This window comes from Desulfocicer niacini (assembly GCF_054657595.1).
In genome coordinates, this window is record NZ_BAAHYK010000016.1 from 1 (window position 1) to 57,671 (window position 57,671).

General features: G+C 44.5%; 55 protein-coding genes (1 of these 55 running past the window's edge). 51 read left to right on the plus strand and 4 right to left on the minus strand.

The window, feature by feature from the left end; translation table 11 throughout:
* Nucleotides 1-50: 50 nt before the first annotated feature.
* The 5 genes from ACYQ2M_RS10145 to ACYQ2M_RS10165 all read left to right on the plus strand — a co-directional run bounded on the left by ACYQ2M_RS10145 (nt 51) and on the right by ACYQ2M_RS10165 (nt 4,998).
* The gene (locus tag ACYQ2M_RS10145) at nt 51-1,661 is read left to right on the plus strand and encodes a fumarate hydratase (RefSeq protein ID WP_459916220.1); all 1,611 of its coding nucleotides are present in this window, start codon (nt 51-53) and stop codon (nt 1,659-1,661) included.
* 652 nt (nt 1,662-2,313) lie between these two features.
* A complete protein-coding gene (locus ACYQ2M_RS10150) occupies nt 2,314-3,468 on the plus strand; it encodes a hypothetical protein (RefSeq protein WP_459916221.1) in 1,155 nt (384 codons plus the stop codon).
* A 336-nt stretch (nt 3,469-3,804) separates the two neighbouring features.
* Nucleotides 3,805-4,254: a flagellar export chaperone FliS gene (gene fliS / locus ACYQ2M_RS10155; RefSeq protein ID WP_459916222.1), complete on the plus strand. Its 450-nt coding sequence runs from the start codon at nt 3,805-3,807 to the stop codon at nt 4,252-4,254.
* A complete protein-coding gene (locus ACYQ2M_RS10160) occupies nt 4,244-4,555 on the plus strand; it encodes a hypothetical protein (RefSeq protein WP_459916223.1) in 312 nt (103 codons plus the stop codon). The genes fliS and ACYQ2M_RS10160 overlap by 11 nt, the downstream gene beginning before the upstream one ends.
* A gap of 38 nt (nt 4,556-4,593) precedes the next feature.
* Nucleotides 4,594-4,998 carry a flagellar protein FlaG gene (locus ACYQ2M_RS10165; protein WP_459916224.1) on the plus strand — a complete coding sequence of 135 codons (405 nt, stop codon included), beginning with the start codon at nt 4,594-4,596 and terminating at the stop codon, nt 4,996-4,998.
* A gap of 191 nt (nt 4,999-5,189) precedes the next feature.
* On the opposite strand, the gene ACYQ2M_RS10170 is transcribed toward ACYQ2M_RS10165, so the two are convergent.
* Nucleotides 5,190-6,647, minus strand: a complete 1,458-nt coding sequence (locus ACYQ2M_RS10170; RefSeq protein WP_459916225.1) for a sensor domain-containing diguanylate cyclase — start codon at nt 6,645-6,647, stop codon at nt 5,190-5,192.
* 329 nt (nt 6,648-6,976) lie between these two features.
* On the opposite strand from ACYQ2M_RS10170, the gene ACYQ2M_RS10175 reads away from it, so the two are divergent.
* On the plus strand, nt 6,977-7,486 hold the full coding sequence (locus ACYQ2M_RS10175; protein WP_459916226.1) for a chemotaxis protein CheW: 510 nt from the start codon (nt 6,977-6,979) through the stop codon (nt 7,484-7,486).
* A 2-nt stretch (nt 7,487-7,488) separates the two neighbouring features.
* Nucleotides 7,489-9,840 (plus strand): methyl-accepting chemotaxis protein, encoded by a 2,352-nt coding sequence (locus tag ACYQ2M_RS10180; RefSeq protein ID WP_459916227.1) that lies wholly within the window; start codon nt 7,489-7,491, stop codon nt 9,838-9,840.
* Between the two features lie 182 nt (nt 9,841-10,022).
* Here ACYQ2M_RS10180 and ACYQ2M_RS10185 read toward each other — a convergent pair whose 3' ends face one another.
* The 3 genes from ACYQ2M_RS10185 to ACYQ2M_RS10195 are packed head-to-tail and all read right to left on the minus strand — an operon-like array spanning nt 10,023 to nt 12,434.
* Entirely contained in the window at nt 10,023-10,538 is a 516-nt protein-coding gene (locus tag ACYQ2M_RS10185) for a chemotaxis protein CheD (protein WP_459916228.1), read from the minus strand.
* Between the two features lie 38 nt (nt 10,539-10,576).
* Complete coding sequence (locus ACYQ2M_RS10190) at nt 10,577-11,626, minus strand: protein-glutamate methylesterase/protein-glutamine glutaminase (protein ID WP_459916229.1); 1,050 nt, start codon at nt 11,624-11,626, stop codon at nt 10,577-10,579.
* 25 nt (nt 11,627-11,651) lie between these two features.
* Complete coding sequence (locus ACYQ2M_RS10195) at nt 11,652-12,434, minus strand: CheR family methyltransferase (RefSeq protein ID WP_459916230.1); 783 nt, start codon at nt 12,432-12,434, stop codon at nt 11,652-11,654.
* Nucleotides 12,435-13,153: 719 nt separating this feature from the next.
* Here ACYQ2M_RS10195 and ACYQ2M_RS10200 point away from each other — a divergent pair.
* The 44 genes from ACYQ2M_RS10200 to ACYQ2M_RS10415 all read left to right on the plus strand — a co-directional run.
* On the plus strand, nt 13,154-15,331 hold the full coding sequence (locus ACYQ2M_RS10200) for a chemotaxis protein CheA (protein ID WP_459916231.1): 2,178 nt from the start codon (nt 13,154-13,156) through the stop codon (nt 15,329-15,331).
* Nucleotides 15,332-15,602: 271 nt separating this feature from the next.
* Nucleotides 15,603-16,208: a PilZ domain-containing protein gene (locus ACYQ2M_RS10205; protein ID WP_459916232.1), complete on the plus strand. Its 606-nt coding sequence runs from the start codon at nt 15,603-15,605 to the stop codon at nt 16,206-16,208.
* Nucleotides 16,205-16,684 carry a chemotaxis protein CheD gene (locus tag ACYQ2M_RS10210; protein WP_459916233.1) on the plus strand — a complete coding sequence of 160 codons (480 nt, stop codon included), beginning with the start codon at nt 16,205-16,207 and terminating at the stop codon, nt 16,682-16,684. Before ACYQ2M_RS10205 ends, ACYQ2M_RS10210 begins: the two co-directional genes overlap by 4 nt.
* Nucleotides 16,681-17,541 (plus strand): HDOD domain-containing protein, encoded by an 861-nt coding sequence (locus ACYQ2M_RS10215; RefSeq protein WP_459916234.1) that lies wholly within the window; start codon nt 16,681-16,683, stop codon nt 17,539-17,541. The genes ACYQ2M_RS10210 and ACYQ2M_RS10215 overlap by 4 nt, the downstream gene beginning before the upstream one ends.
* Nucleotides 17,542-17,967 carry a response regulator gene (locus ACYQ2M_RS10220; RefSeq protein WP_459916235.1) on the plus strand — a complete coding sequence of 142 codons (426 nt, stop codon included), beginning with the start codon at nt 17,542-17,544 and terminating at the stop codon, nt 17,965-17,967.
* Nucleotides 17,921-18,391 (plus strand): chemotaxis protein CheX, encoded by a 471-nt coding sequence (locus tag ACYQ2M_RS10225; protein ID WP_459916236.1) that lies wholly within the window; start codon nt 17,921-17,923, stop codon nt 18,389-18,391. Before ACYQ2M_RS10220 ends, ACYQ2M_RS10225 begins: the two co-directional genes overlap by 47 nt.
* Nucleotides 18,392-18,517: 126 nt before the next feature.
* Nucleotides 18,518-19,309 (plus strand): protein phosphatase CheZ, encoded by a 792-nt coding sequence (locus ACYQ2M_RS10230; protein ID WP_459916237.1) that lies wholly within the window; start codon nt 18,518-18,520, stop codon nt 19,307-19,309.
* Nucleotides 19,310-19,400: 91 nt separating this feature from the next.
* Entirely contained in the window at nt 19,401-20,399 is a 999-nt protein-coding gene (fliG, locus tag ACYQ2M_RS10235; RefSeq protein WP_459916238.1) for a flagellar motor switch protein FliG, read from the plus strand.
* Complete coding sequence (locus ACYQ2M_RS10240; RefSeq protein ID WP_459916239.1) at nt 20,383-21,255, plus strand: FliH/SctL family protein; 873 nt, start codon at nt 20,383-20,385, stop codon at nt 21,253-21,255. The genes fliG and ACYQ2M_RS10240 overlap by 17 nt, the downstream gene beginning before the upstream one ends.
* Before the next feature lie 30 nt (nt 21,256-21,285).
* Nucleotides 21,286-22,617 carry a FliI/YscN family ATPase gene (locus tag ACYQ2M_RS10245; RefSeq protein WP_459916240.1) on the plus strand — a complete coding sequence of 444 codons (1,332 nt, stop codon included), beginning with the start codon at nt 21,286-21,288 and terminating at the stop codon, nt 22,615-22,617.
* Nucleotides 22,617-23,060, plus strand: a complete 444-nt coding sequence (gene fliJ / locus ACYQ2M_RS10250) for a flagellar export protein FliJ (protein ID WP_459916241.1) — start codon at nt 22,617-22,619, stop codon at nt 23,058-23,060. The genes ACYQ2M_RS10245 and fliJ overlap by 1 nt, the downstream gene beginning before the upstream one ends.
* A complete protein-coding gene (locus ACYQ2M_RS10255) occupies nt 23,057-23,680 on the plus strand; it encodes a MotE family protein (protein WP_459916242.1) in 624 nt (207 codons plus the stop codon). The genes fliJ and ACYQ2M_RS10255 overlap by 4 nt, the downstream gene beginning before the upstream one ends.
* A 372-nt stretch (nt 23,681-24,052) precedes the next feature.
* A complete protein-coding gene (locus tag ACYQ2M_RS10260; RefSeq protein ID WP_459916243.1) occupies nt 24,053-24,430 on the plus strand; it encodes a response regulator in 378 nt (125 codons plus the stop codon).
* Nucleotides 24,431-24,449: 19 nt separating this feature from the next.
* A complete protein-coding gene (locus tag ACYQ2M_RS10265) occupies nt 24,450-24,863 on the plus strand; it encodes a hypothetical protein (RefSeq protein WP_459916244.1) in 414 nt (137 codons plus the stop codon).
* 10 nt (nt 24,864-24,873) lie between these two features.
* Nucleotides 24,874-26,262 carry a sigma-54-dependent transcriptional regulator gene (locus ACYQ2M_RS10270; protein ID WP_459916245.1) on the plus strand — a complete coding sequence of 463 codons (1,389 nt, stop codon included), beginning with the start codon at nt 24,874-24,876 and terminating at the stop codon, nt 26,260-26,262.
* Between the two features lie 290 nt (nt 26,263-26,552).
* Entirely contained in the window at nt 26,553-29,177 is a 2,625-nt protein-coding gene (locus tag ACYQ2M_RS10275) for a tetratricopeptide repeat protein (RefSeq protein WP_459916246.1), read from the plus strand.
* Between the two features lie 148 nt (nt 29,178-29,325).
* Nucleotides 29,326-30,669, plus strand: a complete 1,344-nt coding sequence (locus ACYQ2M_RS10280; protein WP_459916247.1) for a sigma-54-dependent transcriptional regulator — start codon at nt 29,326-29,328, stop codon at nt 30,667-30,669.
* Between the two features lie 87 nt (nt 30,670-30,756).
* Nucleotides 30,757-31,170 (plus strand): flagellar basal body rod protein FlgB, encoded by a 414-nt coding sequence (gene flgB / locus ACYQ2M_RS10285; RefSeq protein ID WP_459916248.1) that lies wholly within the window; start codon nt 30,757-30,759, stop codon nt 31,168-31,170.
* 1 nt (nt 31,171) lies between these two features.
* Nucleotides 31,172-31,597, plus strand: coding sequence for a flagellar basal body rod protein FlgC (flgC, locus tag ACYQ2M_RS10290; RefSeq protein ID WP_459916249.1), 426 nt, complete (start codon nt 31,172-31,174; stop codon nt 31,595-31,597).
* Nucleotides 31,598-31,600: 3 nt separating this feature from the next.
* On the plus strand, nt 31,601-31,891 hold the full coding sequence (gene fliE, locus ACYQ2M_RS10295) for a flagellar hook-basal body complex protein FliE (protein ID WP_459916250.1): 291 nt from the start codon (nt 31,601-31,603) through the stop codon (nt 31,889-31,891).
* A gap of 103 nt (nt 31,892-31,994) precedes the next feature.
* A complete protein-coding gene (fliF, locus tag ACYQ2M_RS10300; protein WP_459916251.1) occupies nt 31,995-33,572 on the plus strand; it encodes a flagellar basal-body MS-ring/collar protein FliF in 1,578 nt (525 codons plus the stop codon).
* Nucleotides 33,573-33,972: 400 nt separating this feature from the next.
* A complete protein-coding gene (locus ACYQ2M_RS10305; RefSeq protein ID WP_459916252.1) occupies nt 33,973-37,461 on the plus strand; it encodes a flagellar hook-length control protein FliK in 3,489 nt (1,162 codons plus the stop codon).
* 26 nt (nt 37,462-37,487) lie between these two features.
* Nucleotides 37,488-38,153 carry a flagellar hook assembly protein FlgD gene (locus ACYQ2M_RS10310; protein ID WP_459916253.1) on the plus strand — a complete coding sequence of 222 codons (666 nt, stop codon included), beginning with the start codon at nt 37,488-37,490 and terminating at the stop codon, nt 38,151-38,153.
* Between the two features lie 134 nt (nt 38,154-38,287).
* A complete protein-coding gene (locus tag ACYQ2M_RS10315; protein ID WP_459916254.1) occupies nt 38,288-41,167 on the plus strand; it encodes a flagellar hook-basal body complex protein in 2,880 nt (959 codons plus the stop codon).
* Nucleotides 41,168-42,064: 897 nt separating this feature from the next.
* Complete coding sequence (locus ACYQ2M_RS10320; RefSeq protein WP_459916255.1) at nt 42,065-42,826, plus strand: motility protein A; 762 nt, start codon at nt 42,065-42,067, stop codon at nt 42,824-42,826.
* Nucleotides 42,823-43,590, plus strand: a complete 768-nt coding sequence (locus ACYQ2M_RS10325) for an OmpA/MotB family protein (protein WP_459916256.1) — start codon at nt 42,823-42,825, stop codon at nt 43,588-43,590. Before ACYQ2M_RS10320 ends, ACYQ2M_RS10325 begins: the two co-directional genes overlap by 4 nt.
* Nucleotides 43,590-44,330, plus strand: coding sequence for an OmpA/MotB family protein (locus ACYQ2M_RS10330; protein ID WP_459916257.1), 741 nt, complete (start codon nt 43,590-43,592; stop codon nt 44,328-44,330). The genes ACYQ2M_RS10325 and ACYQ2M_RS10330 overlap by 1 nt, the downstream gene beginning before the upstream one ends.
* Nucleotides 44,331-44,491: 161 nt before the next feature.
* On the plus strand, nt 44,492-44,983 hold the full coding sequence (locus tag ACYQ2M_RS10335) for a flagellar basal body-associated FliL family protein (RefSeq protein ID WP_459916258.1): 492 nt from the start codon (nt 44,492-44,494) through the stop codon (nt 44,981-44,983).
* A gap of 11 nt (nt 44,984-44,994) precedes the next feature.
* Complete coding sequence (fliM, locus tag ACYQ2M_RS10340; RefSeq protein WP_459916259.1) at nt 44,995-45,966, plus strand: flagellar motor switch protein FliM; 972 nt, start codon at nt 44,995-44,997, stop codon at nt 45,964-45,966.
* A gap of 6 nt (nt 45,967-45,972) precedes the next feature.
* Entirely contained in the window at nt 45,973-46,302 is a 330-nt protein-coding gene (gene fliN, locus ACYQ2M_RS10345; RefSeq protein ID WP_459916260.1) for a flagellar motor switch protein FliN, read from the plus strand.
* 206 nt (nt 46,303-46,508) lie between these two features.
* Nucleotides 46,509-46,811 (plus strand): FliO/MopB family protein, encoded by a 303-nt coding sequence (locus ACYQ2M_RS10350; protein ID WP_459916261.1) that lies wholly within the window; start codon nt 46,509-46,511, stop codon nt 46,809-46,811.
* Nucleotides 46,792-47,595 carry a flagellar type III secretion system pore protein FliP gene (gene fliP / locus ACYQ2M_RS10355; RefSeq protein ID WP_459916262.1) on the plus strand — a complete coding sequence of 268 codons (804 nt, stop codon included), beginning with the start codon at nt 46,792-46,794 and terminating at the stop codon, nt 47,593-47,595. The genes ACYQ2M_RS10350 and fliP overlap by 20 nt, the downstream gene beginning before the upstream one ends.
* Nucleotides 47,596-47,761: 166 nt before the next feature.
* Entirely contained in the window at nt 47,762-48,031 is a 270-nt protein-coding gene (gene fliQ / locus ACYQ2M_RS10360) for a flagellar biosynthesis protein FliQ (protein WP_459916263.1), read from the plus strand.
* Between the two features lie 13 nt (nt 48,032-48,044).
* Entirely contained in the window at nt 48,045-48,818 is a 774-nt protein-coding gene (gene fliR, locus ACYQ2M_RS10365; RefSeq protein WP_459916264.1) for a flagellar biosynthetic protein FliR, read from the plus strand.
* 79 nt (nt 48,819-48,897) lie between these two features.
* Nucleotides 48,898-49,962 carry a flagellar biosynthesis protein FlhB gene (flhB, locus tag ACYQ2M_RS10370; RefSeq protein ID WP_459916265.1) on the plus strand — a complete coding sequence of 355 codons (1,065 nt, stop codon included), beginning with the start codon at nt 48,898-48,900 and terminating at the stop codon, nt 49,960-49,962.
* Nucleotides 49,963-49,991: 29 nt separating this feature from the next.
* Nucleotides 49,992-52,082, plus strand: coding sequence for a flagellar biosynthesis protein FlhA (flhA, locus tag ACYQ2M_RS10375; protein ID WP_459916266.1), 2,091 nt, complete (start codon nt 49,992-49,994; stop codon nt 52,080-52,082).
* On the plus strand, nt 52,069-53,163 hold the full coding sequence (locus ACYQ2M_RS10380) for a flagellar biosynthesis protein FlhF (RefSeq protein WP_459916267.1): 1,095 nt from the start codon (nt 52,069-52,071) through the stop codon (nt 53,161-53,163). The genes flhA and ACYQ2M_RS10380 overlap by 14 nt, the downstream gene beginning before the upstream one ends.
* A 27-nt stretch (nt 53,164-53,190) precedes the next feature.
* Nucleotides 53,191-54,099, plus strand: coding sequence for a MinD/ParA family protein (locus tag ACYQ2M_RS10385; RefSeq protein WP_459916268.1), 909 nt, complete (start codon nt 53,191-53,193; stop codon nt 54,097-54,099).
* A 7-nt stretch (nt 54,100-54,106) separates the two neighbouring features.
* Nucleotides 54,107-54,874, plus strand: a complete 768-nt coding sequence (locus tag ACYQ2M_RS10390) for a FliA/WhiG family RNA polymerase sigma factor (protein WP_459916269.1) — start codon at nt 54,107-54,109, stop codon at nt 54,872-54,874.
* Nucleotides 54,874-55,536 carry a hypothetical protein gene (locus tag ACYQ2M_RS10395; RefSeq protein ID WP_459916270.1) on the plus strand — a complete coding sequence of 221 codons (663 nt, stop codon included), beginning with the start codon at nt 54,874-54,876 and terminating at the stop codon, nt 55,534-55,536. The genes ACYQ2M_RS10390 and ACYQ2M_RS10395 overlap by 1 nt, the downstream gene beginning before the upstream one ends.
* Nucleotides 55,537-55,554: 18 nt before the next feature.
* Complete coding sequence (locus tag ACYQ2M_RS10400) at nt 55,555-55,854, plus strand: hypothetical protein (protein WP_459916271.1); 300 nt, start codon at nt 55,555-55,557, stop codon at nt 55,852-55,854.
* A gap of 32 nt (nt 55,855-55,886) precedes the next feature.
* On the plus strand, nt 55,887-56,318 hold the full coding sequence (locus ACYQ2M_RS10405; protein WP_459916272.1) for a DUF6115 domain-containing protein: 432 nt from the start codon (nt 55,887-55,889) through the stop codon (nt 56,316-56,318).
* Between the two features lie 225 nt (nt 56,319-56,543).
* A complete protein-coding gene (fliK, locus tag ACYQ2M_RS10410; RefSeq protein ID WP_459916273.1) occupies nt 56,544-57,632 on the plus strand; it encodes a flagellar hook-length control protein FliK in 1,089 nt (362 codons plus the stop codon).
* Nucleotides 57,633-57,671: the beginning of an EscU/YscU/HrcU family type III secretion system export apparatus switch protein gene (locus ACYQ2M_RS10415; RefSeq protein ID WP_459916274.1), read on the plus strand. It continues 240 nt past the right edge of the window; the window shows 39 of its 279 coding nt (coding positions 1-39); its start codon is at nt 57,633-57,635; its stop codon lies beyond the right edge, outside the window.

Sequence of the window (57,671 nt, forward strand, 5' to 3'; positions counted from 1 at the left end):
ATCTCAGAAAGAAGATGGCTTTGGTAAAATAAGCCTGAAGGAGATTTTTAATGGTTGATTTTAAGTATGAAAAGATGTTTCCCCTGGGTGAAGATACCACCGAATATAGACTGCTGACCAAAGAGTATGTAAAGGTCCGGGAGCTTGAGGGCAACGAGGTTATTTTTGTGGAACCCCAGGCCCTTACGGAACTTGCCCAGGCAGCGTTCAAGGATGTGGCACACCTCTACAGGACGGATCATTTGAAAAAGCTTGCAGGCATCATTGATGATGCTGAAAGTTCAGATAATGACAAATATATTGCCCTGGAGCTTTTAAAGAACGCCGTTATTGCGGCGGATAAGGTCTATCCCATGTGTCAGGACACGGGAACCGCCATCATAATGGGTAAAAAGGGGCAGAAAGTATGGACCTGGTCCGATGATGAAGAAGAGCTTTCCCGGGGGGTATTTAATGCCTACACCGAAAATTATCTTCGCTATTCCCAGAATGCACCTCTGAATATGTTTAAAGAGCAGAATACCAAGTGTAATCTGCCTGCCCAGATTGATCTGTATGCCACCCAGGGCGATGAGTACAAGTTTCTTTTCATGGCCAAGGGCGGAGGGTCTGCAAACAAGACTTTTCTCTATCAAATGACCAAGGCTGTTTTGAATTCCGAAGAGATTCTGCTTGATTTCATGACCGAAAAAATGAAATCCCTGGGCACTGCTGCCTGTCCACCTTATTATATTGCCTTTGTCATTGGGGGAACCTCCGCCGAGGCCAACTTGAAAACCGTGAAGCTTGCCTCTGCCAGGTATCTGGACACCCTTCCCCTGACAGGGGATGACACTGGCCATGCCTTCCGGGATGTGGAGCTTGAAGGTAAGGTCATGGAACGGGCAGCAAAGCTTGGGCTTGGCGCACAGTTCGGAGGCAAGCACTTTGCCCTGGATGTAAGGATCATCAGAATGCCCCGCCATGGGGCCTCCTGCCCGGTGGGCATTGGCGTCAGCTGCAGTGCAGATCGTCAGATCAAGGGTAAAATTACCCGGGACGGGGTTTTCCTTGAACAGCTGGAAGAGAATCCTGGAAAATTCCTGCCCAAGGGTGAACCGGAAATGGCTGAAGCCGTGCAGGTGGATCTCAATCGTCCCATGGACGAAATCCGGGCACAATTGAGTCAGTATCCAGTGTCCACAAGATTGCTGCTCACAGGTAAGATAATTGTGGGCAGAGACATTGCCCATGCCAAGTTTAAAGAACGTCTGGACTCAGGCAAGGGTTTGCCAGATTATCTTAAAAATCATATTATTTACTATGCAGGCCCTGCCAAGACCCCTGAAGGTCAAGCATCTGGTTCTTTTGGACCCACCACCGCCGGCCGCATGGACCCCTATGTGCCTGTCTTCCAGAAAGAGGGCGGTTCCATGATCATGTTGGCCAAGGGAAACAGATCCCAGCAGGTCACCGACGCCTGTAAAAAATATGGCGGCTTTTATCTGGGTTCTCCCGGAGGGCCTGCGGCCCGCCTGGGCAAGGATTTTATAAAGAAGGTAGAGCTGGTAGAATACGAGGAGCTTGGCATGGAAGCCGTTTTCATGATGACAGTGGAAAATTTTCCCGCCTTTATTATTGTGGACGATAAGGGAAATGATTTTTACAGTGACCTGCTGTAATCCGACCAATTGTTTTTCCTTGAAAAATTAGTATTGAATAGAAAATACCAGGTTCCCTTATAGAAAGGTTCCTGGTATTTTTTTTGAGGGAATTTTAGAAAAACAAGGAGGTGTAGAGCTTTGCACTGACTGTTTCGTTGTGTCAAAATAGTGACGATATTTTTCGTTTTGTTATGAATTTAAAAAATTCATCAATGATTTTGAGGTTTTTGGGGTTGGTTTTCCATAAGTGCCCCGGTGCGTTTTCATCACTTGATTTTAGGGTTGTTGATAATAAATAGTCAGATTAGCTAATGCTCTACGGTATGCACAACCCTAATAAATCTCAGTCTTGAGCATGTACAAGAATTAAGAGCGTAATTGCAATATGTTAAACATGAACCTGCCAACAAAACTACATAAGTCATTCCATCCCTGTGTTGAATACCAAGGAGGATTCAATGCAGCATATTTTCTGGCACGATAATTGTATATTTCTAATTACTATCATTATTGTTTGTTCTGAAGAGAAATTTTACAGTATCTTGACAGGAATTTCGCCCTGTTGGTGATTACGAGTGATTTGATTTTTTAACAGGGCGCGTCAAGACGGGCTTTATCATAACACCGGCCAAATGTTCTGTTTGCAGATGATAAGCCCCAAGGATGGATTATGCAGGTAAATTATATAGATAATATTATTCAGTCTGGAAGTGAAGTGTTTCAATTAACCGAAACAGGAAAATCATCTCAATTTCAGACGCTTTTCCAGGAAAAAATTGCGCCCTCGGGGAGGAATACGCTCACATCACAGATCACCACCTCGGAGAATATTTCTGAAAATCAGCGGGTATGCCTTGGAACACTTTCGTCTGAACATCCAACGGTTTCCCATCTGCTTTATGCTTCTTCCCATAAAGATAAATGCTGGAATATTTTGGCCCGTGAGGTCAATGCAGACAAACAGTTTACCCGCATTGCTTCAGGGACGTCCATATTTATGGACCTCCATACATCTGAAATACTCTGGGGACCCAGTGTATCTGAGTCTCCTTCTAATATTTCCAATGTAAAAAAGCAAATACCGGAAACTAAACCACCAGTACCTGCCATGACACCGGATTCGAACATGAATGTTGGGGGGGATGTTAGCCCATCTGATTTTTTGTTTGAAAATGTTTTAGAAAAGGCTCCGATTCCATCCGAAGCCATATCGGAAAACCCGGCTCCATCTTCTCCGGGACTCGATCAGGCAGTAGGAGCTTTTATCGGAACTTCCTATTCCCGGATGAACTGCTATGAACTTGTAGTGGGAGGACTGAAACGCATGGGGGTTCAGTATGGAGGGGCCAATGGGTTGTCCAGGCACTTGGTGCAGCAAGCTTACCGTGAAGGGAAATCATCATACAGTCTTCATTCTGGTGAAGGACTCATAGGAGCCATAGGATCTGATGTTTTCATGGAAAGAATTCCCCGTGTCAGCCGTATTAATTCCCAGGCCCGGGCCGTAATGAAAAAGATGGAAGATGTGCTCCAGGAAGGTCAAATTCTCTCTTTTTCAACACCCACCAGTGGGCACACGGGGGTGATTTCCAAAAAGGGAGAAAGCTGGACCTATATTAATTCCGGCGTCATGGACCATAATATGGCCGGTAAAAACGGGGGTAGGGCCGTGGGGGAAGAACGGCTTAATGAGGAAATAAAAAACTGGCTTCGACGCGCACAAAAAGATGGTAATTCCCTCACTATTACCCTGGGGGAGGTGGATAGCACGAAACTTTCCAGATTTCAGCGCAACCCATCTGCCAATCTTTCCCAGCGGGTCTGATACTTCCATAACACTTTTGGGGGCTTGCTTATAACCTTTATCAAACTTTATAATTGGGTGTGTCGAAAAGGTGGGCACTCGCTTCTTTTTAAGGTAAATTTAAATATAAGTGCCTATTACGCAACCCTGACTTCACCCCAATGTGCCCGAAGTTGTGAATTAGCCCCCCCCCCTTTTTTCATGAAAAAATTTAAGTTTTTTTTATTCTTGTCCGATAGAAACGATAGCTGACAAAAAAAGGTCTGCACCCGGATTTATGGACCAATGGTTGGTATTACACTCCAGTCCGGGGTGGTCCTGTATTTAAATGTTAATGGGATAGAAAGGAACCTTTTCATGATACCTGCCGGTTATGCTACATACACCAGAGTCGTCGCCACCACCGTTGAAAACAAAGAAGATATCCTTGTGATTCTCTATGAGAACCTGTTAACGGAAATGAAAAAAGCCCGCATGGGCATTGAAGACAGAAATCCGAAAGTTAAAGGAGAGAGCCTTTCCAAGGCATTTTCCATTATCACAGAGCTCGATTGTGCCCTTGACAATGATGCCGGGGGAGACATTGCTGAAAATCTCTCCATATTATATCATTATGTAATGGATCGCTTGACCGTTGCAAATATTAAATATGACCTTGCCGCCCTTGATGAAGCGGAAGAGGTCCTTATTGCACTCAATGACGGGTTTAAAGATGCTGTGTCCCAACACAAATCTTCCGGTACAATGACTTCTGTTGCCCGGGATGCTCAGTTCTCATCTTCCGGGAGATTGTCCGTTGCCGTCTGAAGCCATGGTACTGGTGTATAAACGCCTGATGGAAACGGCGGAGCAATTACAGGTTGCACTGGCTGAAGATTCTGATGTCGAGGTATTTATGAATCTGCTGGAACAACACCGGCTGGTTGTGGTTCAGTTGAAACAACTGGAGCCGGAGATACAACCGGACAGTATGGAACTCATCTCCAGGGCAAGGGATAAAGTATTTGAATTGGTGGGGCAGTTAAGTCATCGGCGTGATGATCTGGCAGGACAGATAGTGCAGAGCCGAAACAGAAAAAGAGCATTTGACGCCTATCATAAAATTTAGTAAAATTGCTTTTACATAAACACAAAAAAAGGTAGGTTATGATGATTGAATCTGTAAGTACAGCGGCAAAGATTCCACCGGTGTCCAGCCCGCTGATTCACCAACCTGTGTCCGGTGGGGGATTGCCCGATCCGGAAGAAAAAAACCAGGCCACTGTTGCCGCGGAAAAGTCTCAATCCTCAATGGAGACCACGGATAAATTTGAACCCAACTTGGAGGATGTATCTGAAATTGTGGATGCAGTCCAGGAATCCCTTGACACGATAAAGGAACAGACCACACACCTTAGGTTTTCTGTACATGAACAGACGGACCAGGTGATGGTGAAAGTGACAAATCCGGACTCTGGTGAGGTGATTAGGGAGATTCCCTCCCAGGAATTTCTGGATCTTGCTGCCAAATTTGAAAAAATGGTTGGCTTGATGTTTGACGTGAAAATTTGAATATTCCCTAAGTCATAAGGGGCTCAGCAATTATCAATCTAAAGTATAACCAGGATAGAGCTCAGGAATACTTTTTCTCATGGCTTTTAAATACCCCAAATGACGGTAATCACCTTCCGTAACGAAGATGTCATTCCGGATTATTGCAAATCTCTGGGCACAGTTTTATATAAAAAACTTGCCTGCAGTCATCAGCGCTGTTTTTTTTTCATGAGATATAGTTTCATATCTGCAGAATGGAGCAAGTCCTGTTCGTTCTGGAAGATGTCATTATGCAAATATCCGTTATCGGTTTTGTTCATGGCAGTTGAGATACCATAGCTGATTTTTATGGGTATTTTATGTGATTTCCATGGAAAAATATGCCGGGAAATCTTTTCTTGGATACGTTTTGTCAGGATTTCCGCCATTTCCAGATCCGTTTCCGGCAGTAGAATGGCAAACTCATCTCCTCCATACCGGGCCACGACATCCGTGGTGCGAACAGATTGTTTTAAGCAATTCGCAAGTTCCTGCAATACCATGTCACCTGCCAGATGTCCATAAATATCGTTCACATCCTTGAATTTATCACCGTCAATCATAACCAGTGAAAGGGGTTTCCCATAGCGATGGACTCGTTTAAACTCATTGTGAAGAATTTCTTTGAATCGTTTGTGATTATACAGCCCGGTCAAACCGTCCATGTCGGACTTTTCTTTCAGACGGTTGAATTTCTGGGCGTTGTTTAAGGACATGGCAAGGATATTTGAAAATGTGGACATTAACTCGGTGTCAGAGCCGCTGGAACTTGGGTCTGTGCGGAGTGTGATGCATGCCATTCCCAGCAGACTGCCTCCGGTATGAAGGGGTAGAACATGGGTTGGGGGATGCGTTTTGTTTTCAATATCTGCCGTGTTTTTAATTTTCTGGGAAAATTCCATGCAGTGGATGGTTTCTGCAGGCACATTATTACCGGAGATCGTCAAAAAAATGGCGGACATCTCCCGGACGATGTGGGGCCCTATCTGTATATCCGGCGCATGACAGGAGAGATACCAGTTGTCACCAATACGGTAAAGCATGGAAAATAATTCCAGATCCACCACATCCATGAGCCCGGCATCTAGTATGCGGGACATGATTTCATCCCAGTGGAGATCATAGGCGATTTTGCTGCTGAGTCGATTAATAAAATTGAGTTCTGAATTTTTACGTTTCAGAGCCTGTTTTTCAATTTCCAGGCGTTCATTGACGTCCTGTAAATCTCCCATCATTTTAAGAATGCGTATAAAGGCCTTTCTGTTTTCCAGTCCACCCAGCAGGGTGTCAAATATTCGTTCCTCGATCAGATGCCTTTCAATGAAGGCATACACACCTTTTTGCAACATTTTTGAAATATTGTCCGAGGTTGTATGATTGCCATAAAGAATGATGCATGCCTTGGAACGATTTGCCTGGAGTTGATCCAAATAGACATTTACCTTTTCCTGGCCCAGGTTATAGTCAATGATAATGGCTTCGTAGCTTTCCTGGTGCATGATTTCTTTAACCGCAAAGGCGATTTTATGTCTCTGAACAGTATATCCTTTTGGGATCAAAAGCTTGTCAAACAACTGTCGGTCTGTTTCAGCGTCTGTGATGATAAGGGTATTAATGTTCCTGTCCATTTTTAATCTCTATTGTCAGATATGGTCGGTTAACTGCACAGGGTGTTTTGCTTTGTGAAACTATCGATATATAAATAATGCACAATACGTGCCAGGATTAATAGTTTTCTGATTTGTTCATTTAAATAAAAGCAATGAATCCTTTAATATGTGCTTATTCAAGGTAGAACCGGTAAAATGGGAATGAGCATCTTCATCGGTGTAAAATTTTTGGGCTTGTGCTCTTGGAGGTAAACGGGTAAGTAAAAACAGGATTATGATTAAGCCTTAGGATAAAATGCATATTTCAATTAAACTGGATTCTTTATTAAACAAAGGGAGGAAGACCAATGGCAGACGGTGTCAAGCAAATGAATCAGGCAGTAAAACAAATGACCATGAAAACCGGTAAATATCTTACATTCACCCTGGAAGATGAGACCTATGGTATCGGCATCCTTAAAGTAAAGGAAATCATCGGCATGATGCCCATTACATCGGTACCCCAAACACCGGAATTTGTCAAGGGCGTCATTAATCTTCGGGGAAAGGTGATTCCGATTCTTGATCTACGATTAAAATTTTCCATGGAAGCGGTCCCTTATTCCGAGCGTACCTGCATTATTGTGGTGGAAATCCTCTCCGATGGGGCCACCGTGCTAATCGGAGTGGTTGTGGACGCTGTATCAGAGGTACTCAATATCCGGGAAGATGAAATTGAAGAAACCCCAAGGTTTGGCACCCGGCTCAACACAGAGCATATCCTTGGCATGGCCAAGATGGAAGGGGGGGTGAAAATCCTTTTAAATATTGATCAGGTGTTATCCACAGATGAAATTGCAAGCCTTGGAAGGGTGTGAGAATGAAAAAAATCGGTCTGGGAATGAAAATTTCGCTGGGCTTTGGGGTTTTGATTGTAATGTCCATCTTGCTTGGTGGAAAAGCGGTGTGGGATATGAACCGGGAGCGTGTACAGATCACTATATTGGCTGATGAACACATCCCGGAGGTTGATGTGGCAACGGAACTTCGGGGCGCGGTGAATCGATTGATGTATGAAATGAGGGGATACGGGTTCACCGAAGAGCAGGGGTTTTACGATGCCGCTTTAAAAGAACTTGCTCTTGTGGAAGTCAGCCTTGAAAAAGCACGGTCCCTTGCGGCAGAAGCCACAGATTTGACAAAACTCAAAGACCGCCTTGAACAGGTTGCCAGCGCATTGGACGCCTATGAAGAATTGTCGAGACAGACCTTTGATATAACAGCAAAACTGAATGGAAATCGCCGCGTTCTTGAGACATCTTCCGAAGAATACATGGCCAACGCAGCGGCTTTTCTCAGCGGACAGAACGAAAAATTAAAGCGTGTTCTCAATGAGCGTCAGGAAAAAATTAAAATAGTTACCCAGTTTGTGGAAAACGGATCGGTCGCAAGGGTTTTTAACTATAAATTTCGTGCGCTTGGTCATGAGGCGTTGATGCAAAATGCCATCTCTACTATTGACAGTATAGCAGGTCTGCTGCCATATCTTAGGTCCATCACCCGGGATAAGGCTAATTTGAAACATATTGATGGCATAGAAACGGCTGCACAGAATTATAAGGATGCCATGGACACGTTTCTGGTGGAGCGGCGGAAGGGACGAATGGCAGATGATCGCCTTCTGGAAACTCTTCAAATACAGATGGATGAAGCTGCTGCCATATATGTGGAAAATTGTGATGCCTTTCTGGCATCGCAGCAGAATAATCTCAGCATGGATGTATTGAACAGCCAGCTGAAGGTGACAATGGTCAACGAAATCATTGAACTTGGCCATGAAATCAGAGTCAGTGTTTATAAATCCCAGACCCTCCGTGATCCCCAGATTTTGAGAAACGCTCTTCATGATTTTTCCAGCATAGAAACATCCTTTGAGAGTCTTAAATCAATTACTTACGACAGCGATGATTTTGAAAAAATCACCACGGTACAGTCGGTATCTGAGGTTTACAGGGATACCATGACCCAGTGTCTTGAAAATTGGCTTTTGCTCCAGGAATTGGGAGATAAACGATCTGAGGCCGGAAAGACATTGATCAATGCCTGTAAAATCACCGCAGATGAAGGCATGAAAGCCACACAGCAGATTGCCGGAGATACTGTGAGGACCATTTCTCATATGTCCCGTCTAATGGTTATTGGATTGACTGGTGCATTGCTCCTTGGTATAGTGGCAGCTTTTTTTATCATAAGAAGCATCACGGCACCTGTTAAACATATTGTAGGAGGCTTAAGTGATGGTGCCAGTCAGGTGGCATCGGCATCCACACAGGTTTCTTCCGTCAGCCAGTCCATGGCCGAAGGATCATCCGAGCAGGCGGCTACAATTGAAGAAACTGCCTCCTCCATGGAGGAGATGGCTTCCATGACAAAGAATAATGCCCAGAATGCAGATCAAGCAGACCGGTTAATGAAGGATGTGAACCAGGTGGTGAATGATGCCACTGGGTCCATGGAACGACTGAGTCATTCCATGGATGGAATTTACAGGGCCAGCGAAGAGACTTCCAGGATTATTAAAAGCATTGATGAAATCGCATTTCAAACTAATCTGCTGGCCCTTAATGCGGCGGTGGAAGCAGCAAGGGCTGGCGAAGCCGGTGCGGGATTTGCCGTGGTGGCAGATGAGGTAAGAACCCTTGCCGTGCGGGCAGCCGAGGCAGCAAAAAACACAGCAACCCTTATACAGGGCACGGCAGAACAGATTAATGAGGGGGCACAACAGGTTGTCGCGGCAAACAATGCCTTCGGTAAAGTTTCAGAAAGCACTGCCAAGGTAGGGGCCTTGGTGTCAGAGATCTCCCATGCATCAAAAGAGCAGTTTAATGGCATTGAGCAGGTCAATAAAGCCATTGCGGAAATGGACAGAGTTGTTCAGCAAAATGCAGCCAATGCAGAAGAATCTGCCTCTACGGCCGAAGAAATGAGCGCCCAGGCACAGCAACTGAGGGAGCATGTGGAAAAACTTGTCATGCTCATCACCGGCAGAAAGAAAGACCGTTTTCTGGGGGCGGATGAAAATGAAAAACGGATTAATAAAATGATGTCATCCGCGCAATCGATTGCTCTTGCCGATACTGGACCACATGACGAGAAAAAAACAGTGCACCAGCACAACGAAATTAGACCGGATCAGGTTATTCCCTTTGATGATGATTTCGAGGCAACTTAAGAGAGGCGACTTTTATGGATTTATCGTTTTTAAAATTCCGAATGGATGGTTTTATATATTGGCATTGATTAAACGGTAAATCATAGAACTGCAGGCTGTTTTGATGGCTGCTTTTTATCCGTAGTTTCTGTGTTTGGATCCGACTGACAGATGTTGTGACCAAGCCCGGAAAGTCGCATTTATCATCTGGAATCCTCGTTATAGGGATACCAGTCCGAAGCCCTTAATGAACCGGTTTTAAGAATGGCCACGTCATTGGTGAGGGTGTTAAAAATTATTTTTCTCCCAAGAACGCCCCCCACATCCTCAGATACAATTCGAATGTTCATGCGGTTTAATATCTGTCTTGCCATGGCGATGTTATCTCTGCCGATATCCCGGGGTGAGACCTCGTCATTGAATGCCCCTCCAAAAATCTGAGACTGAATGTGTTTCGCCTTGGAACCCTGACGAATCATCATGGTGACCAGTGCCCGGGTGGCCACATTTCCATAGATGGGATAGGCTTTTTCAGTGGTACTTTTCATGGGCAGTTTGTATAAATTCATTCCCCCGGTTTTTTTTTTTTTATCAAAGAGACAAACCGCCACACTGGATCCCACCACCGCTGAAATAGCAGTGGGTGCTTCGGGCAGATATATAAATCCAGGTTTCAGGAAGTAATCGGCAACAACAATGTCTTTTGTATTGTTTTTCATGATGTAATGTCAGGCTTAGGTTGTGTTTTTGAATTTGTTCAAATTCTTCCGATCATGTTTAAAGCGGCCTGGGCAATCTGGTTCAAGGGAAGAATTTTATCAACGGCGTTTAGTTTCACCGCTTCTTTGGGCATCCCATACACCACGCAAGTTTTTTCATCCTGAGCGATGGTGGGGGAACCCGCTTCTTTCATGGCCAGCAGGCCCTTTGCGCCATCGGCCCCCATGCCGGTTAGAATAATTCCAAGTGCATTGGCGCCAGCATTCATTGCAACGGTTTTAAAGAGCACATCCACGGCCGGTCGCTGGTGATGCACCCGGGGACCGGATTTTACCTGGACATAATATCTGGCACCGCTTCTTTTAAGCAGCATGTGAAGGTTACCGGGGGCAATGAGTGCTTTGCCATTGGTGATGGTTTCCCCGTCAACGGCTTCAGATACGGTGATATCACACTCATTGTTTAATCGTTCGGCAAAGGCCGCAGTGAAATTTGGCGGCATGTGCTGTACCACCAGGATTCCTGGGGCAGAACGGGGCATCTGGGTAAGTACCTTCTTTAATGCCTCTGTGCCGCCGGTGGAGGCACCTATGACAATGAGTTTGTTTGTGGTTTCTGACAGTGCCCGGGGGGTAAATGTGGCTTTGCTGACAGCGGGTTTGGGCTCTTGCCTGAGTCTGGTTTTTACATCAACAAAGGCCACGGCCTTAATTTTTTCTTTTAGCTGGGTACCCATCTCCCCCACGGAATAGGCCACAGATGGTTTGGACAAAACTTCCAAGGCACCCAAGGCCAGTGCTTCCAGGGCCAGCTTGCTGCTTTTGGGGGTCAGTGAGCTTACTACGATCACCGGAAGGGGGTAGTGTTTCATGAGGTGTCTTAAAAAAGTGATACCATCCATGCGGGGCATTTCAATGTCCAAGGTTATCACATCCGGTCTGAGTTTAACAATTTTGTCCCTGGCCACATAAGGGTCCGGGGCTGTACCCACCACCTGTATGCCGGGATCTTTGTCAAGCTGCTGGGAGAAAATTTTGCGAACCACGGCAGAGTCATCCACGATCAATACTTTAATTTTATGGCCCATAATGAATTCGGATTCTCCTTTGTGGTTATTTCTTCTGATAGGCGCTTGGAATCACGTGGGACATGGGGTGATTGATGCCATTAAGACTTTCAGACATCCCCACAAAAAAATAACCACCGGGCTTCAAAGCGCTGAGCAGATTATCCACCACATGCTGTCTTGTGGCATTGTCAAAGTAGATCATGACATTTCTGCAGAAAATAATATCAAATTGCTGTGAGGGATGATCTGAGATGAGATTGAATTTATCAAAGGATACATGTCTCTGGGTTTCGGGTTTGACCCGAATACTGTTTTCCCATTTTCCCCGGCCCTTTTGAAAATATTTTGACAGAGAGGGGTGGGGAAAAGTTTTTAATCGTTCCCGAGGATAAATACCTTGTCTTGCAATTTTAAGCATGGTGTCTGAAATATCCGATGCAAAAATGGAAAATCTGAAATTGGCATCCAGTAACTGGGCGGCAATGGAATAGGGTTCTTCGCCGCTGGAGGATGCAGCACTCCAGATTTTTATGGGTTGGGAAGCATCTAAATGCTTTACAAGAAATTCACAATGTTTGTTTTCCCGGAAAAAATACGTGTGGTTGGTGGTGATGGCATCAATGAAACTTAAAAATTCTGTATGGCTCTGGGACAGTAGTTTGAGATACTCGGAAATATTTTCGGTTCGTGTGATCCGGATGCGTTTTGCAATTCTGGCACGCAGCAGGGCCAATTTTTTTTCTCCGATGACAATACCACATTCTCTGTAGATGAGGTTGGATAAATTTTTAAGCTGTGAAGGCGTAATGTCTGTGGTATAAGTCATTTGTTTCTCTTGTCAGTGCTGGTTGTCTCAGGTGAAGACCACAAAATTGAAGATCTCAGGCTCTCTTCGGGCTTGTGCACAATATCAGCAAGCCGTAATAATCATCGGGCCAATGGTGAGGTTTAAGAAAAATTGGACGGATAGCGTATGTATGCTGAACAATATATTTAGCTCAATTTCTGAAACTGTTGGTCCAATATAAAGAAAATCATGGTAAATGTCAAAGCTTTAGAATAGAATCAAAAGATGGTGTCTGAGCCTGTTCTCCCGGCTTCGAGATAGCAATATTCCCTTGACACCGTATGAAAACGACTGATAATTGAAAAGGAAATTAGAGTTTGCTCACAACATGGCCCACTCATCACAGATGGCGGGCCAATGTGGTATGCTTGTGTTATTGAAGGCTGATGTTTTTATCAGTCTTTATGCTTTTGACAACTACCTGTATTTTACAACCAAGGTCTCAATAACACAAGCATGACCTTTCTACAAAGTGACCACGTTGTGACCAGGCATGAAAATGACTTCATACGATAAAATAAGGCTATTGGCGGGGAATAATATCCCGGAATGAGAAGCTTGGTATATTTTTTGACAAAAATGTCCTGGGGGGTGCCTGGGGTTTTTCTGAGTTCCTTTTGTTCAGTAATAGAGCCTGGAATCCGGTAGGAGCCGAAAATAACAGCAATGCTTGAGATATGCGGACGTGGGATATGGATATGGATATGAAGATGAAAGAGTTGAAAAATCAGATAGAAGATCTGGCCGGTCAGGTGACCATTGTCACTTCAGACGATATTAATAGCATGGGCCGCATGTTGAATCTTCTGGATGAAATGAAGGTCTCAGCTTCAAGTCTCGGAGCAACCCGGCTTGGTAAAATCCTTGATGCTTTTAAAGGATATGTGGGTCAGATGGTGCTTGGAGAAACCGGGGAAATGCTGCCTCTGGAAGAGGGGCTTGAGTTTATCCGGAGGGCACAGCACTGCTTTGAAACCGGAGAACCCCTGGATTTTGAAATGGTGGCTGTCTCCCGGTTGTTGGGCGGCACAATTACCGAGGAAACGCCCCCATCCCCGATTGATGCATCTCAAACTTCCGGGGAAAATCAGGATGGGCCAAGTGAACAGGCGCAGACCATCTCCGCAGATGATCTGGAAATTTTGTCTGATTTTGTTTCTGAATCCACTGAGAATCTTGAGAGTATAGAGATCAATCTGGTGGAACTGGAGTCTGATCCCACCAACAAAGAAATAATCAATGACATTTTTCGTCCATTTCACACCATAAAAGGGGTGTCAGCCTTTCTTGATCTGAAAAAAATGAACAAACTGGCTCATGTTACGGAGACTTTTCTTGACAGGGCCAGAAACAGGGAATTTCTCATCAATGATGTTGCCACCGATGCCATTTTAATCTCGGTGGATATCATGAAAAAACTGTTGCAGAGAACCAGTGAAGGTGTCCAGCGGAAGACAATGCCCCAGGATGATGACATTGATATTGAAACCATTATCTATCAGCTGACAGAGCTGCCAGCCCAGATTATCAACGATGAATCGGAAAAAGTGGGCGGCATTTTAATACGAAAACACAGGCTTGACCGCAGTGTTGTGGAATCTGCCCTGGAAAAGCAGCGGTCCATGCCAGCAAGGCAGCTTGGTGAAATACTCATAGCCGATGAGAATGTTGATGAAAATGATGTGAATTCCGCCTTGATGGACCAGAAAACGCTCCGAAAGAATGTGGCCTCCCAGGTAAAGGTCAGCACAGATAAGCTTGATGACCTTGTGGACCTTGCCGGAGAACTGGTCATTGCCCAGTCCATGCTTCGGCAAAAGGCATCTGCGGATCCTGCTCTTCACAACAGTCTTTCCCAGTTGGGGCAGATCGTCACCAGTATGCAGTCGGTGGCCATGTCCATGCGAATGGTACAGATCAAATCCACTTTCATGAAAATGATCCGACTGGTCCGGGATCTGTCCAGAAAATCAGGTAAAAAAGTAAAGCTTGAAATGCAGGGTGAGGACACGGAAATAGATCGCAATGTGGTGGAAGCCTTGTATGAACCAATGGTACACATGATCAGAAACTCAGTCGATCATGCCATTGAGCCCGGAGAAGAGAGATCCTTGGCAGGCAAGTCCCCCCAGGGAAAGATCATGCTACGGGCCTTTCACAAGGGCGGTAACATTATCATAGAAATTGAAGACGATGGAAAGGGATTGGATCGAAAAAAAATATTTAAAAAAGCCGTTTCTGTGGGACTGCTGAAATCCGATGATACCCCCACGGATCAGCAGATAGATCAGCTGATTATGGCTCCTGGATTTTCCACTGCCAGTAAAATTACCGATATATCCGGTCGGGGGGTGGGCATGGATGTGGTGAAAAAGGCCATTGAAAAACTCAGAGGCCAGTTGACCATTGTTTCCAGACCCGGCCTGGGGGTTAAGTTTATCATTGCCCTTCCACTTACCCTTGCCATCATTGACGGCATGCTTGTGCGTATCGGCAAAGAAAAATATATTCTTCCCACATTGGCGGTGAGCCGTTCCTTTCGACCGGAAAAGGCCAATTGCAACACAGTGCAGGGTACAGGTGAACTTGTAAAAGACGGTGATACCTTGATACCACTGATTCGGATGACACGTTTTACCCGCATTGAAAATGAATTTGAAAATCCCTGGGAAGGGCTTGTGGTGGTGCTGGAGTCCAGGGAAGAAAAAAGGGGGTTTCTTGTGGATGAACTCCTGGGAAGAGATGAATATGTAATTAAAAACCTTGGTTACAGCCTTGAACATGTCAAGGGCGTTTCCGGAGGAGCCATACTCGGTGACGGCACTGTGGGGTTGATTTTGGATGTCCATGGCCTTTTTGCCCTTGCCATTCAATGAATCAGGGGGGCACCAGTTTCCTTGGGGAGTGCGTATTGTTCGGCTGTGATGGTGCGCTCTTCTTGGCTAACAAAATGACATCTGATTAGAACTGCTGGTCCCAATAACATAAATACAACCTCGTTTCTTAGTGCTTAAGTCAGAAACTTGATTGTTTTATACTCAGGTACTTTGTCTGGGAAAATGATTGATATGATGTGGGCATGATAATTGCTTATATTTTTGATATTTAATTCTATTATTATATTTTTCCAGGAGAGGTGAGAATTATATGGATGGAAATTCAAAGGAAAACAGGGAATTTGTCAGGGCAAGCCTGACCTTTGACGTAAAATTCAGGGTGGTTTCCAGAGAAGAATACGAATCCTCAAAGATAAAAATATCCCAATTATCTCCCCACCAGGGAAAGAGTCAAATTGTTGACGCAGATATCCCTGCGGTCCAGCTGGAGCGTGCCAGCATAAGCCAGGAGTTGATGGATTTTTTAATTCACATGGATGACAAACTAGACCAGATTTTAAGCCTTTTAACCCAGAATGAACCTGAGACGGTACGCTTCAAGAAAGGGACAGCGCTTGACATCGGTGGTGCCGGAATGAAAATGGCTGTGGACAGCCCTGTGGATGTGGGTGAACTTGTTCATATACAGCTTGTTTTATCAAGGATGCCCATGATGATGGTGGATGTTTATGGGGAAGTGGTTCGGGTGGATACCCCTTCCGGTGGGGGGAGCGGTTTTTTTTACCTTGGCATTAAATTTTCTGATCTGGACATAAACACCAGGGAGAAAATTATTTCCAGTATTTTTCAGCAGCAGCGAAAGCTTATCAGAAACAGAGATCAAAGCGATTTCCCTGCTGCAGGAGATGCGGAATGAATCGGATTGTTGGGGTTGGTGATATGAAAATCAGCAATGAGGCCGGTGACATTCTGGTGACCTATTCCCTTGGATCCTGCATAGGGCTTGCCATTTATGATCCTGTTGCAAGGGTGGGCGGCCTGCTTCATTACATGTTGCCCGAATCCAGTATTGACAAGGAAAAAGCCCGGCGCAATCCCTATATGTTCGGTGATACCGGAATTCCATCCCTTTTCAAGGCGGCATATCAATATGGCGCAAAAAAGAATCGGATTCGTACCATTGTGGTTGGGGGCTCACAGATTCTGGATCAGACGGGCCTTTTTAACATCGGCAAAAGAAACCACGCACTGCTTCGCAAAATGTTCTGGAAAAATAATGTGATGACCCATTACGAAGATGTGGGGGGCACGGTTAACCGCACATTGAAACTAGACGTGGAAACGGGGCAGGCCTGGTTGAAAGTGTCCGGTTCGGAGGTCATAAAAATATGAATACCATGGAAGCAATTATAGCAGAAATTGATACATTGACCCCGGCTTCCTGTATCAGTGACAGGATGATGGCCATTCTGTCAAATCCCCATAGTTCCAGCGCAGATCTGGTGGATCTTGTTAAATATGATCAACGATTGACGGTTAATTTGTTGAGATTATGTAATTCTGCCCATGTGGGGGCCGTCAGGAAGATTACATCCATCAAGCAGTCTGTGACCATGCTGGGGATGGATAAGGTGATTTCCCTGATTATGCTGGCAAACAATGCGGAAAATTTTAGATCTGCCCAGGAAGGATATGATCTTGAGCTGGGTGAATTGTGGAAATATTCCGTCTCCTCTGCTATTATTGCCCAGGAACTTGCTATGGAAAAAAACATTGATAATGTTTCCATGGTGTTCACCGCCGCGTTGATCAAAGATATTGGAAAGGTGATCATGAGTGATTATATTTCAGAGGCCTTTTCTGATATCCGGAATGCGGTTGAAAAAAAAGGGCTGACATTTTTGGACGCAGAAAAAGCAGTACTGGGAATTGATCATGCTGAACTGGGTGCCCGGGTGGCCAGAAAATGGCAATTTGATCCTGTGATGGTGGACATTATCGCCTTTCATCATGAGCCGGTAAAATCCCCTAAAATGCATCTGCCCCTTTGTACGGTGTATGTGGCGGACTGCATCTGTATGATGATCGGGCAGGGCGTGGGGGCCGATGGCCTGGCATACAGGTATTATCAGGATGCCGTGGATCAACTGGAGGTGACGGCCGTGGATATCCAGCGGATTATTGTTCGGTTCCGGGAAAAATATGAAGAAATTGATGCGTTGATTAATATTTCAGGGGGAGACAGATAAATGGCATTTAATGTTCTGGTGGTGGATGATTCTTCTTCAATCCGGGCCATTATAAAAAAGATAATCCGATTGTCCGGCTTTAATGTCGGAGGATTCTGGGATGCATCCGATGGTTTGGCAGCCCTGTCGGTTTTAAAAGAAGAATGGGTGGACATTGTGCTGACCGATATCAATATGCCCAATATGAATGGCATGGAGCTCATTGACCGGATGAAAAAAGATGAGCAAATGGCGGGGATTCCCGTGGTGGTGGTTTCCACCGAGGGCAGTGAGAAAAAGATGCGAGAAGCCATGGCCATGGGGGCTTTGGGATATGTCAAAAAACCCTTTGTGCCCGAAGACATTAAACGGACACTCAATGGGATTCTGGGGGTGGAAGATGGACAGGCAGACCTTGATGGAGATGATGACTCGCTCGATTTCTAATGTGTTTGAAACTGCATTTTTTCAATCCGTGGAAATTCAATCATCAAAAGATTCTCTGGGGATGGCCTTTTTCAGTTCCACAGAATTAATCGGTTCTTTTTTGAAATTTACCGGTAAGTTGTCAGGAACGGTTTCCATTGTGGCTCCGGATGTCTGGGTAAAAAATCTCACCGCGGATTTTCTGGGCATTGATGTTAAGGCTGTGACGGATAACCAGAAACAGGATACCATAAAAGAGGCTGTAAATATGATCGCCGGCCACATGTTTTCTTTTTTTGACAGGGACGGAGAGATACAGCTTGGGATTCCAGGAATGATGACGTCCCTTACCGGGGATGATTTGCGGAAAATAAATGGAGAGGTACTCCGGGTGATGACAGACAATGAATCCCTGGCAGTGGTGACGGACCTTGGGACATCCTGATGTTGAGCTGCCTTGTCCAGACAGATTTTATTTAACAGGCCTGGTGTTAAATACATGACATCCTTACTGAATCTGGGCAGCACAGTTGGGACCCAAGGCCATTTAACGATATGATAAGGGTGGGTAATGAAACAAAATTTTGAGGATGAAATCAAAAATATTGTAGCAAACAAATTATCAGCGCATGAAATGGAGCAGCTGACCTATTTTTTTAAACAGGCAGTAACCCATGCCATGGACCAGGATGATGATGACTTCTACAAGGAAATGACCTCGGAGATGACGGGAAGCGTCAAGGACCTTGCCCTAGTATTGATTGATTTCAGGAAGGATTTTAAATTAAAAATTCGTCCCCACATTGAAGATATTGCCATAAATTATATTCCCCAGACATCGGATCAGCTGGAGGGGATTATTGAAACCACGGAACAGGCGGCCAATACCATCATGGATAACCTTGATCGCATGGGCCAGGTGATCGGCGAAAACAAAAAGATTTCTTCACAGATCAAACAGCTATGCCTTGACACAGGTCATGATGCCACCTCCGAAGAAACGAATGTTCTTAATGAAGAATTCCTTGCCAGGGTGATCTCCAACATGGACAGCCTGGAATCCAACACCGAGGAGAGTATGGCATTGATTACAGATACCTTCACCCAGATGAGCTTCCAGGATCTCACAGGTCAGCGGCTTCAGCGCATCATTAAACTGGTCGGTGAAATAGAAGGTAAAATAAGGAATATGGTAATTTCCTTTGGTATAAAGTTAAAGGAAAGGGAAAAAAATCCAAGTCTCACCGCTGTTGAACTACAGAAGATGGTGGATGAAAAAGCCCAGGCACTTGCCGGTCCCCAGAAAAAGGGCGGCGGGCTGGATCAGTCTGATATTGATGATCTGCTTGGTGATCTTTTTTAAATGCTGTGCATGTTATGATGCCGTTGATCTGGAAAGGAAAAGCACGATGATCTCCTTGGCGAAATTATGAATGGGGAAATAAAGAGAGCGTATGGCGACAAATGGACAATTAGTTCCCAGTGAATTGAACGGGTATCAAAAGGCTGCAATATTTCTTTTGAGTGCAGGGGAAGAATTTTCCACCTATTTTTTTAAAAATCTGGATAAGGAAAGCATTAAGAAGATTGGCAAATACATGTCGGAAATTTCTTATATTTCAAGCGATGTGGTGGATGCCGTTACCAGAGAATTTTTACACGCCTTTGATAATAATGAGCATTTGCTGATTTCCGGAAAGGAATTTTTTGCCAAAAGCGTCAAGGATACACCCGGGGAAGAGGCCCCCGTCAAGGAAAAATCCATTCCCTTTGAAACCCTTGTCAATCTGTCACCGGCAAATCTCAACGGCGCGATTAAGGGAGAACACCCACAGACAATTGCTTTAATTCTTTCCTATCTTCCGGAAAGCACTGCAGCAGAGGTTTTAAAAATGCTGCCCGAAGATGTTAAGCTTGAGGTGGCCTATCGTCTGACTGATTTGGGGGATGTGCCCACGGAATTTATTGATGAACTGGATCAAACCATTAAAAATAGCCTTTCTACCACGGGGACCAGTTCTCGGCAGTTTGATGGTGTGGAGGCATTGGCATCTATTTTAAACCAGGTGGATGGAAAAACGGAGGAAAACATCATGGCTTTTCTTGAAAAACATGATGCTGACCTCGCGGTATCAATTAAACAAAAAATGTTTGTTTTTGAAGATCTTTTGGCTTTTGATGATAAAAATTTTAGGGAAATACTGCAAAACGTAGATAGCCAACTCTTACTCAAAGGCTTAAAGGCGGCCTCAGAAGAATTAAAAGAAAAGGTTTTCAGGAACCTGTCCCAGCGGGCAGCGGAAATGATGCGCGAAGATATGGAAGTCATGGGGCCTGTTCGTTTGAGTGATGTGGAAAGTGCCCAGTTGGAAGTTCTTGGTGTAGCCAAACGTTTGGAAACCGAAGGACGATTGGTATTCCCTGGAAAAGGAAAGGATGATGTCCTGGTCTGATCAAGGCTCAAAAATTGTTAAAAATGCCCGCCTTTTTGAAACATATAAGCTCAAAGCATTTGATGCGGATCTTTTAACGGAGGTTGATGAAAAGAGCCAAGACAAGGAATCGCAGGAATCCTTTGTGGCACTTGACTCCACGGAGTCGACGTCCCAGGCATTTTTACCCCTTGAACACAAGTCTCTAAAAACGGAACCCATTTCCTTTACGGGGTCTGAGTCCGGACAGGAGATTCAGGAAACAAAATCAGACGAAGTAGCACTCACCCCGGAGATCCTTGAAATTCGACGTAAAACCCGGGAGGAAATGGAACGCCTCAAAGAAGAAACCTGTCAGAACTGCACAATAATGGAAAAGGATGCCTGGGAAAAGGGATTTAAAAATGGGGAGACAGAGGGAATCAAGGCCGGAGAGAAAAAAGCACAGCCCCTGATTGAAGGCATGAATACCCTTTTATCAGAAATTATCTCTTTAAAATCAGCACTTTTGACCCAATATGAACGGGAAATCTTGGATCTTATTTTTTCAGTATCTGAGAAAATTATTCATTGTGAAATTTCCCTGGATCAGCGCGTGATTCAGGAGACAGTCCTTCACACCCTTCAATTGGCATCTGAAAAAGAAGGCCTTATCTTAAGGCTTCACCCCGAGGATGTCCATTTAATTGAGACCCTGCAGGCATCATCTGCTGATCCGTCCGGGAAACTGACGGCGTTGTTATTGAAGGCCGATCCTTCGGTGTCCAGGGGAGGATGCCATCTTGAAACCCCCCATGGTGATATTGATGCATCCATTGAAACTCGTCTGAAAAGAGTTTACCAGACGCTGATAAGTCGGTTTGAGGAACAAGACTGATGGTGGAAAAGGGTTGCAATAGAGGTCATAATGGATTCAATCAGCATCTCGTGGGATAAATATCACCAGGCACTTGAGACCTGCCGGACGGTTCGATTGACCGGATCTGTGCTTAAAGTGGCGGGAATGATTGCCGAGGCCAACGGACCACGGGTGAGTGTGGGCAGTATCTGTTCCATCGAAGAAATGCATGGTAATCAAATCAAGGCCGAGGTCATTGGTTTTAATGAGAACAATATTATTCTTATGCCCTTTGGTGACATGGGGGGCATAAGACCTGGCAGTAAAACACTTGCCATCAGCGATACACCGGATGTCCCGGTGGGTGCTGCATATCTGGGTCGTGTGGTGGATGGTTTGGGACATCCAATGGACGATAAGGGTGAAATTCCGGTGGAAAAATATTATCCGGTTTATGGAAACGTACTGAACCCCATGAAACGAAAGATTCTTCATGAAGTCCTTGATGTGGGGGTGTCTGTCATAAACGCCATGATCACCGTGGGAAAAGGCCAACGCATGGCCATTATGGCAGGATCCGGTGTGGGGAAAAGCGTGCTCATGGGAATGATTGCCAGAAATACCACCGCTGATGTTATTATCATTGCCATGATTGGAGAAAGGGGACGTGAGGTACGCGAGTTCATTGAGCGAACCTTGGGAGAAGAGGGTCTTAAAAAATCAGTGGTGGTGGTGGCCACATCTGATACCCCCCCCCTGTTAAGAATCCGTGGTGCTTATACGGCAACGGCCATGGCGGAGTTTTTCCGGGACAAAGGACTGGACGTTCTTTTAATGATGGATTCGGTTACACGGTTTGCCATGTCCCAGCGGGAGGTCGGTCTTGCTGTGGGAGAGCCACCCTCTGCAAAGGGTTATACGCCAAGTGTGTTTGCCAGGATTCCAAAGCTCCTTGAACGGGCCGGTATTCTGGAAAAAGGAGGAAGTATCACCGGTATTTACACCGTACTTGTGGAAGGTGATGACATGAACGAGCCGGTGGCTGACACCGTTCGCTCCATCACCGACGGCCACATTGTCTTGTCAAGGGGCATAGCCCATAAAGGGCATTATCCCGCTGTGGATGTACCGGCAAGCATCAGCCGGGTGATGAACGATATCGTAACACCGGAACATTCCAGAAATGCAAAGCAATTACTAAAAGTTATTTCGGTGTACCGGGAAGCTGAGGATCTGATTCGCATTGGTGCCTATGTGGACGGCAGTGATCCTGAAATTGATGCAGCCAAAAAAATCATCGGCAAGGTCAATGCCTTTCTTCAGCAGGGGATATACGAAAAGATTTCATTTCAGGAAAGCCTGGATCAAATGGGAAGACTTTTTCAGGGTAGGGGTAAATAATGAAAAAATTTTCTTTCAAGCTGGACAGTGTGCTTAAATACAGGCAGCACCAGGAAGAAAAAGCCCGTAGAGATTTAACGGATGCCACCAATGCATGGGTGGAAACCCGGGAGGTGTGCGACGGGCTGGTGGAAAAAAAAGAAAAACTCCTGGATCAGTTGCGAATAGATGCCATGGAGGGCATGGCAGCTTCCTGGTACATGGCGTGCCAAAATTATGTCAGACAACTGGATGATGAATTGGAACAGGCTCACAACAGACTGGAAAACCAAAACCGGATAGTGGAAGATCACCGGGAGTCTCTAAAAAAGCAATATATGGCAAAGGAGTCCCTTGATTCCCTGAAATCTATTTATGCCCAAAATCATAAAACATTGGTTGAGCAAGAAGAACAAAAACTTATGGACGAGATGATACTGATGAAGAGAGGGGGCCTGTATTGAAGTTTTATGTGCAGGTATTTTTAATCTGTATTATCTGCCTGAAGTGTGTGTTGATTTCCATGTATTTATTCCAGCAACCTTCTAATTCTTTTTTTACAGGTGCGGTTGCCATTGCTGCTTCGGAATCTGGAGATACCTTGGACATGGCGCTTTCGCCAGAGAATACGGCCCCTGAATCTGCTGTCAGTGCTGCTGATCTCGATGCCGCACCACTTCCGGAAGCGGGTATAAGACGGGGGGAGGAACACGCAGCAATAATTGAAGAAAAAGAAAAGTTTCTTGTCCGTCGCGAACAGCAACTTCTGTCTCTTCAGGACGAAATTAACAAAAAGATTGAAGACTTGACTCGGTTGCGGGATGAAATTCGGGATCAAATGGAGATCAAAAGAACAGCAAAGGAAAATCAAGTAAAACACTTGATTAAAATTTATTCCACCATGAAACCCCAGAAGGTGGCCCAGTTGATAGAAAAACTTGATATTAACTTGATTACCGAACTTTTTTCAAGAATGAAGGGAGATGTGGTGGGCCAGATCCTCTCTTTTGTGGATACTGAAATTGGTGCCAAAATCACCCAAGGACTTTTTCCGGAGGATATGGAGGAAACACAGATTCCCTGATATCATTTATGCCGGAAACTCTCTATGGCGTGAGGGTTTCGGATCCTTGTCCTATTATTTTCTTTGGGCGCTCACCTTGACATGATAGTATAACAATTATAGTATCGTTAAGACAAGCTTGATCACAGAATAGGCCATTCCTGATAATAGGCGCGGCATAAGGGTCAGGCTTGTTTAATTGAAAATTGAAGCTTTTATCGGGCACCCGGTCTTTAACGATGTCCTGTGTATAAAAGCAAAATACAGCAAAAGTGTCAACAACCCAAGCCTGATTTTTCCCGTAGGAACCTGTGTTGTGATCAAGCCTGAAAATGCAATATGTTTGAATAAAAAATTACTTGTAAACTATATTTAGGAAAGAGGTGGCATGCTATGGATTTGAATATGGAAGTGCTTATTGTTGACGACTTTGCAACCATGAGGAGAATTTTAAAAAATATTCTTACCCAGATTGGTTTTACGAATCTCTATGAGGCAGGGGATGGAAAAAATGCCTTGAAAGTGCTTAAAAATCAAAAAATTGATCTTATCATGTGCGATTGGAATATGCCTGTCATGACCGGTCTTGATCTTCTAAATGCCGTCCGGGCAGATGAAGAACTTAAGGCCATTCCCTTTGTCATGGTGACGGCTGAAGCACAGAAAGAAAATATCATACAGGCGGTTCAGGCAGGGGTTAACAATTATGTTGTGAAACCCTTTACCACGGAAACCATTACTCAGAAACTGGAAAAAGTGTTTGGCGGTTGATTTCTCAGGAAGGAATGTCATGAAAATCAATACTATGAGTGGAGAATTCTTGCCCCGTGGATATCGGGAGCCCCAAGGTACCGAGGAGACCGAAATCGGTTTTAAGGGAATATTAGATCATCAGATTAAAATGGTGAACACTCCGGGGGAAGTATTGCCAACTTTCGCGTGTGATGCAAGAACAAATGTTATTGCCCAAGGAGATAAACTGTTGTCGCTTCTGGATGACTATGTAGCGGATTTGAAAAATCCCAGAACGACCCTTAAGCAGATTGCACCCCTGGTAAATTCCATTGAACATGAGGCGTGCCGGCTTTATGAAACCGTTGTTGATTCTTCTTTGATGGATGACGATCTTTTGTCTATGATGGATGAATTGAAAATGACAGCGGATGTGGCCATGTACAAGTTTCACAGGGGAGATTTTCTCTAGGGGCATGTTGATGAAACCCATTGCAAAAATACTGGTTGTGGACGATGATGAGGATATACTGGCTTTTATGGGGGATATGTTGGGCCAGAACCCACAGTATAAGGTTACAACAGATTCCGACAGTAAACGGGCGCTTAATTCCCTGGTCATAGGCGCCTATGATCTGGTCATCACGGATTTAAACATGCCAGATGTCGGCGGTATGGAAATTCTTGACCACGTTGTGAACTATACCCCTGAAACCCTTTGTATGATACTCACCGGATACGGCAGTATTTCCAATGCTGTCGTTGCCGTAAAAAAAGGCGCTTTTGATTATATCACTAAACCGGTGAGCCCGACTGATTTTTTGAAGCATGTTGAAGATGCCCTGAAGGTAAAATGGCTTGAAAAAAAGGACGATGAATTCAATCCAAATAAGGAGGATGGTTCCGTATATAAAAATTTTATTGGAACTAGCCCTGCTATAAAAAGAATACATCGCCTGATCGAAAAAGTAGCGGACACTGATACGACGGTTTTTGTCACTGGAGCTTCCGGTACCGGAAAGGAATTAATTGTAAGAACCATTCACCGACTCAGCAGCAGGCGGAAGCATCCCTTTATTGCCGTAAACTGTGGTGCCATTCCCGAAGCCTTATTGGAAAGTGAAATTTTTGGTCATGAAAAAGGTGCATTTACCGGTGCCCATAAAAAACGGGTGGGGCGTTTTGAGATGGCCCGAGAAGGTACTATTTTTCTAGACGAAGTTGCTGAGATGAGCCCTGCATTGCAGGTTAAATTGCTCAGGGTGCTTCAAGAAAGAGTCATTGAACGGGTGGGAGGTACCTGTAGCATTAATGTGAATGCCAGAGTTATTGCCGCCACCAACAAAGAACTTACAACTGCAGTTAAAGAGGGCTCTTTTCGTGAGGATCTGTTTTATCGTTTGAATGTAATTCCCATACATGTTCCGGATTTGATTCATCGTAAATCAGACATTCCGCTTTTGATAGATTATTTTCTGGAAAAATTTCAACGGGGTCGAAAACGGGAAATTCATGGATTTTCCCCCCGGGCCATGGATGCAATTCTTTCACATGACTGGCCGGGAAATGTCCGAGAGCTTGAAAATATGATCAAGCGAATGATTATCCTTTGTGAAAATTCCATGGTGACCCTGGAAGATCTGCCGGAGCATTTTCAAGGTGACCCTTTTTTGCATCCAGTATCACCCGATCTCCCTTTTCTTCATAAGGGAATGACCCTTGCCGATGCGGTGAAAGATTATGAAAATAGATTAATTTTAAATGCTCTGGAAGAAAGTGATGGTGTTAAAGCTAAAGCGGCAAGAATTTTGAATATCAAAAGAACCACTCTGGTAGAAAAAATTAAAAAAAATAAGATGTTTGACACTTGATTCTGATGCCCGGAATCCCAGAAAGTGCTTGATCATAAGATGGGCTAAGCGTCACGATTGATGGGCTAACGGGCTTCGTTTTGTGTTGTCATGCTTTTGACAAGTTTACGTGTTGCAATACAAATTTAAACGAAATCGTCAATAAGGCAAGCCTGAACATCCCATGGCAGATCTTGTAAACAAGCCAAAAAGTGTCAACAATTCACGCCTGGCCCCTTTGCCAAAGCTATTCTCGAGGCCTGCCAATCTTGTGATCAAGCCCGAATTTCAAAAATCGGGAATTGTAGATCGTGTTTTTATCAATAAAAAACAATAAAAAAATATTACCGATTCTGTTGGGAATCCTCTCAATTGTGTTTATCGTTGTGTTGACTCAGAAGGATGTTTGCCCCGCATCTGGAACACCTGCAGCAACGGTGAAGGCATCTGAAAAAAGCTTTAGCATTTTTAATTATGACATCCCCATAACCATCTCTGTTCCATCCATTAAATTAAATACAGATACAAGGATACGAGTCTCGGGATTCCCGGCCAATAATCATTTGGAACTAACTCCCCTGGATGACCCTGCCAGGCTTCTGGTAGATATGTTTATTGCGGTTCCTAACTTTAAAACTGTTACCCTGCCTTTGAATACACCAAGCGTTATGGCATTGCGGGTGGGGCATCATCCAGATAAAATAAGGCTTGTTCTGGAAATTCAAGGTCCCTTGATTCCAGAAACCAGGACGATTTATGACTCCAATGGTTTTGTCCTTGTTGTTAACTCGCCGGGGGTGGATGGTGTCACGATGAATGAAAAATCGGACGATTTCAGCCATAATACATCGGGAAAAAATAAAAATATGGGCAATACTGAATTGGCCGCATTACCAGGCAAATTTGTTGGTTCTGCTCCATTCCCCACGAATGTCAATGGCCGTCGTTTTTTCCGAAGAGGTTTGAAAAGGGATGAACGAGAGAATCCACTTTTTCATCTACCTGTGTCGGACCTGGGACCTGATGCTGCTCTTTTTGCCGGGGGAATTGATAATTATTATTATAATGAGTGGTCATCAGCCATTTCCCAGCTAGAGATTCTCATCGGCAAATATCCCGGTAGTTTTTATGCACAAAAAGCACAGTTTCTGCTGCCAATACTGTATGAAAAAAAGTATGCTGATTCATTGCCGGTGCATTTCAGGGAACTCACCGAGCGCTATCGGGACGCTATTAGTCGTTTTCCTGATTCTCCATTTACAGGCGATGCCATGCTGCGGATGGGAAAGCTGTATCATCAGATGAAAAATTATGCTGAAGCACAGGGATATTATAATTTGGCCTTGAAAAGCAGTCCACCTGATTCCTCAGTTGCTTTGGATGCAAAGTTGTACACAGCTATTATTTTTCGTTTGAAAGGCAGAGAGCAGGAAGCTGAGACCCTTTTACAATCGGTGATTGATAGCGCTACTGACTTTTCTTTAAAGAGTCAGGCAATAATGGAATATGCCAAAATTTTGTATGATCAAAATGCATTTCAGAACTCCCTTGATGAGCTTTTAGGTCTTGTGGAAATGGATGGTGATGCGATATTCCGTTTGCCCGAGGTCGCCCTTTATATGGGGAATAATCATTTTCAACTGGGACATAACACGCTGGCCAGAAAACAATTGTTTCAATATTATAACAGTTCCCCTGATAGTGAAGAAAATCATTTGATTCTGGCCCGCATTGGAGATACCTATCTAAGAGATGGGCGCATCCTGGATGCGGTGAAATTTTTTTTATTTGTATGTAAACGATATCCAGGCACCAGGGGCGCCAATATCAGCTGGATTCGGCTTGCAGAACAACAGGAGGCAAACCCTGAAGTTGATTCTCTGATTCCATTGTCCTCTCGTCAAATTTATGAGAAAGTGCATGGATTTTTCATGGAGAAGGACGAAAGTGACCCCCTTGCCAAGCTTGCATTGCTGAAGCTAGGTGTGTTGTATCAGAAAGAAAAAGCATATGAACAGAGTCTTAAATCTTTAAAAACACTCTTTAGCTACAAGCCCCAGGGGGCGCTAAGGGAAAATGGCACGTATGCATTACAACAAACCCTGCAGTCTATGCTGATAACGGAGAGGGATAATGGAAATCCAGAAAAGCTAATTGCTATTTATGAACAGGAAAAGGAATTGATTCATCTGTTATTTTTTTCAGAGCCCATTTATCTTCTTGTGGCTCGGGCTTATCTTGATTTGGGCTTGAAGGAAAAAGGAGTGGTTGAATTTCAACGTATGGATGGGTTGCTTCCGGACACTGAAAAGCCCGAAGATTTGCTCTATTTTGTGGGACGTCAGGCCTATTGGGATCAGGAAATGGACAAAGCCCGGGAACGTCTGACCCTACTTTTAAAAAATTATCCTGGGGGCAAATATGTCGGAGATGCCACATTACTAATGGCAGAAATTTTTTTTAAGCAGAAGGCATACGACAAGGCCATGGATTTGTTTGATGCTGCATTAAAATATGATCTGTCACGTTGCCGACGGACAAAGCTTTTGCTGCATCTGGCAGAGGCTGCACTTAAAACCAATGAACGAAAAAGGGCATTATCTGCTGCCAGGGAAGCTGAAAAAAATCACGGGAATTGTGATGATGTTTCAGGATATCTGGGAGATGAGATAGGGGATCTTTTTTTTGAACTGGGTGAAACAGATAAAGCCATGGCAGTTTTTAAACGATTGGTGGACATGGAACAGACCCAGGTGGAAAAAGCCTCTCTTAAATATAAGATTGCTCATTGCCTGGAACGTTTAGGACAGAACCAGGAAAGTCTTGTCTATTATGAAGAGGTGGCAGAGCTGGAGGATTCTTTTTGGGGTAATCTGGCCAGGGAAAAGGTGGCTGCCTATGGATTTAAAGATGAAATTCCCACACAGCATAAATAGGCGACTGGATCGAATGGAGCCGAGTTGAGGACAATACCGTCGCGCTGACTGATATTTCGTTACTGGTTATGTCTTTTTGTGCGATAAATCCATTCTCAACGATGCTTTCAGTGTCCTCAGGCTAACAGAATAAGGATATGAAAGATTAATGTTTAAAAAGAAGATAGTGGTATTTGAAACGGATCTCAATGATCAAAATCACATACTTGATGTGCTTGAAAAATTAAATCATGAGGTGATACTGCTGGATGAGCAGGAAGGTGTTTTTCGACAGATAAATGAAAAAGACTGCGATCTTGTAGTCATTGGTGCTGATGCCAGAATAGAACCTGCCTTGGATTTTCTAAAAAATATAAAAAATTCTTATCCCCATCTTCGCGTTATTATTATTGCATCTGCGGTCAATGCTAGGGATGCAGTGACTGCCATGAAACTTGGTGCCGACGATTTTTTCATTAAACCCATGGACTTAGAGCTGATCAAGAACATTTCTTGGCCCGCGGATTTACCCAAGGAGTCTGTGTGCTCTCCAATGGATACAGATCCCTTTGCCATTATCACCCGGGATGCCGGCATGGAAGATCTTTTACGTGTGGCAGGAAAAGTGTCAGACAGCCGCGCATCCGTCCTGATTCAAGGTGCATCTGGAACGGGAAAGGAGCTTGTGGCAAAATATATTCATAATTGCAGTCGCCGACGCAACAAGCCCTTTGTGGCCATAAACTGTGCGGCATTACCGGAAAGCTTGCTGGAAAGTGAATTGTTCGGCCATGAAAAGGGCACTTTTACCGGCGCACTGGCACGAAAAAAAGGTAAGTTTGAACATGCCCACGGGGGAACTTTGCTGCTTGATGAGATCGGTGAAATGGATTATTCCCTTCAGGCCAAGTTGTTGCGAGTGCTGCAGGAACGCGTGGTTGATCGCATTGGCGGAGTGACGCCGGTGCCTGTTGATGTGAGGATTCTTGCCACTACCAATGCAGATTTGGAAGAAATGGTTCGGGGGGGACGCTTTCGTGAGGATCTTTATTATAGATTAAGCGTGATACCTCTGAGATTGCCTCCCCTTGATGAGCGACGTGAGGACATTCCTCTGCTGGCAGAGCATTTTATTAAAAAATATAATAAAATTGACGGAAAAGATGTCAAAGGATTGACGCTAGCTTCTGTGGATTTGTTAATGAACCGTTCATGGCCTGGCAATGTAAGGGAACTTGAAAATGTCATTGAACGGGCTCTTCTCATGGCTGAAGGTACCTTGCTTGAACTAAAAGATTTTTCTTTGGCAGGCCTTCAACGCTCTACGGTGTATTCTACTCCTCCATCCTTTATGCCTGTGGTTTCATTGAAAGAAATGGAAGAAAAAGCTATTTTTCAAACCCTTGATCATACCAATGATAACCGCACCCATGCCGCAAAAATTTTGGGTATCAGCGTTCGCACCCTGCGAAACAAACTCAATGAGTACAAAGAAAAAATGGAAATTCAATAAGTTTAGGAACGTAATTTGCATTATATTTTTTAAAGCCGAAAGTCCAATGCCAATTCGGGGTTGGAATATGTACATAGGGAGAAAAATATGATGCCGAATCGAATGCTTTTTGATCATTCATTTCAGGTGCTTGAAAAAGCGGTTGGAATTTCTCAGCAGAGACATGGATTGATTGCAAATAATATAAGTAACCTGGATACCCCCGGATTCAAAGGCCGGGATATTGATTTTAAATCTGCTTTAAAAGATGCCATGGGCTCAGATATGGAGAATGTCATGCTAACAAAAACCCATGGGGATCACATGGGGGGACCAACCCATGGGGAGCTATCTGTGGATTCATTTGAAGAAGATGTTCCATTTGATGGTCTAAACTGGGTAAACATGGACAATGAAATGAAGAAACTGACGGAAAACAAGCTGGTATACCGCACGGCCGTTGAAGCAATGTTGCGAAAAATAACCATTCTAAAGGATGTGATAAAAGAGGGAGGCCGTTAAAATGAATTTTTTGAAATCTTTTGATATCAGTTTTTCAGGAATCTCCGCCCAACGGCAACGACTGGATATTATCAGTAATAACCTTGCTAATATTGAAACCACGCGCACAGAAGAGGGGGGGCCCTATCGTCGAAAAATGCTGGTCATGCGCCCGGGAGATAATACCATGGATTTTTCAAATACCTTGGATCATGCCCTTGGCGGGGTTGAGATTGATGAAGTTGTGGAGGATTCCACACCTTTTAAACAGGAGTATGCCCCTTTTCATCCCGATGCCAATGAAGACGGTTATGTGTTAAAGCCCAATGTGGATTTGTTCGTGGAAAATGTGGATATGCTCATGGCCAAAAGATCGTTTGAAGCGAATATTGCAGCGGTGAAGGCTGTCAGGGAAATGACACTGAAAGCCCTTGAAATAGGAAGGTAACGCATGAATAATATCAGTATTGACGGTGTGTATCAGCCATCCCTTAAGGCCGTATCTCAGACGGACAAAAAAGAGTCTGCTTCCTTTACCCAGGTTATGAAAACGGCCATGGGTAATATTGATGGCATGGGAAAAAATGCTGATAACGCCATTGTGGACATGCTCCAGGGCAAAGCTGACGTTCCGGCAACAATGATAGAACTTCAAAAATTTGATATATCCATGCAGCTTTTTCTTTCCATGCGAAATAAGGCCATTGAAGCTTACAAAGAAGTCAGTCGCATGCAGTTTTAACAACTATTCTTCAGAGAAAAGATTTTAATTTCTTAGCTTGGAAAAAACCTCTTCTTTACCAGCCTTTTTATATAAAAAATCTTAGAAAAAGGAAACCCGCAGAATGAACAGTTCTTTTGCGCACTTCATGAAGTTTGTCGGTTCATTGCCGCTTTCCAAAAAAATAAGTATATCCCTTGTAATAATGTTGATCGCTGCAGGTTTTGGTGTGATGTTTTATCTGGGGAATCAGGAAAATTATCAACTCCTTTTTAATAATTTGTCTCCCAAGGACGGTGGTGCCATTGTTGCCAAATTAAAGGAGCAGAAAGTTCCTTACCGCATTGAGGGGGGGGGCAGTGCCATTCTTGTCCCCGGAAACAAAGTATATGAATTGCGCCTCTCACTAGCAGGCGAGGGACTTCCAGGGGGGGGGACCGTTGGTTTTGAACTTTTTGACAATCCTGATTTCAGAACCACCAATTTTGTACAGGAATTGAACTACAGGCGCGCCCTTCAGGGAGAGCTTGCAAGAACGATTATGAATTTTAAAGAGGTGAAAAAAGCCTCTGTTTTTTTGGCTATTCCCAAAGAATCACTTTTTATTGAAGATGAAAAACAGACATCTGCATCCATACAGTTGGATCTGGAAGGTTCCCTGTCCCAGGCCAGAGTTGAAGCCATTGTTCGTTTGGTGGCAAATGCCGTGGAAGGCCTTGACAGTAGTAGGGTCAGCGTCGTTGATACCAAGGGGCGGGTTATTTTTCGGGGAAATGCCGGGGATGACAATATGAGCGCCGGACTGGGTGACAGTATGTTGGACTATAAAAAGAATATCGAGAAAAAAATCACCCATAATATTCAGACCATGTTGGAAGAAATTGTTGGGGTGGGAAAGGCTATTGTTCGGGTCAATGCGGAGATTAATACTGCTGAAGTGATTATCAGTGAGGAAGAATATGATCCAACTGTGGTGGTGGTCAGAAGTAATAAAATGATTGAGGAGACCATTGGTGGGGAACAGGGTAGGCAGCAGCAGACGGAAGCGAATAATATTGATCAGATGGCCGGTGTGGTCGCCCCAGCGTCCGGTTCACAGAAAACGAAAACAAGTAAAAATGCCACCACAAATTACGAGATCAATAAAATAAGCCGAAAGACAGTACGCCCGGCTGGGGGAATAAAAAGGCTTTCTGTGGCTGCTGTGGTGGATGGGGTTTATAAATCCGAAACCCGAAAAGATGGATCGGTTGTTTCAAAGTATATTCCCCGGGACAGAGCTGCTCTGCAAAGTTTTGAAAAATTAGTCAGAAATGCAATGGGGTATGATGAAAACAGAGAAGATCAGGTCTCTGTTCAATCGGTCCCATTTTCCACATCTGTGGCAATGGAAATGTCTGAGCCATTTGTGAGTGATAAATTTAACCCTATGGTATTTATAGAGACCTACGGCAAAATTATTTTTAATCTCTTTTTAATTATAGCTGCATTCTTTCTTGTGGTGAGGCCTTTGCTCAAGAGCGTCAAGGGAATTCAAGCAGAAGTCGTTGAAGAGGCAGAAGGATTACCCCTCGGGCAGGACATTAAACAAATATCAGAACCGGAAACAGCTAATCCCCGGCAACGAGTTATTGAGTTGAGCAATAAAGAACCGGAAAGAACTGCAGCTGTTATTCGAAGCTGGATCACCGGAGAAGCATGATTCAGAGGGGGAAAAAAATTCCCATCAATGGGATTGAAATATAGAAAATTTTTCCATTATGAAAGAGTTGAACCCTTGGGCGTTTTTTCCCAATAAATCTAACTTCGCGTTTTAAATAAACCATTTCTGAAAAATAATGAATATCTATGATTAATAACTTCGCCGATTATATTTTTAATCAGCTTGTTATCGATATGATGTGTTTTTTAAATCATAAATACACAACATACAGAAGCTTGGGATCCCTATTACAGGCACATTCTAAACATTGGTGAAGGTATTGATTATTTTAAAGTATTTTTCTTGAGAGAGGCATGTCTTTTGCATAAAAATAATTTTCTATAGGGAAAAATTAACCTTTGTATGTTTTGAGTCCAACCATATGGGAACAGGAAAATAAATGACAATGAAATCGGTGGTGTTCAATAAAAATTTCTTATTATCCGGTGATTCCTCGTTTTCCCGTAGAGGTAATATGTCTGAATCAATTGAGCAAAAAGGAATTAGTTTTTTTTCCATGATTCGTGATGTGGCTCAGAACGAGAATGGGCGTTTAACTCCTCGATTGTCTGAAAAGGATACCGCATCATTTTTAAAATCAGCAACGAGGTCCAACAATCTGGTAGATTCTTTAAATTCTCCTATTGAAATGGTTCGAAGAGCTTTTCTGGCCAAAGGCGTGCCTCTTGATCAAGTGGTACTGGATAAAAACGATTTTGAATCCCTGAGGACCATTCTTGATAAACTTGATTTTCCCCGAACATCAATTGACAATTTTTTCCAGCAGATGGTGCATGACAACCCTGGAAGAAAGACGACATTATCTGATTTTTTTAAAGATTTAACTCAATTTGAGAAGGAATTTAATGCCACGTCTTCTCCCCGAGTAGGAGATGCACAAACCCTTTACCTGGACAAATCTATTGTTCCCCACATTGAATCTTCGTTAAGAGACCTGGGAGTAGCACCTGAAATATTGGATTCAATACTGCCTTCGGTAAGTGATGTGGATGGCAATGTGGATCTGAAAAAACTTGTCCATCAATTAAAAAAAATACAAAGTTCTTCCATTTCACCAGATGCACCTGAAGCAAGCCGGAATCATGATGTCGTCTTGACTCCCCAACTGGTTGAAGCCATGGAAACAATGGGATTGCCGAAACCCCGTCAATCCATTGGCGCTGCTTTCTCCTTGGATAATCTTATCGGTATCATGGAGACAAAACTTGAAAGTGTCTCACTGGTTTCCCCGAAGCTTGATCCACAAGATTCCATTGTTCTGGATGAAGTTTCTGAGATTTCAGAAAAACAGTCAATGGATAATGGACAGGTTGACTCTTTCTTTGCATTTGCTGAAGCCATGATGGTGCGTCAGAATTTTGAAACGCGACGAAATCTTCAGGAATATACCCTTACAGGAGAGCTGAATTCGACCGGCGCCCCCCTCTTTTTATTAGAATCAGGCGCAACGGTGGGAGTTTCAAGTGCAAAAAGAGTTTCGATTTCATCTGATTATGTGGACGATTTTCCTGATTTTGGGAATGTAATTTCCCATGCTGAAAGACACTCTTCCGATCCCTGGAACCAGACAGAGGAACGTTCCGTTTTGGGAGATGGTATACGTGTAGATCTGGACGATGGACCAGGAGCTTTACCTGATGATGCTCAGCTCAAAACAGATATTGTTTATGTCCAAATTTCTGAAAAAATTCAGATAAATACGGATGTGTTTGTTCACCTTGACCCTTCTATTGAGTCAAATACTGTTTCTACGGGATTGGCTGAATCTGCAGTGGGTAGGATGTCTGCAGGTGAGTTCCAAATTTTCGATTCTAATCGTAAAGCAAATTCTGTTAATCTTCAATCTGACAGGCAAAAAAATCAGACAAATGAAGTGGGTATATTTGTTACTGATAAAGCCAATCCCCATGCAGGCAACGGTGAATTTAAAGATTCTGCCCAAGTGCTTTACCCAAGAGATGCTCGTGATGCATTGCAGGAAAGGGATAATTTCCAGTCTGTACTGCGTGCGGATAACTTTGATAGCCCAAAGAGCTGGCCTCCTCAGTCTCAGTCCCCACCCAACGATGTAGCGGGCGTTAAAAGTGGTACCGTTGTTTCAGAAGCCTGGGCAAATTATCAGAAACTTGTCACTCCACCTGGAGCTGATGATGTTGCGCCGGTTCTAAGGAAGTCTGGTTCCCTGGAATCCCAAGGCCATTTGGCCCAAAAACATACACATGAAGATGGTGGCGTTCAGTCCAATTCAGTTGCCTCTGATTTTCCTAAAAATCCCCTTAATGCGGAAAAAATTTCTATGGATTTACCGCAAGCTTCAATGGCTAAGTCGCTTGCTGGCGAATTTAAGGTTTCAGCTGATGTGCACAAGGTCGCAGCAGTAAATATTGACTCCCCTGGGCAAAGATTTCAGACCCATACCGGTGGGTCAGTCCTGACAAATAAAGCCGTATTTCAGTCAGACAATGGAGAATTTAAATTTCCGGATCAGATGATTCAACCGGGGAATGTAACTGATATCAATCAGGAGGGTAAAGGCTTCCATTCACCAATTCTTACCCTCAAATCTGACAGTGCAACGAGCCATCCCTCTCAGCCTGCTTCCAACCCGGCGTCTGTTGGTAAAGATGGTGTGGTAACACTTGAGCTAACTCCTTATCCACAGGGACCTGTCACTCTGCGTACAGGGGAAGAATCGTCTCCTCATTTCAAGAATATGGCTTCCCAAGACCCCCATTTTTATGGCAGCGTGCTCAAGGAAGATGACCCCTCAAATAGCGCTGTTCAATCCAATATTGGTATATCACCTTCTCTCCGTGAACGGTCTCATGATGTAAGTACATTCAAGTTGTCGGATCCAATGCTTCGAACAGGTGATATTCCTGAAATGCACATGGAAAGAAGCAGCTTACAGGCAATGCATGGCACAGACAGATCACACCGCTCTTCAAAGCCTATCTTTTCAACATCTCAATCAATGTCTAATTTTACTCAGTCACTTTCCAAAGATCACGTTGAACTTCCCAGGGAAAGTTTGCCAACGGTACCAGATACCGGGATGGTGGAAATGGCAGTTCCTGATCAATTATTAACACAGCAGAATGTGTTGCGGGAGCTGAAAGGGAATAAATACAGTTTGGGAAATCGATTTTCATTACCATGGAATAAGACGGATATGTCGGGAATGGAGTCACAGTTGATGACTGAATTAAATGCCCCTTCACAAAATGGAAACATGGGAATATCAGAGGCAATTGATGGGTTAATTGATGATATCTTGTCCGGTACGCGAAATCCTGAAGCGAAGTTCATAACGTCGTCTGCTCAGAAAGGTATTAATTTTGAGGCCCCAGGGGGCTTTGAGCGTTTATCCATGGCAACGCAGTCAAATGCATCTACAGTTCCTTTTTTTTCTCAGAAAGAAAATACATCAGGGACTGTTTTTCCACCCAATGTGGTTGAAACCGTTGGTAAGGAAATTGCTGCATTCCTTCAACGGGGTGAACGCATGTTGAGAATTCAGTTGAAACCGGCTGAACTGGGTACGGTGAATATTGAGATGGATACCAAAGAAAATGTAATAAAGTTGTCCATTGTGCCTGAAACCAGTTCTGCCAGGGAATTGTTTTTGTCCAACCATAATGAGCTCAGGCGTGTTTTGGAAGGACACGGGATCCGTCTGGAAAATCTTGAAATCCAGATGAACGATGGTTTTGCCCAGAGCATGGCCAATGGAGACCATCAATCCGCCCGGCAGCGGAATCAGCGATGGGGAACACGTTTTGCACGCATGGGTAAAAGGGAAGATGGCGCGGATTCCATTTCGCCCATGGGGCAGAACAAAGATTCTTTGTTGGACTTGTTAGTATAAACAAATAAATAAATAAGGATAAAATCATGTATATCGATACCCTTGGCACCACATATCCAGCAGCATCTTCAAAAACCAATTCAGGGGATGACTTGGGTAAAGATGCTTTCTTGACACTGCTTGTGGCCCAGATGGAAAATCAGGATCCTTTAAATCCCATGGAAGGTACCGAATTTACGGCCCAGCTTGCTCAATATAGCAGTCTAGAGCAGCTCTACAATGTTAATGATAATCTGACTTCAATCAATGATGGGCAAAATGGGATGTCCAGTTTTTATTCCCTTGATTTTATTGGGAAAGAAATTTGCGTGGATGGCAATTCTTTTTCCTTGGAACAGGGGGCTGAGGTTTCAGGTGGATTCTACCTTGATAGCTCCGCTAATTGTACTGTTAATATCTTGGATGCCAATGGACAGAAGGTGAAGATCATTTCTCTGGGAGATCTTGAGGCAGGTACCAATGGGTTTGATTGGAATGGTCTCAATGAAAGTGGTGATGCAGTTGCAGACGGAACTTATACGTTTGAAGTGACTGCCGTGGGTGATAAAGGACAGTCTCTCTCGGTGGAAACATATACCATGGGAAAAGTGGATCGTGTGAGCCTGGAAGGTGATATCCCGATGCTTTATGTGGGAAATACTGCTGTGGCGCTTTCCGAGGTTAAGGAAATTCGACTTTCTCCGGAAATTTGAGAAAATTATTAAAATTATAGATGAAATAAAATTTAAATATTAATGAGGGCTCCGTGCGGTTTTCCAGACATTCCCGAGGAATGTTTTATTTATAAAATGGGGATCGCCGCTTGGATGACACAGGAGGAATAAAGATGGCCTTATCAAGCGCACTTTTTGCTGGCAGCAGTGGTTTACGTTCATTGGGTGACACCATGCAGATTATTGGTGATAACATAGCCAATGTAAATACGATTGGATTCAAGAGCAGCAAGGCGGACTTTCAGGATTTGTTAAGTCAGTCTCTGTCCACCATGAACGGTTCTACCCAGGTGGGCAGCGGCAGTGCCATTGGAGATGTTTCTGCCTCATTTGAGCCGGGTTCTCTTGAAACCACCGGAAATGCCACGGACCTTGCCATCGGGGGGGATGGCTTTTTTGTTTTAAGAGAAACCAATGGAGAAGGTAACTATTATTCCAGAGCGGGAAATTTTGGTTTTGATGAAGATGGATATATGGTTAATCCAGATGGCTATATTGTTCAAGGCTGGAAGCTTGATTCGCTGTCTGGAACCGATGTGGGTTCCATCACTGATATTCATCTGAATTCATTTACCTCAAGCCCTGAAGAATCTACCCAAATTCAGATAATTGCCAATCTTGATTCCGCTGGTATTAATAATTCGGGTACCCTTGATTTGACGGATGTTTGGGATGGAACTGCCAATCCCCCCTTGGCTGAAGACATGTATGAATACCAGACCACGGTACAGATTTACGATTCCTTGGGAAGTACCCATGATATTACTTTCTATTTTGATAAGACAAGCACAAATGGATCTTCATATGAGTATATCGTCACATGTAACCCCAGTGAAGATCAAAGATCCTTAGATAGTAGTGGAAGCACAGGTGCCACCGCCGATTCTGTTGCAAGTGCCGCCAGAACAGCTGCGGATGTCTATACAACTGGAGATTCTGGGGGTACATATACGCAAGGAGAAATCGATGCGGCTGCCGCCGCTGCCACTGCTGCTGAAACAGCAGCCGCAGATGCAGCTGCCACAGTTGACAGCGTTGCCGCTGCCGCTAGAACCCTTGCAAATGATTACGCCGCCGCCGCTGAGGGTACATATACTCAAGAAGAAATTGATGCGGCTGCCGCCGCTGCCACTGCTGCTGAAACAGCAGCTGCAGATGCAGCCGCCACAGTTGACAGCGTTGCCGCTGCCGCCAGAACCCTTGCAGATGATTATGCTGCAGATCCCATCACTAGTACCACATATACCCAAGAAGAAATTGATGCCGTTGCTGCCGCTGCCACTGCTGCTGAAACAGCAGCTGCAGATGCAGCCGCCACAGTTGACAGCGTTGCCGCTGCTGCCAGAGCCCTTGCAGATGATTATGCCGCAGATCCCATCACAACCCCAACATATACTCAAGAGGCGATTGATGCAGCGTCAGCTGCTGCAAGTGCTGCAGAAACAGAGGCTGCAGATGCAGCCGCCACGGTTGCCAGTGTTGCCGCTGCCGCCAGAACCCTTGCAGATGATTATGCCGCAGATCCTATTACTACCGCATCTACTCAAGAAGAGATTGATGCGTCCGAAGCTGCTGCGACTGCTGCAGAAACAGAAGCTGCCGACGCAGCTGCCACCCTTGCCAGTGTTGCCGCTGCTGCAAGAACAGTTGCGGATGATTATGCCGCAGCAGCTGCTGGTACATATACTGAAGAAGCCATTGCAGCAGCTGCTGCCGCTGCCACTGCTGCAGAAACAGAAGCTGCGGATCCAGCCGCCACCCTCGCCAGTGTTGCAGCAGCTGCAAGAACTGCTGCGGATGATTATGCCAATGCTGTCGATGGTGGTACGTATAGTCAAGAACAGATTGATGCGGCGGCAGCAGCTGCCACGGCCGCAGAAACAGAAGCTGCAGATGCAGCCGCCACTGTTGCTAGCGTTGCAGCAGCGGCAAGAGCCCTTGTAGATGATTATACAAATCCTGTCCAAACTGGTACATATACCCAAGAACAGATTGATGCGGCGGCAGCAGCTGCCACGGCCGCAGAAACAGAAGCTGCAGATGCAGCCGCCACTGTTGACAGCGTTGCAGCTGTTGTAAGAACCCTTGCAGATGATTATGCGAATTCAGCTGATGGTGGCACATATACCCAAGCAGAAATGGATGCTGCCCAGGCAGTAGCTGCCGCCGCGGAGGCAGAAGAGAGCGCGGGGGGAACCGTTGATTCTGTGGCGGCTGCCGCAAGAGCTGCTGCTGATGTTTATGTGAATGCTGCCGCTGGCACATACACTCAAGCAGAAATCGATGCTGCGGAGGCAGTTGCTGCTGCAGCCGAAGCTGGAGCTTTAGATACATCTTCTGGCAGTTCCAGTCTTTCCGGTCTTTTGGCTTCCGGTGTCATTGAGTTTGGAACAGAGTCCGGTAAGATTACAGGTATTTCCATGGGAGGTTTAGATCATCCTTCGGATATTGGGGATGATCTGTTTTCATTTGAGTGCGATTTTCTAGGGGGGGAGAACAGCACCATGAACATCGCCCTTGATTTTGGTGCAAGCTATAGCCATGATACTGGTGATTGGGTCCCTGATTCTCTCACCACCACACAGTTTGCTGTGGCCTCCAACACGACTTATAAAACAAGTGACGGGTATGCTGCTGGTGAACTGCAGGATATCAATGTGGATGAAGAAGGTATTATTACGGGAACTTATTCTAATGGTCAGATGACAGCTCTGTACAGAGTCGCCCTGGCTGATTTCCAGAACGAGGATGGCCTTGTAAAGGAAGGCGGTAACCTGTTCCGTGCCACCATTGCAAGTGGCAATGCCATCACCAACAAGCCGGGAACCAACGGGCTTGGCAGCATTGCCCCGGGATCTCTTGAGCAGTCCAACGTGGATATTGCTGATGAATTTGTAAGAATGATCACTACCCAGCGGGGATACCAGGCCAACTCAAAAATTATCACCACCGTTGATACCATGTTGTCAGAACTTATGAATCTCAAACGGTAAATCATAAAATGGGGTAGATGACAGGCCATTGACAGCTGCCCCTTTTTTGACGATCATTATCAAAGGGCGCATTCCCATTTTTTCGGTTTGGTCATAATATGATTTATTTGTCATAGTTGCAGGGACCCCTCTCTGGCGAAATGTTGAACCGGGAAAATGGGGATGCGCTCTTGTTAAGATCATCAGCAGGCTCATAAAAATTGGTTTTTTTGTGGGTTTGCTTTTTAATTGTTTTTAGGACTGATATCCTTTTTTTCTCTTTATTGTGGGTTTGGCTTTGTATTGATTACAAATAATCCAGTGTTTCACTGAAAATGCGCTTGAGCTCAGTGCAATAACTGCTCCTTAAATTCATGCCTTCTCTTTTTTTCCCCTTTATAAATTCCTGATTCGCAGAAAAAGCATTTTGCTAAATTGAACTAAGCAATTGCTTTCTGAAGGATTTAATGGCATAAAGTTTGCTATTAGATTGGGTGCTGTTGTGTTATCATAACGCCACTTGTCCCAGGGTCTGTTGATATTTCAGCTATTCAGGTTGTCGGGCATACGGTTGCCGTTCTAAAAGTGCATAGCGTATTCAACTCAAGATTTGAAGCGCCATATATGGTATGAAGAATAAAGACATGCGACTCATGAGGCAGGTAGGGCTTGGTCACAATATTGGCTACTTTGGGAGGAGGTCGAGGTTGCGTTATTGGCTTTTTTGTATGAATCTGCTTTTTAATACAGGTTATTGATAAAAGTACGGAACCTGATAAAAGCCTCAGTCTTCAATAACACAAGGGTGACCCCGTTGGCACATAAATTGTGGCGGAAGGCCCATTTATGATCAAGCCAGTCAGTTAATACGGTATATGATATTTTGAGCAGATCATAGATGATATTAAAGGAGATATTATGGATATTGCCACCCTTCTTGGCATTATTTCATCATTTGGACTTGTGTTGGTAGCAATATTTATGGGAAGCGGGCTGGGCCTTTTTATAAATGCTCCGTCACTAATGATCGTTGTGGGGGGCACCATCGGGACCACAATGATCAATTATCCCCTGAAGGATGTCATAGGGGTTATCGGGGTTGCCAAGAATGCAATCTTTACCCAGAAATCCGATACCGATATCTTAATTCAACGCCTGATGGCCTTTTCCGCCAAGTCCAGAAAAGAGGGCATACTGGCACTGGAATCTGAAATTAAAAATGTGGATGATGAATTTTTATCAAAGGGTGTACAGCTTTCCATTGATGGGCTTGAACCTTCTGAAATAAGCAATCTTCTTGAAATTGAAATGGATTTTATCCGAAGTCGCCATCAGCTGGGGGCAGAGGTGTTCACCACCATGGGAACCTACGCCCCGGCCATGGGAATGATCGGTACACTCATCGGGCTTGTGCAGATGCTCCAGAGCATGGATGATCCAAGCTCCATAGGGCCTGCCATGGCAGTGGCACTGCTCACCACCTTTTACGGGTCTGTCATGGCAAATATTATTTGTATGCCCATTGCCGGGAAATTAAGGACCCGGAGCAAGGAAGAAATGTTAACCAAGGAGATGACCCTGACCGGTATTATTTCCCTTTCCAACGGAGACAACCCCCGAATCCTTGAGCAGAAACTCAATGCCTTTGTGGCTCCCAAACAGCGGGCGGTGGCTTCATGACAAAAAAGAAAAAAGAAGAAGATAAAGGCCCCGTTGATCTGGGGCCTGTGATGACGGTGAGTCTGTTTCTGATTCTTTTGACCTTTTTTATCATGCTCAATTCCATTGCTGTGGTGGATGAACGCCGGGTACGTGCCAGCCTAGGCTCTATTCTGGGGGCTTTTGGCAGTTTTACCGGTGGCTATTCCGCCTCCAAAACAGGAGAGTCCGTGACCACTCCCACGGCGCCCATGACAGAATCGGAAATTGATTTTAATCAGGTTTTAACGCTTGAAGATAAGAGTGTGGCAGAACAGGTCAGCATTACTCCCATGGCCGACAAAGAGGTGATTACCATCAATAGCGGGTTTCTTTTTGAGCCTGCCTCCATGGACATAAAGCCCGACTGCCGTTTTCTTTTAAATCGGCTGTGCGGGGCGGTTCGGGACGGGACCTACACCATTGAAATTGTCGGACACACCGGTGCAAGTCCGGCCGGTAAAGATGCCCTGGAGACCAACTGGGAAATTTCCGCACGCATGGCCATGGCGGTGTACGATTATTTTAGATTGAACGGGAAGATTGATCCAGGACGTCTGGAGCGTTTTGGAGCTGCTGGTCATCGTCCGGTGGTTTCTAATTCTACCCAATTGTCACGGGCCCAGAACAAGCGGGTGGAAATTATTCTTTACACCAAAATTCCGGAGGTGATCCAGCGCATTTTTAAGAAAAAACCCTCCAACATTTTCACTTTTGACACCTTTGACTTCAGGATATTTGACTGATGGGACGTGGACGAAACAAAGGGGATGAGGGGCCGGGACCAGATACCCAGGGATGGTTGACGACATTTGCAGATCTTGTCATGCTGCTTCTCACTTTTTTTGTACTGTTGTTGACCATGTCCTCCATGGATACCAAGGCCTTAAGGGAATCCTTTTCTCAGTTTCATGGGGCACCGGGGGTTTTGGAGTTGGGGAGCGAACAGAGCGTCAGTGCCTTGGCCGAATTTGTAAAAAAATATGCAGCCAGTGATCACCTCATGGTGGTGGACCATGACTTGATGAGAAAAATGCTGTTGCCCACCTGGGACAGCCAGACGGATAATTCCAAAGAAAGTCTTGATATCATAGCTGATCTGGTCAGCATTGAAGATGATAATATAGGCATTTCAGTGTCCTTCCACGGTGAGATGTTTTTTCATCCGGGACGGTCTGAAATAAAACAAGAAATGTTGCCTTTTCTTGATACGATTGCCGAAGCAATTGAAGCCTGCAGCAATGAAATCGATATTGTGGGCCACACCGACAATGTTACCAGCCAAGGTGGTGGGCATGACTCCAATCGAACACTTTCGTTGAAAAGAGCCATTGCCGTTCTTAATTATTTTGTGGAAATCAAACGCCTTGCTCCGGATAGATTTGCCGTTGGGGGATATGGACCATCAAGGCCCTTGGTCCCCAATGACACTCCAGAGAACAGGATGAAAAATCGCCGGGTGGATATTATTTTTAAGTATTTATGATGCCATGATTTCGGGCGTGATCACAATGCGGACACGCATCTTAATTGGAGGGGGCAACGGGCTCGGGCGTGTGTTTTGAAGAATTAAAGGATCAAAGCACTTTAAAGAACTATAGATATATTTTATTATCATATTTTATTATAGCTTATGAGGAGATATTTATGGCTGAAGAGGCATCCGAGGAAAAATCATCATCCGGCGGTTCCATGATTAAAATTATTATTATTGTGGTGGTGATCCTTGTTGCAGGGGGCGGAGGTTTTGTGGGCTGGACACTTATGAACCGGGGGGAAGATCCTTCCAAAGAGGCTGTTGAATCCACTCCCCAATTTAACGTTAATGCAACTCCCATTACCTACAGTCTGGATACCTACATTGTTAATCTCATGGGAAAAACCGGCATGAGTAAAAAATATTTAAAGGTTGGTATCATGTTGGGGATCAGTTCAGAGGAACAAAAATCTGGTATTGATCAATATAAGCCCCTGATAAACGATTCCGTGTTGATACTTCTGTCAAGTAAAACATATAATGAGCTGGGAACCGTGGAGGGTAAAATCCAATTGAAACAGGAACTCATCATGAGAATGAACCAGGTGCTGGGTGTCCCCATGGTGAAAAAAATTTATTTTACGGAATTTGTGGTGCAGTAGCAGGGTAAGTCATGGCAAATGTTTTATCACAGGATGAAGTAGATTCCCTTCTGGGCGGAATTGATGCTGGAAGCGTAGCCACAGAAACAGATGTTCCCGATAACAATGAGGAGGCAATTGCCTATAATTTTGCCTCGGAGTCGGGCCCTTTAAACCTGCCTACCTTTCAGGTCATAAATGAACGCCTCACCGGATTTCTGCGGGAGAAACTGTCTCTTCTGACCAATAAAAATATAGATGTAAAGCTTGTATCCAATGAATTGATTCGATTTAATGACTTTTGCCGTTCACTTCCTCTACCGGCAAGCATTAATGTCTTTAAAATTGATCCACTGAGGGGCGCAGCCTTGCTGGTTCTTGAAGGACGGCTTGTTTTTTCATTTGTTGAAATTTTCTTTGGTGGAAAGGGGCTCAATCCCTGGAAGCTTGAAGGTAGGGCTTTTACCCCCATTGAATCCAGGATTATTGAGAAAATCTGTCGCATTATTTTGAATGAACTTCAGACGGTGTGGACGGATGTCCATGATGTCAAAATGATTTTTTCACATTCAGAGATAGATCCACAATTTACCCAGATTACCAAGCCCGAAGATATGGTGATTGCCACTCGTTTTTCTGTGGCATTGCCTAACACATCTGGAACCCTTTTTTTTTGTATCCCCTATGCCACCATTGAGCCACTTAAGGAAAAGTTTAAGCAAAAGTTGGGTTATGACTCGTTGGAGGTTGATAAGGTGTGGCAGGCAGCCCTGCTGCAGAAAATTCAGAGTGTGCCCCTGAATGTAAGCTGTATCCTTGGCACCGCACGGATCAATGCCGGAGAATTGCTGGAATTGAGTGCTGAGGATGTCATTATGCTGGATCAGAAAACCGTAGATCCCGTTGTGATCAAGATTGGGGATGTGCCTAAGTTCAAAGGCTTTCCAGGTGCTTATAACAACAATAAAGCCGTACGTATATGTGAAAAGATTCAAAAGGAGTAATGTGTTATGGTCCAGGAAAAAAATACAGAAAACAGCTCAGGGGATAAGGAAAACATGGATGAGCAACCAAGGGGGAAAAATGATCTTGATTTAATTCTAGATATTCCCCTTGAGCTTTCGGTTGAATTGGGACGGACTAAAATGCTTGTGAATAATTTGCTTCAGCTGGGACAAGGCTCCATCATTGATTTAAATAAACCGGCGGGTGAGACCCTTGACATCTGCGTCAATGGAAAGCTTGTGGCCCGGGGAGAAGTGGTGGTGGTGGATGAAAAGTATGGTATTCGTGTCACCGACATTGCAAGTCCCCTTGAGCGGGTAAAATCTTTGAGCTGAATCCATCTCTCAATTTGCCGATTTAGTGGGACTTGATCACAATATGGGAAACCGTAAATAATTACTGTCTCAATGAGTCGGGCGTATTTATTCTGAGATGCTGAGGCTTTTATCAGGCTCCATGCTTTACGCCAGCCTGATTCCATATCAAATATCTTAATGTTGTGATAAGGCCATTTAGGTATCGTCCAGTCCAAGGGGGTGTCATGGATAAAGTCAATTTTTTTGATATTAATCTTATCGGCACAGGCATGAAATCATTTGCCATGCTTGCTCTGGTGCTTGCCTGTGTCATTTTTGTGCTTTATATCATGCGTAGATTCCTGAGTATAGGTGCTGGAACCAAGGGAGAAGTGGATATGAAACGCCTGGGTGCGTTATATTTTTCACCCAAGGAGAGAATTGAAGTTGTTGAAATATCCGGGGAGCGTATTGTGCTGGGAGTTGCTCCTGGATCTGTCAATTACATTATCACCCTCAAGGATACAAATGAAAATACCTCTGAATGATAAATCCGCTTGGGGGAGACTTCTAGGCCACCACTGGTGGGAAGTAGTGATTGTTTTATTGCTTGTGCTCCTGGCCGTTTCCCGGGCCATGGCAGCGGATTTTCTTTTTCCATCTGTGCAGTTGGGGGTGGAAAGAAGCGGTGATCCCGGCGATGTCTCCATTCTTCTTCAGACCGTTTTCCTTTTAACTGTCCTGACGCTTGCACCTTCCATTCTCATTCTGATGACATCTTTTACTAGACTTGCGATTGTTCTTGCCTTTTTGAGACAGGCCCTGGGTACCCAGCAGACTCCTTCCAATCAGATTATTGCAGGCATATCTCTTTTCCTGACGATTTTTATCATGATGCCCGTGGGTCAAAAAATAAACGATACCGCCTTGCAACCTTATCTTAATGAAGACATTTCCCAAAAAAAGGCCTTGGATAATGCAATGCAACCTATTCGGCAGTTCATGTACAAGCAGACCCGGGAAAAAGACTTGGCTCTATTTGTACGTTTGTCTGAGAATCCAAAACCGGCTGACCGGGAAGCAATTTCACTGTTTGTGCTTATCCCGGCCTTTGTGATCAGTGAATTGAAAACAGCTTTTATCATCGGCTTTGTTTTGTTTGTACCCTTTTTGATTATTGATATGGTGGTGGCAAGCGTTCTATTGAGCATGGGAATGATGATGTTACCCCCGGTGATGATTTCTCTGCCTTTTAAATTGATGCTGTTTGTGCTGGTGGATGGCTGGAATTTGATTATCAGCTCACTGGTTAATAGTTTTATGTCTGGATAAAATATTTGACCTTTGGCGTTTTTTTAACGGATACTTTGTGTCAAAATATTGGCATGGTTTTTCTGATATAATTTTAAATGGGACTTGATCGTGATCCGAGCCATTCCCGGGAGAGCTTAGACACATGAGACATAATTTGGGCCATTCTTTCCTAAGGAGATAAACGATGACCCCTGAATTTGTGGTGAGCTTTGCACAGGAAGCTATTAAGGTCACCATTTTGGTATCTTTGCCGGTTCTCATAATGGGGCTTGTGGTGGGGCTTGTGGTCAGTATATTCCAAGCGGTGACCCAGATAAATGAAATGACGCTTACCTTTGTCCCCAAGATTCTTGTGGTTCTTGTGGGCTTGATTTTTATGGCCCCTTGGATGCTGGAACATTTGATGACCTTCACTATTAACCTGATTGAACAAATTCCGACCTATATCAGGTAATAAAAGGTGTGCCATGCCCTTTGATATCCAAACCATTGAGCGCTTTTTTCTTGTACTGATGCGATTAAGCGTTCTGATCTTCATGCTTCCCTTTTTTAATTCCCGGATATTTCCAGCCATGGTCAAGACCGGCCTTTCACTTTTGCTTTCCATCACCCTTTTTCCTGTGGTAACCATGGACCTGGCGGGTTTTCCTGAAACCCTGCCTGAACTTGCTGCCATCGTTCTTGTGGAGTTCACCATTGGATTGATTCTGGGATTGCTGGTCCAGCTTGTGTTTGAAGGTATTCGTCTTATGGGACATCTTGTGGGCTTTGAAACCGGTTTTGCCATTGCCAATGTATTTGATCCCCAGAGCGGGGCACAGGTATCGCTTATGGCTAATTTTTCATATTTTACGGCCATGGCATTGTTTTTGCTTATTAATGGGCATCATGTGCTGATCCATGCCATGAAGGAAAGCTTTGAAATCATCCCATTGGGAAGCATAATTATGGACCAGCGTATTTTTGAGGAAATGCTTTCCGTAACGGGAAGGATGTTCCTAATTGCCATTAAGATAGGGGCGCCAGCCATTGCCGCTCTGCTTTTCACCAAGGTGGGATTCGGTTTGATTACCAAATTGATTCCCCAGATGAACATCATGATCGTTGGCTTTCCGGTTCAGATTGCCATGGGCCTGTTTTTTTTTGGTATCTGCCTGGATGTGCTGATGAGTTTCATGGAAACATATGTAAGTGACCTGGGGCTTTTTCTTATAAATATAATGGGCCTGATGGGCGATTGAGATCTTCACCGCCCAATGAGGTGGGATTTTAACGGCAGTTTTTAAGACCAGCAGGTTGTCTCCCGACAGGAATGGATAAATGGCAGACCAAAGTTCCGAGGACAAAACTGAACAGGCGACACCCAAAAAACGGGAGGATGCCAGAAAAAAAGGCGAGGTTGCCAAAAGTCGGGAATTGCCTTCTGTGGCGGTATTGTTGTCCGGGCTTTTCACTTTCATGATCTTTGGAACCTACATGTACAGCCAGATCCAGGAATTGATGATCAAGGCCTTTCGCCTCCCCCTTTCAAGGGTGCTGGCCCTGAATGATTTTCTTGATTTTTCATGGGAGATGGTAAGTGTTTTTTTCATGATCATGGCTCCCTTATTTGCCGTCATTTTTATTGTGGCCATCCTGTCCAATGTCATGCAGGTGGGATTCATGATAACGGCGGAAAACATAATGCCCAAATTTTCCAAACTTGATCCGTTTAAGGGCATGGGTAGACTGTTTTCAAGCCAGTCGGTGATGGAAGCGGTGAAATGCGTGTCAAAGCTTTTGATTGTGGGCTGGGTCGGCTATGTTACCATCAAAAAAGAGATGGAGCAGATTATGCTGTTGGGGGAGCTGCCCTTTGATGAGATTGTCTCCTATATATTTCAGACAACCTTTACCCTGTTTATCCGATGTGCCTTGGCCATGATTGTCATTGTCATCCTGGATTATTCCTTCCAGAAATGGCAGTTTGAAAAGAAACTTAAGATGAGTAAAAAAGAAATCAAGGATGAATCCAAGGAGTCAGAGGGCGATCCCATGGTCAAGTCCAGGATTCGGAATATCCAAATGCAGATGGCAAGAAATAGAATGATGCAGGACGTACCAAATGCTGATGTGGTCATAACCAACCCCACCCATTATGCCGTGGCGTTAAAATATGATGATACCAGCATGGGAGCTCCCCGGGTACTGGCCAAGGGCAAGGGGGAGATTGCCAAAAAAATCAAGGAGCTGGCCCGGGAACATTCCATTTTGATCTACGAGAACAGAGATCTTGCCAGAAATCTTTATAAAATGGTGGAAATCAATCAGGAAGTGCCACCATTGCTGTACCAGGCTGTGGCGGAGGTCTTGGCATATGTATACAAACAAAAGCACAGGTTATAAGGGGGAGAGTTTCCTCCTGAAAGCAGACCATGGATAAGATGTTAAATTTAAAATTCATTCAAGTGGAAGGCGGAGAAGTTCTGGCGGCCCTGGGGGTTGTGACCATATTAATGGTCATGATCATTCCGCTGCCGTCCATATTGCTGGATTTTTTGCTGGCATTGAATATAACCGTTGCCGTGACCATCCTTTTAATTGCCATGTCCACGGAAAAATCTTTGGATTTTGCCATTTTCCCCTCCCTTCTTCTGGTAACAACCCTTTTTAGGCTGTCGTTGAATGTGGCATCCACCCGGTTGATTCTCCTGCATGGCAGTGAGGGAATGGATGCGGCGGGAAAGGTCATTAAATCATTTGGCAGTTTTGTCATGGGGGGCAATTATGTGGTGGGACTGATTGTTTTTATTGTGCTGGTTCTCATTAATTTCGTGGTCATCACCAAGGGTGCCACGAGGGTGGCGGAGGTGGCCGCCCGGTTTACCCTGGATGCCATGCCGGGAAAGCAGATGGCCGTGGATGCAGATCTCAACGCTGGTTTGATTGATGAAAATCAGGCCAAAATGCGTAGAGGGATCATTACCCGGGAGGCGGAATTCAACGGTGCCATGGACGGTGCCTCCAAATTTGTCCGGGGGGATGCCATTGCCGGCATAGTCATCACCATTATAAATATCCTGGGGGGATTGGTCATTGGTGTTTTTCAGCAGAACATGAATTTCATTGATGCGGCCCAAAATTACACTTTGCTCACCGTGGGAGATGGCCTGGTTTCCCAGATTCCCGCCCTGATTATTTCAACGGCCTCGGGTATTGTGGTAACCCGCTCCACCTCAGAGGGGACCATGGGCGGTGATTTTGCAAGACAGTTTGTTAAATATCCCCGGGCAGTTAATATGGCTGCCCTGATGGTATTTCTATTTGGATTGATTCCCGGTTTACCACATATTTCATTTATTCTGCTTTCCATTGTTATTGCCGGTATCAGCTTTCTGGCCAAGGGAGAAGAAAAAAAACAGGAGGCAGAAGGGCTTCAAGCGCCTGTGGATGATGAGGTGCCATCAGGTCCGGAACCGGTGGAACATCTTTTGACGGTCGATGCCCTGGAGGTGGAAGTGGGATATGGGCTTATCAGTCTGGTGGACAAAGATCAGGGTGGGGAGTTTCTGGATCGGGTACATTCCCTGCGTCGGCAATTTGCCCAGGACATGGGGATCATCATTCCGCCCATTCATATTCGGGATAACCTTCAGATAAAATCAAACAGGTACAATATCCTGATTAAAGGGGTTAAAATTGCCTCATCAGAGTTGATGGTGAACCATTACATGGCCATGGACCCCGGTGATTCCATTCGAAAAATCGAAGGGATCAGCACCACGGAACCGGCCTTTAATTTGCCAGCGGTGTGGATCCCCGATGCCAGGAAAGAAGAGGCAAAACTTGCTGGTTACACGGTGGTGGACAGTGTCACCATCATGACCACCCATCTCACCGAGGTACTTCGGAAATATGCCTCGGAACTTCTGGGCAGACAGGATGTTCAGGCTCTGCTGGATAATCTTGCGGCTCGTTATCCCAAAGTGGTGGAAGAACTGGTGCCAAAGCAGTTGACACTGGGAGGGGTTCAAAAGGTGCTGCAGAACCTTTTGCAGGAGCATGTGTCCATTAAAGACATGCTGACCATTGTGGAAACTCTGGCAGACTATTCCCCGGTGAGCAAGGATCCTGATCTATTGACAGAATATGTTCGGCATAAACTGTCTCGATCCATCATGGCACCTTACCTCAGTGAAGACGGAACCTTGAATCTGATCACACTTGCCCCGGACGTGGAAACTTTGTTGATCAAGGCCCTTCAGAAAACGGATCATGGCGTTTATCTGTCCATGGATCCCAAAGTTACTGAGCCCATCATTCGTTCCGTCAAAAAACAGACGGAAAATGCCATGGTCAATAATATTCAGCCTATTATCATGACATCTCCTGTGATTCGGCGGCATTTCAGAAAATTGATTGAAACCTTTGTGCCTTCAGTGATGGTGATGTCCCAGAGTGAACTCTTGAATGATATTCGATTTAAATCCATTGGCGAGGTGAACCTGCGTGATGCAAAAGTATAAATATTGTGCAGCTACCATTGAAGAAGCCACCGCATTGATTCGAAGTTCCCTGGGAGCAGATGCAATGATAATTTCCACAGACCGCTTAAGGGGCAGAGATGGAAAAGAATTTTTTGAAATCTGTGCGATTCCGGGAACCGCATCTGTTGCATCTCCGGCACCGCCATGCCCATCGAAATCAGGACCGGAATCCCTGGGAGACATTAAGAATGAGCTGGTGAGCATTAAACAGATGATGTCATTTATACCAAGTGCCCAAATTTCCATTCCCCACTTGGTGAAATATCCCATTGCCATGCATCTTTATGCAAAAATGATGGAACAGGGGATTGAAGATATCTGGATTAAAGATATACTTACCCGAGCCGGAATTTTTAAAGATAATATTTCTTCGTCACCGGATGATATTAAAAAACATGTGATCACCTCGTTAATGCATATGATAGATGTGAAAGATCCTTTTTTAGCGGGAGACACAAAGCAGATTATTGCAGCATTTGTTGGGACTACTGGAGTAGGCAAAACTACCACCATTGCAAAAATAGCAGCAAATTTGATGGTTCAACAGAGCAAAAAAGTGGGGCTTATTTCCATTGATACCTATCGTATCGGTGCCATGGAACAGTTGAAGAGTTATGCCGATATTTTGGGAATTCCATGCTTCCAGGCCTTCACAAGGAGAGATCTGCTTCTTGCCCTTGGAAGGTTACGTTCGAAAGAGGTCGTTCTCATTGACACTGCCGGAAGAAGTCAGTATGACATGCCTCGATTGGAGGGGTTGAAGGCAATGATCGGAGATCATGCTGCCATTGACACCCATCTGCTTTTGAGTGTGGGGATGTCGTCATCGGAGATGAAGGCAACAGCTGAAAGCTTCATGCCCCTAAATTTTAAGACCTGTATCTTTACAAAGCTTGATGAATCCCGAATGATGGGTAATATTGTAAATCAGACGGCAACCTATAAGATTCCCATCTCCTATGTGACAGCGGGGCAAAATGTGCCGGAAGACATAGAGTGTGCAGACAGAAAGAGACTCGTTTCCATACTTTTGGGAAAAAACACCAGAACAAACCCTTGAAGAATTTAAATAATCGGAGAACAGACAATGGATCAGGCAGCCAATTTGAGAAAAATGATAAAAGGGGAATCTGAGAAAATTTCCAATTTGATGAAGGATGAGGCTTTTCTTTCCGCTGAAACAGGGGGGGCCCCCCGGGTGATTGCCGTTACCAGTGGCAAAGGAGGCGTGGGCAAGACAAATATTGTGGGAAACCTTGCCATTGCCTTCCAGCGTATGGGAAAAAAAGTTTTGATTTTTGATGCAGACCTGGGCCTGGCCAATATTGATATTATTTTTGGTATTCATCCACAGTATAATATTGATGGGGTCATCCGGGGAGAAAAAAGGTTATCTGAAATAATTGTCCAGGGCCCGGAGGGGGTCTCCATCATACCTGCAAGCTCGGGCATTGAAGAGGTGGCCAACCTGACAGAGGGACAAAAGCTCAATCTTCTGGATGAATTTGATAATCTCAATGATAAATTTGATATCATGCTCATAGACACCGGTGCAGGCATTTCATCCAATGTGGTCTATTTTAATCTGGCTGCCCAGGAGCGTCTTGTGGTGGTAACTCCGGAACCCACATCCATTACCGATGCCTATGCTCTCTTAAAAGTGATGTTCAGTCGATATGGAACCAAGGAATTTACCATTTTAATGAACATGGTCAAGGATGAGAAAGAAGCCAAATCGGTGTTTAAAAACCTGAGCAATGTGGCAGATAGGTTTCTTGTGGGAATTTCCCTTGACTATGCCGGATTTATCCCCGTTGATGATACCCTGAAAAAAGCGGTGATCAAGCGTCAGCCGGTGATCTGTGCCTATCCAAGAGCAGACTCAAGCCAGCGCATCAATATGCTGGCCACCTATCTGCTCAATGAGGCAGAAGTCCGTCCGGTGGATGGTAATATCAAATTTTTCTGGAAACAGCTTATAGACGGAGCTGCCTGATAAAAAAATGAAGGCACAAATTCGTAAATATTCCCAGGCTGCCCGGGCTGGCGCAGATAAGCATAAGCTGAGCGATGATCGCCGGGAGACCCTTATCTTGGAGTTTGCGCCGGTGGTGAAATATATTGCGGATCGCATGACCATGCACCTTCCCTCGGGTATTTCCAGAGAAGATCTGATCAGTGCCGGGGTGATGGGCCTAAACGATGCCATGGATAAATTTAAGGTGGAAAAAGGGGTCAAATTTAAGACCTATGCCACCTATCGCATCAAAGGAGCCATGGTGGACGAGCTTCGAAAAATGGGCTGGGCCTCCCGATCCGTTATTCGGGATAACCAGCAGATTGAAAGATCAATGGATGCACTTAAACGAAAGCTGGGCAGGGAACCCAAAGATATTGAAGTGGCAGATCAGCTGGGCATGGATCTGGATTCCTATCATAAAATACTGTGGCGAACCCGCAGGATTTCCCTTGTGAGTCTTGATGAGATGCTGCCTGACGGCAATACACCCCGCATGGCCTGTCAGACCTCGGAGAGAGAAACTCCATTTGATGCATTAAAAGTCAAAGAGCTTAAACAAACGATTGCCCGGGAGATTGAAACACTTTCAAGAAATGAGCAACTGGTTATTTCTCTTTATTATTATGAGGACTTGACTTTAAAGGAAATAGGGAAGGTGCTGGATTTGACGGAGTCCCGAATTTCGCAGATTCATTCCAAAGTGATTTCCAAACTCAGAAGCCGGCTGCAGTCCAGTCGTGATCAGACATAATGACAATGGATGATAAAAAAAAAGCTAATATTGATGCTCTCCTGGATGATGGGATGTTCACTGGGGGTGAGCTCAGTGAAGATAACGCTCTGGATGATGAGATGTTCACCGGAGTTGAACTCGGTGAAGATGATGTTGCCTTACGCAAAAATACCCAAAAGCCCAATTTTAAGACAAAAACCCGTCCAGGACTTCCTGGAAAAACAAAAAAAAAGAAAACCACTGGGATATGGCCCATGATCATGGGGGTAATGATTATGCTGGTTATCATTGGTACTCTTGTGGGATTTATGATCCAGCAGAAAAGGATTTCTCAACAGATGGCTGGCCAGGCCATTTCTTCATTGACTTTACCGATTTCCCCGAAAAAAGAACTTTATCTTAAAGATTTTATCGTCCCACTGAAGGTCACTCATCTTTATACTTGTATTACTTTTTCTGTGGTGATCTATTCCTGGGAAAACGACTTTGTCTCACCCCTGATCCATGAAAAACAGTGGCTCAGGGGCAAACTTTATGATATCTTGGTGAAAAAAATAGAAAAGGAGACGGATACTCCTTCACTGGAGATGTTCAGACTATGGGTTCAGCAGGCTGTGCGCCAGTTATTGCCGGATCGTCATATTATTTCCGTGGAGATCCATCAATTTCTTGTGGTTTAAATTCCCGGAGGTGAAAAAATGCCAAACATTTCAGATATGAATATCGTTATAGGACAAGCCTCTGCCATTAAACAGATGCGCGCTGCAGCTGAGCAGGATGTTGAATTGAATCGGCAGTTTATTTCCCATGCGGCGCATGCACTGAATAATAAAAAACAGATTCAGGTGAAAACTATGGAGCCCGGATACAAAACACAGATGAGGGCAGATGATGATAAAAAAGCTTTGGTACCTGCCCCCCTTGAACGTATTGTCTCCTCTGATAAACAAGAATTGGCCAATGCAACAGGTGGAACATTTGTAGATATCAAGGTTTGATTATGCCCGTTCTGGATTTGAACAGGATAATCATGGTATTGATTTTCATGGATATTCTGATTGTTATTGTCTTTGTGAGCTTTTTATGGAAAAATAGAAGCCTGAATATTGAAGAAGATCTTCAAAAAAAAATGGATGTATTTGAGTCTCTGCTGATGGATGCCGATCAAATGACCATTCACATGAAAAAAAACTTGGAGGAAAAATATCGAGTATTAAAAAATTTGGAAGAGAGTCTTGATCAACGCATCCATCGCCTGGAACATTTGATGGATATTGCAGATAAAAAAATCATTTCCTTTGATACGGCTGTTCATGAAAAACCGGTCTCTTCTGAATTAACTCAGGTCCAGCAGATCCTGTTGATGGTGAAACAGGGGTTGGATCTGGAGGATATAGCGGGTCGTCTTTCTATTCCAAGGGGAACAGTGAAGCTTGTTTTAGAATTAAATAAAAAAAGCTAATTACAGCATGGGCTTAATCCTTCTTGGCAGGTGTGCGCCAAGGGTTAATAGCTTTATGTTTTTACCCATTGTTTATTAAAGCGTTTGCAAATTTAAAATGTCACAGATAACGAGCATTTTTTATATTCCCTTAAAACTTCTTGAATACAATGTCAGAACTTGTGCCGGTTATGCTGGTAATTTAAATTGTGCCTTGCTCCGCAATAAGAACTGAGGAAAAATGCTTTGATACCTATCAATACTGCATCCAATCTGTTTTCAAAACTGAAGGTACCATTGCCCCGGCTTCATGACGTTATGGCTGATCTGGGCCTCAAGCTTGGAGATGTCGTTGAAGGACATGTATTAAAACAATCCAGTCCGGGAAATATTATGTTGTTGATCCAGGGGAAAAAGATTCGAGCTCATACCCAAGTGCCACTTAAGCCTGGCATGCGATTGACTTTAAAGTTTTCATCAGACATTGGCATGCCTACTTTGAAAATTATTGATACCCACTCACCCCGGGGGCGAGCTTTGGACCTTGGGGCCATCCGGGCTGCACTTGATGACAATATATGGGCCAATATATATGAGTCTCTGGATGACCCACTTCTATCTCCAAAAGATCGGAAAGATATTAAGATCTTAATGGAAAAAATATATCAAATGACGCGTCTCCGTCCGGGGGGAGAATGCATCAAGGCCTTGGTGGACTTATCTGGGCTTGCCTGGGAAAATAAATTTGCCCGGATGGTTTCGGGTATGGGACCAGATACTTTGGACACCTTGGTTCATGGTGATTTAAAAGGGCTTATATCAAAAGTTTTAATGGATCCCCTCACCTCAGAGACAATGTTAAAACCTTTTATTGAGGCATTGGATAATATTCAGCTTCTCAATCTTCCCGGCAGTGACCATACCAGAAGCGTTTTTCTTCCCCTGCCACTGAGCTTTGACGGTGGTGCCATGGGGTTGGCTCAAATTCTACTTCAATTTCCCCGGGAAAATGGCTCTGCATCACAGGAAGTGGGGGAAAAAGAGTCGGATCGGCAATATTCACTTTTGATGCTGTTGGAGATGTCCTCATTGGGTGCCATCCGTGCGGAACTTGTTTTAAAAGGCAAAAAGATCCAGGGACGATTTATGGTGGACAGAAAGGCCACTGCTGAATCCATTGAAACCCACTTATCTTCTTTTTCATCCATGCTTGTGGATCGTGGATTCACCGTCGGGTACATGGGATGTCAGGTGGCGGACACCGAAATTGTAACGCAAAGCCCTGTTGAGGAAATTGTTACCCGGGAGGGCAGTTCTGTCTGCTTTGTGGCTTGAATGAAAAGAAAAAAACAGCAAACGGCTGCGGTGGCATTA

Coding starts and splice junctions, on each gene's coding strand:
- ACYQ2M_RS10205 (WP_459916232.1), top strand. CDS start 15,603: ATGGATGGAAATTCAAAGGAAAACAGGGAATTTGTCAGGGCAAGCCTG.
- ACYQ2M_RS10335 (WP_459916258.1), top strand. CDS start 44,492: ATGGCTGAAGAGGCATCCGAGGAAAAATCATCATCCGGCGGTTCCATG.
- ACYQ2M_RS10145 (WP_459916220.1), top strand. CDS start 51: ATGGTTGATTTTAAGTATGAAAAGATGTTTCCCCTGGGTGAAGATACC.
- ACYQ2M_RS10260 (WP_459916243.1), top strand. CDS start 24,053: ATGGATTTGAATATGGAAGTGCTTATTGTTGACGACTTTGCAACCATG.
- fliN (WP_459916260.1), top strand. CDS start 45,973: ATGGTCCAGGAAAAAAATACAGAAAACAGCTCAGGGGATAAGGAAAAC.
- ACYQ2M_RS10400 (WP_459916271.1), top strand. CDS start 55,555: ATGCCAAACATTTCAGATATGAATATCGTTATAGGACAAGCCTCTGCC.
- ACYQ2M_RS10310 (WP_459916253.1), top strand. CDS start 37,488: ATGTATATCGATACCCTTGGCACCACATATCCAGCAGCATCTTCAAAA.
- ACYQ2M_RS10305 (WP_459916252.1), top strand. CDS start 33,973: ATGACAATGAAATCGGTGGTGTTCAATAAAAATTTCTTATTATCCGGT.
- ACYQ2M_RS10380 (WP_459916267.1), top strand. CDS start 52,069: ATGCAAAAGTATAAATATTGTGCAGCTACCATTGAAGAAGCCACCGCA.
- ACYQ2M_RS10385 (WP_459916268.1), top strand. CDS start 53,191: ATGGATCAGGCAGCCAATTTGAGAAAAATGATAAAAGGGGAATCTGAG.
- ACYQ2M_RS10225 (WP_459916236.1), top strand. CDS start 17,921: ATGGACAGGCAGACCTTGATGGAGATGATGACTCGCTCGATTTCTAAT.
- ACYQ2M_RS10325 (WP_459916256.1), top strand. CDS start 42,823: ATGACAAAAAAGAAAAAAGAAGAAGATAAAGGCCCCGTTGATCTGGGG.
- ACYQ2M_RS10185 (WP_459916228.1), bottom strand. CDS start 10,538: ATGAAAAACAATACAAAAGACATTGTTGTTGCCGATTACTTCCTGAAA.
- ACYQ2M_RS10215 (WP_459916234.1), top strand. CDS start 16,681: ATGAATACCATGGAAGCAATTATAGCAGAAATTGATACATTGACCCCG.
- ACYQ2M_RS10245 (WP_459916240.1), top strand. CDS start 21,286: ATGGATTCAATCAGCATCTCGTGGGATAAATATCACCAGGCACTTGAG.
- ACYQ2M_RS10150 (WP_459916221.1), top strand. CDS start 2,314: ATGCAGGTAAATTATATAGATAATATTATTCAGTCTGGAAGTGAAGTG.
- fliE (WP_459916250.1), top strand. CDS start 31,601: ATGAATAATATCAGTATTGACGGTGTGTATCAGCCATCCCTTAAGGCC.
- ACYQ2M_RS10210 (WP_459916233.1), top strand. CDS start 16,205: ATGAATCGGATTGTTGGGGTTGGTGATATGAAAATCAGCAATGAGGCC.
- ACYQ2M_RS10390 (WP_459916269.1), top strand. CDS start 54,107: ATGAAGGCACAAATTCGTAAATATTCCCAGGCTGCCCGGGCTGGCGCA.
- fliQ (WP_459916263.1), top strand. CDS start 47,762: ATGACCCCTGAATTTGTGGTGAGCTTTGCACAGGAAGCTATTAAGGTC.
- ACYQ2M_RS10405 (WP_459916272.1), top strand. CDS start 55,887: ATGGTATTGATTTTCATGGATATTCTGATTGTTATTGTCTTTGTGAGC.
- fliP (WP_459916262.1), top strand. CDS start 46,792: ATGAAAATACCTCTGAATGATAAATCCGCTTGGGGGAGACTTCTAGGC.
- ACYQ2M_RS10330 (WP_459916257.1), top strand. CDS start 43,590: ATGGGACGTGGACGAAACAAAGGGGATGAGGGGCCGGGACCAGATACC.
- ACYQ2M_RS10280 (WP_459916247.1), top strand. CDS start 29,326: ATGTTTAAAAAGAAGATAGTGGTATTTGAAACGGATCTCAATGATCAA.
- flhB (WP_459916265.1), top strand. CDS start 48,898: ATGGCAGACCAAAGTTCCGAGGACAAAACTGAACAGGCGACACCCAAA.
- ACYQ2M_RS10165 (WP_459916224.1), top strand. CDS start 4,594: ATGATGATTGAATCTGTAAGTACAGCGGCAAAGATTCCACCGGTGTCC.
- ACYQ2M_RS10350 (WP_459916261.1), top strand. CDS start 46,509: ATGGATAAAGTCAATTTTTTTGATATTAATCTTATCGGCACAGGCATG.
- ACYQ2M_RS10395 (WP_459916270.1), top strand. CDS start 54,874: ATGACAATGGATGATAAAAAAAAAGCTAATATTGATGCTCTCCTGGAT.
- fliG (WP_459916238.1), top strand. CDS start 19,401: ATGGCGACAAATGGACAATTAGTTCCCAGTGAATTGAACGGGTATCAA.
- fliF (WP_459916251.1), top strand. CDS start 31,995: ATGAACAGTTCTTTTGCGCACTTCATGAAGTTTGTCGGTTCATTGCCG.
- fliS (WP_459916222.1), top strand. CDS start 3,805: ATGATACCTGCCGGTTATGCTACATACACCAGAGTCGTCGCCACCACC.
- ACYQ2M_RS10190 (WP_459916229.1), bottom strand. CDS start 11,626: ATGGGCCATAAAATTAAAGTATTGATCGTGGATGACTCTGCCGTGGTT.
- ACYQ2M_RS10180 (WP_459916227.1), top strand. CDS start 7,489: ATGAAAAAAATCGGTCTGGGAATGAAAATTTCGCTGGGCTTTGGGGTT.
- ACYQ2M_RS10195 (WP_459916230.1), bottom strand. CDS start 12,434: ATGACTTATACCACAGACATTACGCCTTCACAGCTTAAAAATTTATCC.
- ACYQ2M_RS10240 (WP_459916239.1), top strand. CDS start 20,383: ATGATGTCCTGGTCTGATCAAGGCTCAAAAATTGTTAAAAATGCCCGC.
- ACYQ2M_RS10320 (WP_459916255.1), top strand. CDS start 42,065: ATGGATATTGCCACCCTTCTTGGCATTATTTCATCATTTGGACTTGTG.
- ACYQ2M_RS10270 (WP_459916245.1), top strand. CDS start 24,874: ATGAAACCCATTGCAAAAATACTGGTTGTGGACGATGATGAGGATATA.
- ACYQ2M_RS10265 (WP_459916244.1), top strand. CDS start 24,450: ATGAAAATCAATACTATGAGTGGAGAATTCTTGCCCCGTGGATATCGG.
- ACYQ2M_RS10230 (WP_459916237.1), top strand. CDS start 18,518: ATGAAACAAAATTTTGAGGATGAAATCAAAAATATTGTAGCAAACAAA.
- flhA (WP_459916266.1), top strand. CDS start 49,992: ATGGATAAGATGTTAAATTTAAAATTCATTCAAGTGGAAGGCGGAGAA.
- flgB (WP_459916248.1), top strand. CDS start 30,757: ATGATGCCGAATCGAATGCTTTTTGATCATTCATTTCAGGTGCTTGAA.
- flgC (WP_459916249.1), top strand. CDS start 31,172: ATGAATTTTTTGAAATCTTTTGATATCAGTTTTTCAGGAATCTCCGCC.
- fliJ (WP_459916241.1), top strand. CDS start 22,617: ATGAAAAAATTTTCTTTCAAGCTGGACAGTGTGCTTAAATACAGGCAG.
- ACYQ2M_RS10200 (WP_459916231.1), top strand. CDS start 13,154: ATGGATATGAAGATGAAAGAGTTGAAAAATCAGATAGAAGATCTGGCC.
- fliR (WP_459916264.1), top strand. CDS start 48,045: ATGCCCTTTGATATCCAAACCATTGAGCGCTTTTTTCTTGTACTGATG.
- ACYQ2M_RS10170 (WP_459916225.1), bottom strand. CDS start 6,647: ATGGACAGGAACATTAATACCCTTATCATCACAGACGCTGAAACAGAC.
- ACYQ2M_RS10315 (WP_459916254.1), top strand. CDS start 38,288: ATGGCCTTATCAAGCGCACTTTTTGCTGGCAGCAGTGGTTTACGTTCA.
- fliM (WP_459916259.1), top strand. CDS start 44,995: ATGGCAAATGTTTTATCACAGGATGAAGTAGATTCCCTTCTGGGCGGA.
- ACYQ2M_RS10220 (WP_459916235.1), top strand. CDS start 17,542: ATGGCATTTAATGTTCTGGTGGTGGATGATTCTTCTTCAATCCGGGCC.
- ACYQ2M_RS10175 (WP_459916226.1), top strand. CDS start 6,977: ATGGCAGACGGTGTCAAGCAAATGAATCAGGCAGTAAAACAAATGACC.